Origin of the sequence: Exiguobacterium sp. s152 (assembly GCF_018618335.1) — a bacterium.
Taxonomy (GTDB): domain Bacteria; phylum Bacillota; class Bacilli; order Exiguobacteriales; family Exiguobacteriaceae; genus Exiguobacterium; species Exiguobacterium chiriqhucha.
Genome location: NZ_JACSLX010000004.1, coordinates 1 through 57,050 on the forward strand (window position 1 = coordinate 1; position 57,050 = coordinate 57,050).

A 57,050-nucleotide genomic window follows, 5' to 3' on the forward strand; every position below is an offset into this window, starting at 1 on the left:
ACGCAAAAACACCTCCGATGCTAGCACTTTTTTTAAGTGTACCACTGCGAAGGTGTTTTTATATTGTCTCAAAAATTTAGGTTAGCCCACTTTTGAAGGGAGTTTTTTGTATGGCTCAAAAAAAGTATCCTCCAGAGTTAAAAGTTGAAGCTGTCACAGCCTACGAAACAGGTCAAATGGCTTTCTCTCAGGTATTACGACAGTACGACATACCCCAAAAGACGTTCCAAGATTGGATTAGGCTCTATCGAGCCGATGGGATTGACGCTTTCCTAAAACCGCGTACTTGGAAGAACTATTCGAAAGAACTCAAAACCAACGTAGTTCTAGATTGTGTTAACGGCAAACTCTCACCTAATGAGATTGTCAGGAAATACGGATTGTCATGTCGGAGTGTTCTTCAGGGATGGATAAATCAGTATACTGGTCATAAAGAACTCAAAGCCACCTCGAGGGGAAGAGACACGATGACCAAGGGGAGAGAGACGACGTTCGAAGAGAGACTTGACGCAGTGATTGACTGTTTGAGCCACAGAAGGGACTATCGCAAAATTGCGGAGACCCATCGGGTATCTTATCAACAGATCTATTCATGGGTGAAGAAGTACGACCAGGGTGGCCCTGACGCCCTGCTTGATCGACGTGGGCACAAGAAGGATAAAGCTGCCTTGACACCTGATGAACGTGTCCAAATAGAGCTAAAACGTTTAGCGAAAGAGAACGAGCTCCTCCGCATGGAGAATGACTACCTAAAAAAATTGAAGGAAATCGGAAGGGGGCAAAGCTGAACCAAATTTGGTATGCGCATGAATATGAGTCCATCCGCCGTCTACATTCCACGTGTGGTCACCCGGTGGCTCGCCTCTGTGAAATCGCTGTCGTCTCAAGAGCAGGATATTATAAATGGTTGAAACACGAACCCTCGGCACGTGAAATCGAGAACAGACAAATCCTCGAAGAACTGCGAAGCGTCCACCTTGAGGTCAAGGGTATCTACGGGTATCGTCGCATGGGCATGAATCTTCGGAGACGGTTCGACCGACATATCAATCACAAGCGTGTGTACCGACTCATGGAGGCCGGTGGCCTGCGTTGTGTCATCCGTAGACGAAAGAAGAAATACGTCTATTCGACTCCTCAACAGACAGCTGAGAATCTTTTGAACCGGGAGTTCCGTGCCGATCGGCCGAATGACTAAGGAGGCCGGTATCACCCAGAGTATGTCACGTGTGGGTCGATGTATTGACAATGGCCCGATGGAAGCCTTTTTCGGTGCGCTCAAATGTGAGAGCTATCGCCTTCGAAAGTATCGTACCTATGACGATCTCAGTGAGTCCGTGGCAGAGTACATTCGTTTTTACAACCAAGACCGTTACCAAGAACGACTAAACGGCCTCAGCCCTTTAGAATTCAGGGCTGAAGCCGTCTAAACGATTTTTATTATTTCCACTGTCTACTTGACAGGGGGCGGTTCACTATTCGGTGACAGGAGAGGTTTCTTGTTTATTGAGGCTCGATAGACGGTTCCGAATCGATTGGTCGAACTAAGACTTGATCGATTCGACGACCATCCATATCGACAATCTCAAAACGCAGACCGTACGCCTCGATTACGTCTCCCTTTTGAGGGACTTTACCGAGCTGCGTGATCAAAAAGCCGGCCAATGTGTGATAGGCGGCCCGTTCTTGTCCTTCTAAAAAATCTGGAAGTCCAAACAACTGTTTGGCCTCGTCGATATTGAGCATGCCATCGGCGAGATATGAGCCGTCCTCGCGCCGGACGACCGATGGCTCTTCCTCCTCGATGATGACTTCCCCGACGATTTCTTCTAATATATCGAATAAGGTGACGATCCCAAGGAATCCGCCATACTCATCCAACACGAACGCCATCCCGACACCACTCTGTTGCATAGCTTGTAAGACGAGGCTCGCTTCTCGCTGGCGCGGCACAACGAGCGCTTGTTTGACCCGCTTCAAAATCTGCGACTCGTGTTTCAGTGACGGGAGCGTCAAAAGATCGCGCACTTCGACGAAACCGATGAACTGATCAAGACTTCCGCGACCGACCGGCAGCTTGCTATGTTGACTCTTATAAATTCTCTCTTGGATCCCTTCAATTGAGTCGTCGAGATCAATCCATTCGACAGTCGTACGTGGTTGCATCAATTGATAGATGTAGCGGTCATGGAAGGCAAACAATCGCTCGACTTGTTTGACTTCGTCATGGGCAAAATCACCTTGTGCCATCCCTTCGCTCAACAACTGTTTGATTTCAAGTTCCGTTTCTCCGCTTGATTGCTCAGATTTTAACCCGAGTAACTTGTATACGATGAGTGTCGATTTCGACAATACCCACACGAACGGCTTCATCACTTTACTGAAAAAGTCGAGCGCAGGGATGATTGTCATCGTCACCCGCTCCGGTGTCACGAGGGCGATCCGTTTCGGGACAAGTTCCCCGATGATAAGCGACAAGTACGTGATGATCGTGACGACGATGATGTATCCGAGTGTGCCAGCAAGCTCGCTCCCGATACCGAGCGCAATCAACTGTTGCGCCAATGGCTCCGAGAACCGCGCTCCACCGAACGCCCCGTTGATGATTCCAATCAACGTGATTCCGACTTGGACGGTCGACAACAAGTCGGTCGGATCTTTCGAATGTCGTAAGGCAATCTCCGCGCTTCGGCTACCTCTTGACGCAGCCGCCTCGAGTCGGCTCGGTTTAGAAGAGATGAGCGCAATCTCCGACATCGCAAAAATACCGTTCAATACAATGAGAAACCAAATAATCGATAAATCAATCAGCCAGGATGAATCCAAGGCTTATTCCACCTCTTTCAAGTTTGTTACTTCACATTATACGAGAGCCTGTCCTTCATTCTCAACTTCGCAGGTGCTCGACAGTATTTTCACACAGTTTCCTCGCCAAAATTCCTCAACCTGCTTTTAATTCGAACAATCTGTATTTAAATGCTTTACTTTAAGTTCTTATGACCTCAAATTGATTATATAGAGTTCATATGACCTTAAAAGGAGGAATTATTGTTGACCCTACTCATCGCCTTTTTGGCACTCGTCATCTTCATGCTCGCACTTGACCTCGGGGTGTTCCACCGCAAGGCACACGAAGTCTCGCTCCGCGAGGCATGGACACGGACGTTCGTCTGGATCGGGATCGCCATCGCGTTCGGCGGTTGGTTGTTCTACTCGCAAGGCAGCACCGTCGCGACAGAATATGCGAGCGTCTACTTCATCGAGAAGGCGCTCGCCATCGATAACGTGTTCGTCTTCTCGCTCGTGTTCGCCTACTTCGCGATTCCGCTCAAGTATCAGCACAAGGTGTTGTTCTGGGGCATTCTCGGGGCAATCTTCTTCCGGGCCGTCTTCATCGTCGCCGGTGTGTCACTCTTGGAAAACTTCGGTTGGGTCTATTACGTGTTCGGTGCCTTCCTCATCTATACAGGATGGATGATGTTCAAGAACATCGGCAAGGACGAGTCGCTCGAGGAGAACAAGACGATCCGTTGGCTCGAACGCCGCTTGCCGATCACGCAAGACATCTCGTCTGGTAAGTTCACGAAACGCATCAACGGCAAGCTGTTTTTCACGCCGCTGTTCATCGCGCTCATCTTCATCGAGCTGTCGGATATCGTCTTCGCCGTCGACTCGGTCGCGGCTAGCTTCGCCTACTCGCGTGACCCGTATATCATCTTCTATGCGAACATCATGGCGATTCTTGGACTCCGTAGCCTCTACTTCGTCCTCGCCAACTTGATTGACCGCTTCTACTATTTGAAGCACGGGCTCAGTTTCATGCTCGTCTTCATCGGGGCGAAGATGGTGTTGGGCGACGTCTACAAGATGCCGATTTGGATGTCACTTGGCGCCATCATCCTCGTCATCTTGATCAGCGTCGTCTATAGTTTCTATAAAACGAAACCTGGTCAGAAAAATCACGTATAACAAAAGGGAGATGTGCTAGCCTCCCAGGTGGTTCACTTCTCATTGGTGGGTAAACCTTTAGCCTAGCGAACACAGAAAAGGTGGTTACGAATGTTTGACCGTATGGGTGATGTGAGTATTGGACTCGTCTTCGGGATCGTGTTGATGCTTCTGTTCAACAGTCTTTGGGGACTTGGGGTCGGCGTGATGTTAGGAATCTTCTTCCTCGTCGCACCACGCTCGACAAACCGCCGTACTAGAAAATATATACCGCAGACCCGCTAAGCCTGGGTGAACTGCTCCCCGATTAGGTAGACAGATGAAATAACAAATCTGTTTATCTAATTCGGGGAGTATTTTTTATGGCAAGAAATCGACATTCAATCGAACAAAAACTGAGTGCACTACATACGATGGAAGAACAAACATATATATAGGGATTCATCTGGAGCTAGGGATGTCCATACGGTTTATTGTGAGATAGCTGAACGCACACAGGAGCGCTAAATACGAAGCTTGACGAAACTACGCTCCTGACGATCATCCGGAAGCTACCGGCAACCTGGTCCCCAGAACAGATCGTCGCTCACCTCTACATGGGAAAAATCGCCTTCTCGACGATTTATCGCTGGGTCTATGGGGGTAATCTACGTGCCCATGACCTTGCTCCGGCAGAAGGACAAGCACCGGAAACGAGTGCAGACCTGCGGGCTTATCAACGTCGGTTTGACCATCCCGGACCGCCCGTGGGAGGTGCGCACACGCGAGACGTTCGGGCACTAGAAGCTAAACACGGTGGTTTAAATACGAGGGCAGGCGAAGGCCTGCATCGCGGCGAAAGAGCCCACACTGCCGATCAAGGGCCGCACCGAGGCCTCGATAAAGGGAACGATTCGTGCATTGATTGGCGTGCCGATGAATTTCGCCGACCCGTACTCGTCATGGCAACATGAACTCCAAGAGAATCCTTCGCGAAAATCACGCATGACGCGCTCGCCAAGAGCAACGGGAGGCCGAGAAAGTGTCTGAACCGGAAAACGGCACAGCGGACCTTTACGAGGAAGTATTGCGCTTAATTTGACAAACCGCTCATCTAAAGGACGAATGTATCTTATGCACAGGTAAGTTAAAGTCAGCATTTCTTTTAAGAGTGATCTAAAAACAATTATTTATTATAAATAACATGTTTTACATTAGGTGATCTCGGGGAAATATATATGAACTAAACTATTCGATTGATTAAGGGGGCAGGGAAGATGTCGACGAACAGCTGTGATATTTGTGGAAAGCCAGCATCAGTCAGAGTCCAAGCAAACTTGAATGGTCAGTTACGAAATATGGAGTTATGTGAAGGTCATTATCAAGAATTTTTACAACGCAATGGATTAAACATTTCTCCAATCGAATCGTTATTTGGAATACGTGGCACTATGCTCGATAACTTTTTTTCGAGCAAACTACCTTTTTTTAATGTAGATGAAGAAGTTAGTAAAGAAAATGTTTATGATGAAACCTCGAGCGAAGTGGCACGGCGCAAGCGTGGTAGTGCTTTAACTAGCCGATTGAGTGAAAACGCGGAAGAGATGCTTCAAAAAGCGGGACAATATGCATCTGAATTTAACAGACCCGAAATAGATACAGAGCACTTATTGTTGGCGTTGACAGACAGTGAGGTTGTTCAAAGTATATTTAATCAATTCAAAATTAAAGTGGAAGATTTGAAAAGACAAATTCAAGCTGAGGCGAAACATGGAGAGACACTGCATGAAGGTGAGATTAGCGTTTCACCGCGAGTAAAAGACGCCTTAAGTCGTTCTTTTATTGCTTCAAATGATTTAGGACACACTTATGTTGGTCCCGAACATTTTTTGATTGGTTTATCTGAAGAGGGAGAGGGACTGGCTGCAAACATCCTTCGCAAATATGGTTTGACGCCTCAATCTATAAGACAGCAAGTGAGTAAGGTTGTCGGGAACGGTGAAAACAAAGGAGGTCTATCCAATTTGAGTAACACCCCTGAACTGGAGAAATTTTCGCGCGATCTTACTAAGATGGCTAAAGAAGGGAAGCTAGATCCGGTCATAGGTCGTGCCGAAGAAGTGGAAACCACAATAGAGATATTAGCTCGACGTAGAAAAAATAATCCAGTACTGATTGGTGATCCAGGGGTTGGAAAAACTGCTATTGTAGAAGGCTTAGCACAACGAATTGTTGACGGTGAAGTACCTGAAGGTTTAAAGGATAAGCGATTAATGGAGTTAGATATTAACGCAATGGTTGCTGGATCAAAATACAGAGGAGAGTTTGAAGAACGTGTTCAAAAAGTGTTGAAGGAAATATCGGAAAATAAAGATGATTTAATTATGTTCATTGATGAGGTCCATACGATTGTAGGCGCTGGACAAGGTGGGGAAGAAGGCGGTCTAGATATAGCTAACGTTTTCAAACCAATGCTTGCTAGAGGAGAGTTGAATCTCATTGGCGCGACTACTCTGAATGAATACCAAAAGTACATTGAAAAAGACGCGGCTTTAGAAAGAAGATTTCAACCGGTTATTATTCACGAGACGACTCCAGAGCAAACGATTATGATTTTAAGAGGTTTGCGCGATACTTTTGAAGCGTATCATAAGGTGACTATAACCGAAGAAGCTATTATTTCTGCAGTAGAGTTATCAGATCGATATATTCCTTCTCGTTTTTTACCTGATAAAGCCATTGACCTTCTTGATCAAGCGGCAGCTAGAGTTAAACTAGTTGCCACTTCACGTCCTGCCGGAATTCAAGAAATCGAAGCTGAATTGCAGCACCTTCTAAGAGAGCGAGATTACGTTGCAAATAGAAAGCAGTACGATAAAGCAAGCGAACTTACAAAAGTTATTGAAGAAAAAGAAAGTGAGTTAAAAAAATTAACAGAAGAATGGGAAGCCGAAAAAGGATCAGGGAGTACAGAAGTAAAACCTGAACATATTGCTCATGTGGTTTCGCAATTGACTGGCATTCCAGTGAACGAACTAACAACAGAAGAAAAAGACAAACTTTTACGCATGGAAGAACAACTACATCAGCGCTTAGTAGGTCAAGAAGAGGCAGTAAACGCTGTTTCAGATGCAGTTCGTTTGTCTCGTTCAGGATTACGCGAAGAAAATAAGCCTGTCGCCACTTTTCTTTTCTTAGGACCTACCGGGGTAGGTAAGACCGAGCTTGCAAAGGCTTTATCAGAAGTTATTTATGGAGATGAAAATGCATTATTACGAATTGATATGTCAGAATATGGAGAGCGGCATGCAGTAGCACGTCTTGTAGGTGCTCCTCCTGGGTATGTGGGTTATGATGAAGGCGGTCAGCTCACCGAAAAAGTACGACGTTCACCTTACAGCGTGATATTGTTAGACGAAATTGAAAAGGCTCATCCTGACGTGTACAATATCTTACTTCAAGTTTTCGATGATGGACGACTTACTGATGGAAAAGGAAGAGTTGTAGATTTCACCAACACGATAATTATAGCTACGTCAAATTTAGGGTCGGATATTATTCGTACTAGATTAAACAGCGATAGTTCTTCTAAAGAAGATTATGAAGGCGTAAAAAAAGAAGTTATGACTGTCTTGGCAAGTCATTTCCGTCCTGAGTTTTTAAACAGGATTGATGAAATTATTGTATTTAGTGCTTTAAATAAGGATCAAATACACGAAATTGTATCACTTCAACTACAACGTGTCGCGAAGAATGTGTCGAAACAGGGTATTACTATTTCTTTCGATCAAACTTTAGCTCGCCACTTTTCAGAAGAAGGGTACAAACCTGAATTTGGTGCCCGAGAACTCAAACGTGTAATCCGTAGTGAGCTAGAAACGAAATTAGCTCGTGAAATTTTAGGAGGGGCTATTGAGAAAGGGGATAAAATATTAGCTAAATGGGACGAACAATCACAACAGATTGTTTTTGAACGCACGGAGACTAATGAGGATTAACCCAATTTTGGGAGTATAGCCTATATTTCAGAGAAGGTGTCAACAGCGTTTTTTCATTTTTCTCTGATAACTGTGTAGTTCAAAATAAGAGTGATTATTATGCGATGTTGGCTAACGATGACGAGCGACCGCCTTTGGGTGGTTGCTCGTTTTTTTCAATATCAGTGGGCGCAGCTCAGGTCAGAATTTCGACAAAGTATCTGAAACCTGAGCAAATCAAAATTTCCCCTTCTATAATCATGATTGTCTCCAGAAATGACAAAATAACTCGAGACCTGTCTAATACAGGTCTCAAGCCGCCTAATCTGATTTTCATTATTTTCCCTGTCTACTTGACGGGGAGCAGTTCAAATCCAGGGCGGCTTTTTTTGAATCATTCTTTCGATTAAGCTCGTATAAGGAGAAAAAGGAGGAATTGCTGATGATGACACGCTATACGCATTACCTCGAAGCACTCGAGGCAATCAGAGGAGCGACAAAGTGGTTCACCGATGATTTCCGACGCTTGATGGCCATCAATTATGCCATACACGACACCCCGTTCGATGAAGCGCGGTTCGAGCAGGCTCAAGCGGCCGTCAAACGGAAAACAAAAGCCTTCTCCAAGTTTCGCGGCAGCAATAATTTCGTCTGGCTGTCGTTTCTCGATGCCAAGTATGAAGACATCGAATCCGCCATCGACGAGGCACTCCGGCTTGATACGCTACTCGACCGGAAGCACTTCCGTTTCAGTATGTTGCGGCCCTTCATCGCGAGCCAACTGATCAACGTCGATGAACCCGAGCGCCGGCTTGACGAGGCGAGCGCACTCTATCAGACGTTCAAACGAAACCATCCTTGGCTGACGAGCGAAGAAGACCTTCTGTCTGCTCTCGTCCTCGTTCAAGCGTTCGATGACCACGATGCGTTGAGCCAACGGATTGAGACGTATTACGAAGCGTTGAAAGCCGAGTTGCCCCGCTCAAACGAGCTCCAACTCGTCTCCCATCTGCTTGCTTTTAGCGACTTGCCTTCAGACGAGGTCATCAATCGCCTGCTCGAGTGGCGCACGCGACTCCAAGGACAAGCAATCGCCGTCAAAAACGAGCATCTGCCAGCGCTCGCCCTCTTGGCCATCGTCGCGGCCCCGAACGACAACGACGAGCGCGACCTGATCGACATCACGAACGCCGAGAAGGAAAAGCATCGCTGGTTCCACACCCATGCGTTGACGGTCGCCTTGCAACTCGTCGCGGCAAACAACATCAAGGAAGACGCGAGCGATTTACTGTTGCACGGGACGTTCGCCCATCTGCTCGCCATGCAACAGGCGGCAACGGCAGCGGCGACCGTGGCTATCATTTCGAGTACATCTTCGAGCGACTAAAAAAGAAGGGTTTCCCCTTCTTAACTAAATAAATACCAACTGAGACAACCGAGCACGAACACCGAGTTGGCGATTTCGACGATCCCGATCTTCATGATGGGGATCTTTTTGCCGTAGAACGCGACCGCCCGGACGAGACTCGGCACGTAAGCGAGTGCCAAGACCGGATAGCCAAACGCGATGAAGATGGCGACGAGCAAAAAGTGATACCCCCATGATACGTTCCGATAAAACAAGCTCTTCTTCTCCCGAATCATCGTTTTGACGAAAAAGATACTTCCGAGGAAATATAAGTACGGCAAAGCGAACATCCACACTATCGTCCCATCCAAGATGCGCGCCCCGAGATAATAGCTCGCCATCCCGCCGATACAAAATGAGGTGACGGCGCTGACGTCGTTCCAGACGTTGCGCTCATCCTTAATTTTGGCAAAATAGGCGTTGATGAGACCGAATGGAATCATAGCAAGGACAAACCAGACAAGACGCCACTCGGACAAAAACACCGGGATGGCAGCTACAATCGCAATCGTCAAATACGTCACGACCGTACGCAACAGCTCTTGTGACTTCTTCCGTTGCTTAATGTATTGGAACAAGAAAAATGTACCCATATAAACGAACAACCAGGCGATGGCGAACGGGATGTGCGCGAGCGTCCACCCTCCGACAATGCCGCCGAGTAAGAACGGTAAAATCAGCATCGACCAAGCGCCGTGCTGTTTTGGAATCATCCATTTCATGTGACTCCCTCCTTCTATGTTTAGTGTAGAGCAACAGCTCCAGAAAGCGCTGTGACGTTTGTTACTGTTCTCCGCATATTCGATTTCTCATGTCCCTGTTACATAAAACGATTGTCTATTTAGAATTTTATTTCGGTATGCTAGAAGTGATTCGAATGAGAGGAGACAGAACAGTGACCCGTCAACCAAATCAAAGAACCAGCCGTCCCATATTCAAAGTCATTTTTGGCTTGATTTTTATTCTTCTGATTGCCGGAAGGGCTCCATTACCACTCACATTCACGACATCGTTCGTTCCGTTCGAAGTCAATGAACCTAATTATCTCCCAATCGAAACAACGAATCACTACTCCAATGTCGTCAATTTGAGTCAAGTCAAACTTGTATACGAGAACGACGTCGAATCGTTGACGATATGGGCCACGACAAACCTAGGCTGGAATCACGTCACTAGTTGGGACGAGTCGATCAAGTTATCGGATGGCTCGAGCGGATATTATACAGAAGTTGATCAAACAAAAATGGTTAGTTGGCAATACGAAAATGTTGAATACGCAATCGACTATTCAGGGAGTCGTCTTTCAAAAGAAGAGTTACTAAAGATTGCGAGTTCAATCGAGAAGTAAGTAATGACAAGCTCCTTTAAATACGCCATTAAAAAAACGATCTCACGCGAGATCGTTTTTTGTTTTTAGTTTGGTCACACTTGGTACGGCTACTTCGACCACGTCTTCCGTCAACATCTTCGTGACGACACGACCCGCGATTGAGACCGCGAGAAGCGTATAAAGCGCGTTCGACAGCGGCAAATAGATGAGCGAAATCGCCAAGACGATGACATCAAATATGATGAGAATCGTCCCGACCGATACGCCGGTCCATTTCGATAGGCCGAGTGCGAATAAATCGTCGCCCCCGGTCGCCCCGCCCGATTTCAAGACGAGACCGAGACCGTAACCAGTCACAATCCCGCTCGCGATGGCGGCGAACAACGTCGCCGGCCACACTTGGATATCGAACGTGAGTAAATCCAACCGATCCCACATGGCGTAGCTGAGCGACAGTGACGCCGCGGCAAGCACGGCTTGCCCGACGAAGCGCCAGCCTTTCCACCAAAGGGCGATTAAAAAGAAGGGGATATCGAGTACGATCATCGAGATCGCCGGATCGATATCAAATAAATAGCGGCCGAGCAATGCTAGCCCGACGAAGCCCCCTTCTGCCAAACCAAACTGTTCATTCAAATAATAATAACCGAACGCCATGATCAGCGTTCCGAGCACTATGGTAGCAACTCGTTTCATTCCGATTGTCCTCCCCGTTTTCAACGGAGAGGAGGATCCTCAGTCGTAGCCGCGGTTCCATCTGTTCCATCTCCGATCTTCCGTTTGTTGATTTTTACATTGATGTCGCTTGTAAAAACTCAACGCTAGAAGTCCGGTAATTGAAACAGAGGCCATGTCCTCTCGGTATCCATAAAGACCTTCCTTTCCCAAATTGCGCGTAATCATGAAACTATTTTAACACATTTTCACGACTATTTCATTAAATGTATATTTAGTGTAGATTACGTTTCGGTAAATTTTTCTTACCAAACCACCACCAGTTCCAGTCCCCGAGCAGTTTCATCAAGGATGGGACAAGTAAAATCCGGATGATTGTCGCATCGATAAAGATCGCGAGCGCGATGCCGACACCGAGCTGTTTGATTGGACTAACACCGGTAAAAGCGAACGCCCCCGTGACGACAATCATGATGACTGCGGCCGACGTGATGATTTTACTCGTCTTGGCGAGTCCCATCTCCGTCGCGTAATCGTTATCCCCGGTCTCCCGATAATATTCCTCAATCCGCGAGACGAGAAACACCTCGTAGTCCATCGATAGGCCGAACACGAGCGAGAAGATGAACACCGGGGTCAAGATACTGATCGTCTCGGCATCGTACACGTAGCCTGATTCGAAGATGATGACGAGCAGACCGAACGTCGCCCCGAGACCGAGCACGTTCATGATGATCGCCTTAATTGGAATCAAGACTGAGCGGAACGCCCACATGAGAATGACCATCGTCGCCAAGATGACAGTCACGACCGCATACGGGATGCTGTCATAAATCTCTTCATAAATTTCTTCGTTGAACGCGGCTGGTCCCCCGACGTCAAAACCGCTCTCGCGCCAATCTCGGACGAACGCTTGCGCGTCTTTATCACTCGGCGGGACGTTGAAACTAACGTTGACGAGGGCAAGGTCTGTATTCCCTTCAAGCGTGACGAGACGTTCGAACGCCTCGAGTTGCTCTGGTGCCGCTTCAGCGAGTTGTTGGAATTCGGCTGGTTCGAGACCGGATGCCGTCAAGAACGTCGTGACGTTGTCGACAATCGGATCCTCGGATAGCTCATCGGTGAGTGCGGTCAATTCATCGAGAATCATCGAATCGGTCAAGTCATTCGTCTCAAACAAGAGCACCGCATCGGTCGACGTCTCCCCGAACACGTCGTCCCACCGCTCAAGGGCGGCCCGCGACTCGTACGAGGTCGGGAGTGCATCGGCGTCCGGGATGTTCAATTCGAGGTCACGGACGAACCAGAGACTCGGTAGTAACAGCAAGAGCGCGACGAGTGTCATCGTGACGGGACGTCTCATGACGAAACGGGCCAACTTCTGCCACCGTACTTCAGAACGCGTCTCATTCGTTTTGATAAGACGCCCTTTATTGATCGCATCTCCGACGATATATAAGGCGGACGGCAACAGCGTGAGCGCCGATAAGACCGCGCCCGCCACCGCAATCAGCGCACCGAGCGCGATGGCTTGGAACACGTCGACTTGGATGAATAGCAACCCGGCCAGTCCGACGAACACACAAAGCCCTGAGAACAGAATCGAACGTCCGGCCGTCGCGACCGTTCGGACGATGGCTGCCTCTCGCGACTTCCCATGTGCGAGCTCTTCCCGGTAACGGTTGACGAGCAATAGGGAAAAATCGATGCCGAGCGCGATGGCGATCATCGCGACCGCATTCAAGACGAAAATGGATAGTTCCATCGTCTGGGCAAAGAAGAACAACGAGCCGGCAGCCACGATGAATGTAATCAATCCAACGAATAATGGCATGACCGCGGCGAGCGGCGTCCCGAAGACGAGCAAGAGGACGAGCAACGCGACCGGGATTCCAATCAACTCGGCCCGAATCAAGTCATTCTTCGACGCTTCATTCAAGTCATCCGCGAAGACCGGCTCTCCGGTCAATCGCACGTCTGTATCCGTATCTCGAATCAAGGCGTTGCGAACGTCATCGATTGACGCCTCGGCCGTATCGTAATCCTCGAACTCGAGCAATAAGTAAGCTGCGTCCCCTGAGCGGGCATCGGGATTCTCGGCTGGCGTGATCACGCCGTCGATTCCATCGACGTCAATCAGTCGATCCCGTTGCTGCTCGATGACCGTATCAAGGTCCCCACCTTCCAACAAGACGATCATCGAGGCCCCGGCCCGGTCGAACCGGTCGTTCAACGTATCTTCCACTTGGGCGAAGCGCCCGTCTTGAATCGCAAATCCATTGCCGCGCAGTTCACTTGGCAACTGTAATCCGAAATATACCGATACCGCGAGCAATACCGTCCAAATCAACACGACAGCGTAGCGCCATCGGACTAACGCTTGTCCTAATCGTTCCATCCCTGTCCACTCCTCTCCATCTAAGAAGACTGTTCCCGTTTTTAGACGAGATTCTGTAAGCCTTCGTAAAAAAATCCTGAACCATGCCCTGGTCCAGGATTGTCAACGCTCGAACACTTGCAGCCAACTATGGCAGAAGCGACGCGGCGTCGATAGGACGACAAGTCTGTCGCCCGGCTCGTCCAATAAGACGACTTTCAACAATTCGGTCTCGGCACATACTTCTGATGAGAACACTTCACAATCGCGCTCAAACAGTTGGAACGATGTCATCGAGGTGATGGCAGTCGTCACACCCATTTGATCGACGATGACCAAGTCACGGTCACCCCCGTATGGAATCTTCCAACGCGCGCCCGCTTCGACGTCCTCGACCATGAACTGTTGATTCCGTTCATCGTACAAGGTCACGAGGCCAGGTGCCGTGAATCGTTCGAAATCATAGGTCGATTGATATGCGAGTTCGATGATGTTCCCGAACTCCGGGATCTCCTCGTAACGGCTATACCGAAACGTGTGATCGTTCAAGTTCAAGGCGACGATATCTGATTCGGCCGAGTACAAATACAAATCGTCCCCTGACCAGTAATGCAGGTTACTGAACCAATCGTCATGGAACGTCCGTGGAATTGGGTGACGTTCCATCGTCCCGTTCGTCAAATCCATGACTCCGTATGTCTGCAAATCTCGAAATAGCGCGACGGCTCTTCTACCATGTGGTTCAATATATAGTGCGCAAGGTGCCCATTTCCACTCGAGTTCCCATCGGATTTGGAATGTCTCGTCAAAAAACAGAAACCCGGTTTGCGCCAAATACAACATCCATCCTCCACCAACGCGCTCTAACCATTCAACCGTTTGATGAAATTGATAGTCTGCTACTTGTTTGTACATTTGATCACTTCCTAGTTTCAGCTTAGCAACGCACGACGCATTTTTCGATTTTGAATGTGTTCACAGAACACATTCTCCATCTGTCCGCTTTTCCTGTATACTGGCAGTAGCGTACCGTAATCGGAAAGGAGGAACCCTCATGCGCCCACTTCAACTCTCTCCCGAGACGGCGGTTGAGCTTGCCAAAAAGCTAAACGTCCCACTCGAGGAACTCATGCATATGCCAAAACACATCATCGTCAAAAAGATGATGGAGCTCGAGGCAGCCAAAACTGAAACGAACGAGGAAAAGGAGACGGAATGACGTCTCCTTTTTTCGCGCTTACTTTTGTTTCGGTTTCCGTTTTTTCGCAACATACCAGAGACCGAGGATAGCCAAGGCAGCTCCACCGGCGACCGCATATTTGCTGTAATCCGGACGGCGTTCCGTCACGACAAGTGTCGATAACGGCGCGACCGTGACATGCCGCTCCTCGAGGAGACGTGGTGCCGTCAAATTGACGGTGTGATCTTCGACATGGACCTCGAACTTGCCGGACGGTAGTTTCACCTCGACCGCTTCTTCGAGTCCGTTATGGTATACGAGATGGCGTTCGACGTAACCTTCGACGTGGCGACTCAGTTCAAAGGCGATGACGCCCTCGTCTTCATCGAAGAAACGTAAATGTTTACGAATCTGTTCCGCGTTCTCAAGACGGAACAACGGATATTGTTTGCGCAGGCTGATCAAGCCCTTCACATATTCGACGCTCGGCGTCTCTTGCTCGGCCCGCGTCCAATCCAAACGGTTGACGACCTCCCCCGAATTGAAGCTGTTCTCGTCCCCGTCTTTCGTGCGGAAGAACTCTTGACCGCTATGCAGGAACGGGATGCCTTGACTGAGCAACACAATCGATGTCGCGAGACGATGCCGGCGGCGGCGTGTCGTCTCATCGTCGTCCGGATTCGTAACGGCCAGTTTGTCCCAAAGCGTCAAGTTGTCATGGCACTCGACATAGTTCACGACTTGGTTCGGTTCGTCAGCAAAACTTTGGCTCGTGACTGCACCGGCAATCCCACGTTTGACGTCCGCCGTCATATCCGCGTTGCCGCTGATCCAACCTGGCAAGTCTTCGATGAACACATCCCCACGGACACCGTCGCGAATCGCGTCGTTGAACTGGGCGATGCGCGGCATCTTGTGGGCGTTATGTTGGTTCGCTTTTTTACGGACCGGAAGCGGTGTGTCGAGATCCCAGCCTTCTCCGGTCACGAGAATCGATGGGTCGACGCGATCGAGCGCCCTGCGGACCTGGTTCATCGTCTTGACGTCATGAAGTCCCATCAAATCGAAGCGGAAGCCATCAATCATGAACTCTTTCGCCCAATACGACACACATTCAACGATCAATTTGCGCATCATCGCCCGTTCGGACGCCGTATCGTTCCCGCACGCCGAACCGTCGGCGAGCGTACCGTCCTCGTTCAAGCGGTAATAGTAGTCCGGTACGAACTGTCCGAGCGGCGTCGTCAATGCATCATACGTATGGTTGAACACGACGTCCATGATGACACGGATGCCACGATCGTGAAGCGCTTGAATCATTGCTTTCAACTCGATGATGCGAGCGGCCGGATCATCCGCTGAGGAAGCGTATGAGCCTTCGACGGCAAAATAGTGGACCGGGTCATAGCCCCAATTATAATTCGCCTCACTCTCGCGTGACTCATTCACTGAACCGTAATCGAAGAACGGCATGAGTTGGAGATGCGTGACGCCAAGCCCGGTAATATAGTCGAGACCCGTCGGATAACCCGTCGGTGTCTTCGTTCCGACTTCGGTCATCCCGAGGAATTTCCCGCGATGCATGACACCACTGTCCGGATGACTCGTCAAATCACGGACGTGCGCTTCATAGATGACCGCTTCTTGTGACGAGTGGAAGAGCGGACGTTCTTTGACCCAATGGTCTGGGTTGAGCGTAGATGGGTCGAGCAGACACCCGCGCTTCCCATTGATCCCGACGACTTTTGCATACGGGTCGAGCGATTCGATACGCTTCCCAGCTACGACCGCCTCGAACACATAAAACTGACCTTCAAACAAAGCACGATCGAGTTCGATGACCCACGTCCCTTTCTCGGCCCGTTCTAACGACAACCGTTCGAACTTCCGCGCTCGCGGTGTCCGGTATAGTTTTACCGTCATCTCTTCGGCAACCGGTGACCAGACCCGCAACCGGATGAGGTCACTTTTAAACGTCACCCCGAGGTCTTTGCCGTGATATGCCATATGGTCTAAATCTACATTTGTCTGTTGATCGATAGTATGTTCCATCTCTTTCACTCCTTCACTACTTCAAATCTGCTATCATTATAACAAAACCCTTGTAAAGGATGGATGAAACATGGCAAAAGACAATTCTTTTGATATTGTGTCAGAAATGAACCTCGAAGAAGTGAAGAACGCGATTCAAATCGCCGAGAAAGAAATTTTGAACCGTTACGACTTTAAAGGTTCGAAGAGTGAGATGTCACTCGATAACGGCGACCTCGTCCTCGTCTCAGATGACGACTACAAACTCGAGCAATTGAAAGACGTCATGATCACGAAATTGATTAAACGTGGCGTACCGACGAAAAACCTTGATTATCAAAAAGTAGAACGTGCGCTCGGCGGCACAGTGCGTCAACGCGTCAAATTGAAGAGCGGCATCGATAAAGACGATGCAAAAAAAATTAACAACGCCATCAAAGAATCAAAACTGAAAGTGAAGTCGCAAATTCAAGACGATCAAATCCGTGTGACAGCCAAGTCGCGCGATGACCTTCAAGCCGTCATGCAGCTCGTCCGTGAGCTCGAATTGTCCGTCGATGCCCAATTCACAAACTACCGATGAAACTCGCCATCATCAGTGACCCACATGGTTCGTTTGATGATTTGAAAGCCGTGCTCGAGTCGGTCCTCCGCGAGACGGAGCACATCCTTTGCCTCGGCGATCTGTACGAGTGTCATATCGGTAAGAAACGGCGCAACGAGCGCTTCCATGAAGTGTCCGATGTCGTGACGTACGACCCTGACTACGAGGCGCTCCTCACCTTCCCTAGCCTGCGCGGCAATCAAGAAGAGCGGATTGACGAAGTGCTCGTGGTGTCGCATCCGGTCAAGACACGAATCGCCTTATTACCGGAGCAGACGACGCTCGATGAGGCGCTATTCTTGCATGGACACCAAGTGAAATGGAGTCCGGACTGGGAACCGCTTGTCGAGAAAGGGAAGTATCCTCTCGTCTTTATCGGACACAGCCATATTCCGGGGATTTACCGGAAAGGTCGCTCGATTCCCTGGGAAATCGGGAAGCCGTTCACCTTGAAGAAAAAACGGTACGTCATCAATGTCGGCGCCGTCATCTTCGACCGGGAATGGTGTCTGTATGATACAAAAGCCCGGACGGTCACACGCATGAAGGCATAGGAAAAGGGACCCCCTCAAAAGGGTCCCTTATTTGTGCTTACATTTCTTCTGGAGCTTGAACACCGATCAAACGGAGTCCTTCTGTCAATACGATCGTCACCGCTTTGACGAGGGCGAGACGTGATTGTTTGCCTGCATCTTCTTCGAGGACACGGACATGACCGTAATACTTGTTGAACGCTTGCGCCAAATCGAGCACGTAACGGCTAATGATTGATGGTTCGCGACGTTCGTGGGCACGTGTGATGACGTGTGGGAACGCGTTGAGCATCGTCACGACACCCCACGTGTGGTCGTCGTTTGCGCCAGTGAACGTCGAGCCGTCGTAGTTACCTTTACGAAGGAGCGAGTTCGCACGCGCGTTCGTGTACTGCACGTACGGGCCCGTCTCGCCTTCGAATTTGAGCATGCTATCGAGGTCGAACTCGATGTTGTTGATGCGTTCATTCTTCAAATCGTGGAAGATGACCGCGCCGACACCGACCATGCGTGCCACGTCGTCCGCGTTCGCAAGTTCCGGATTCTTCTGAGCGATGTTCGCTTGTGCTTTCTCGATTGCTTCTTTGAGCACTTCCTCGAGCAAGACGATGCGACCTTTACGTGTCGACATCTTTTTCCCTTCTTGCAAAATCAAGCCGAACGGCACGTGGTGCATACCGTCGACGAAGTCGTAGCCGAGTTTACGAAGAACCGAGAACAGCTGCTTGAAGTGAAGCGCCTGCTCACCGCCGACGACGTAGTTCGCCTGGACGAAGTTGTACGTCTCATGACGATAGACGGCAGCTGCCAAGTCGCGTGTCGCATAAAGCGTCGCGCCGTCTTTCTTTTTAATCAAGCATGGTGGCAAGTTCTCGTCCTCGAGTGAGACGACCATCGCCCCTTCACTTTCGACGAGAAGGTTTTTCTCTTCGAGCATGGCGACGACGCGATCCATCTTGTCGTTATAGAACGCTTCCCCGTTAAAGCTGTCGAATTCGACACCAAGGAGGTCATATACTTTTTGGAACTCTTTGAGTGATTCTTCGCGGAACCACGTCCAAAGCTCAGTCGCTTCCTCGTTGGCGTCTTCGAGTTTCTTGAACCACGCACGGCCTTCGTCTTCAAGTTCCGGTTGTGTCTTCGCTTCTTCGTGGAAATGGACGTAAAGCTTCAAGAGCTCAGCAATCGGATGTGCCCGGACCGCTTCCTCGTCGCCCCATTTTTTATAGGCGACCATCAGTTTACCGAACTGTGTGCCCCAATCTCCGAGGTGGTTGATGCCGACGACGTCATAACCGTTTTTACGGGCGATTTGGTTGATGGCATTCCCGATCACCGTTGAACGAAGGTGTCCCATCGAGAACGGTTTGGCGATGTTCGGTGACGAGAAATCGGTGACGATTGTCTCGTTGCGTGTCGCATGCGTCGCATAGTCCGCTTGTTCATCGAGCACCGTGTTGATGATTTCTTGTGAGACGACGTCACGGCTCAAGAAGACGTTCACATACGGGCCGGCCGCCTCGACTTTCGTGAACAACTCATCGTTCAAGTCGTTTGCGATATCCGTCGCGATCATGACCGGTGCTTTACGATAGGCTTTCGCAAGTTGGAAACACGGGAAAGCAAGGTCCCCGTGTGCCTCATGTTTCGGTTTTTCAATCAATGCTTCAATCTGGTCGAGCGTCAACTCGTCCCCGATGACACGGGACAAGGCTTCCGCATATTTGCGTTCATAACTCATTCTAATTCCTCCTTATCATTTGTTCATAAAAAAAACGCCCTTTGCACAGATGCAAAGAGACGGGATGGCCCGCGGTACCACTCTTCTTGCCTGCTTGACGCAGACCGCTTTATCGGTGATAACGGGGGTCCCCCGGCTACGCCTACTCAAGTTCGGATAGCATCTCAAAAGTGCGTTTCGCGATGTTTGTCAGCCTAGGCTCTCACCAATCCCTAGGTCGCTTTGTTGACGGAACGATCGTTACTCTCTTTTTCATCGACTTTCGTCTATGTGGTTGAAAAGCAATTTCATTATAGAGGATATTTCATATAGACTCAATGCTAGAATTCCGCCATTATGGTGGATAGGCAGGACTCGGGCGTGATTGTGCCGAATCTTCTACCATACATAATTGAATTTTTCCCACATAGGAGGGAACCATGAACCATTTCCGCAAGATGTCCGTCCTCGGTTGGAGTATTTGGAGTATGCTATTCAGTTTGACCCTCATCTTGTTCGCTACAGGCGTATTAAACATGCCGGCCATCGAGCCGTTACCGTTCATCTTGATTGCGTTGCTCGTCATTACTTTTCAAATGGACTCCATTGAACGGAAAGGCGTCTACTTTACCTTTTCAGAAAGTATCGTCTTAATTATTTTTTTATTCTTTGATTTTGAGACAGCGCTGTTCGTCAATCAGATTGGACTACTCGTCTTCCAGTTCGTCAACTTGAAACCGCGCGTCGCGCTTCGACGGTTCCGTTTTACGTATCCGTGGAACGCCATCACGTCGTTTTTGGAAATCGCCATCCCGGCCAGCGTCTACTTGGCACTCGGTGGTGTGACCGGTCTCGGTTTTTATTCCCAAGATTCGTTTCTGCCGCTTGCCGGCTTGATTGTGGCCATCATCTTAAACACGGTCGTACAAAAGTATCAAGTCGGTTGGTGGTTCCGTGTCGATATCCCGGTCCGCGACTTTCTAAACATCGCGTTTTACACGTATATCGTCAGTCTCGTCTTCATTTTAGCAGCCTCGCTCTTCCGTGAGACGAACTTGCTTGTCGTCAGCAGTATCGCCGCCGCACTCACCTTCTTTATTAAGCGGCTCATCATCCAGAAAGGTCGGCAAGACGCCTTCAAATCGTTGATTGAACAATATGATGAGGCAAAAGAAGCCGTGTCGTTGTCACAAAGCGAGGCGCAAGCGATTGAGGTGTTCCTCAGTCAATGTGAACGACTCAACGAGTACGACGAAGGGTTCGTCGAGTTCAAACTGTTCGATCGCACACTTTACTTTGATTTAAAGACGCGCCAGCCGATCGATCGCCACGTCGTCTTTGATTTACTCGATGCAACCTATCCGAACGAAGCCTCGGTCGAGTATGAGATGCGCTTTGAATGGGACGCCCCGTTATCGAACGAGTTCGATGAAGACTATCATAGCTTCATCTCGGTCCGTTCCGAGGAAATCGAAGGCATCCGCACGTGGCTCGTCATGACCGGCGAGCACGTCTATGGCTATCCGCCCATCATTCAACGTGAGATTGTCAAACTGCTCAAATCGTTCAATCGAACGATCAGTCGTTGTCATGAACGCGACCGCCTCTATACCGAGAGCCGGACGGACAGCTTGACGTTGCTTGCCAATGCACGGGCTTTTTATGAATACGGGATTCAACAAATCTCGGACGGCTCGATGTACCCGATTTCCGTCGCAATGCTCGATATCGACTTCTTCAAAAAAATCAACGACACGCACGGTCATCAAGTCGGAGACAGCGTGCTCCAAGAGTTTGGTCGCCGCATCCGCCAAGTGCTCCGCACCGATGATTTCGCAGCCCGTTATGGCGGCGAGGAGTTCATCTTGCTTTTGAACCGATGCGATGTCGAAGCCGCCGTCGAGATTGCCGAGCGCATCCGTCAACAAATCGAAACCAAACCATTCCACGTTGACGGAATCGATATCCCAGTGACCGCCTCAATCGGCGTCGATACGATTCAAGCGTTCGGTGACAAACGACTAGACGATACGATTCGCAACGCCGACCGAGCGCTTTACGTCGGCGGGAAGTACGCAGGACGCAACCGCGTCGCCCATTACAATTTTTTGACGTCCTGACTCGCCCCCACGTGCATCGCGTGGGGGGTTGCTATTGACAAGCAGATTTGAAACAGGTACGTTAGGGAACGTGTCTTATAACTAAATATCACAACTTTTTTATCAAGAGAGACTGAGGGACTGGCCCGATGACGTCTCGGCAGCGGGTAACCTGTGCCAAATCCAGCGAGCGGTCTGCTCGAAAGATGAAAAAAGTGTTTCTTGTAGAGAGAGCCTTTTTTCAGAAGGCTCTCTTTTTATTTTTATGAATGAGGTGAATCGATTGGAACAACCAACAGCTAACAAATGGGCGCTCTTGCCCTTACTCGTCTTCCTCGTCTTCTTTATCGGGGCAGGCATCTACTATGACGATTTTTATAAATTTCCCGTCTTGATTGCGGCCTTGATTGCCGTCATCGTCGCGGCGATGATGACGAAAGGAAGCGTCACCCAGACGGTCGAACGTGTCGCCCAAGGCGCCGGCAACCCAAGCATCTTGATCATGGTGTTCATCTTCTTGCTCGCCGGCGCGTTTTCAAGCGTCGCCGAAGCAATCGGGGCGATTGATGCGACCGTCAATGCGGCATTGACGTTATTACCGCCTTCGCTCCTCTTGAGCGGCCTGTTCGTCATCGCGGCCTTCATCTCAATGGCGATGGGCACATCGACCGGGACGATTGCCGCACTGGCGCCGATTGCCCTCGGCATCCATGAGGAGAGCGGCGTCAATATCGCCATCGCAGCAGCGGCCGTCGTTGGCGGTGCCATGTTCGGTGATAACTTGTCGTTCATTTCGGACACGACGATTGCAGCCGTCCGCACCCAACGGACGAACATGCGCGACAAGTTCCGGACTAACTTTTGGATCGTCTTGCCGGCAGCCGTCATCACAACGATTTTGCTCGCCGTCTTATCGAGCGGTGAATCGACCATCGAGCCGGCAGCGTTTGAATGGTATAAGCTGATTCCGTACCTTGCGGTCATCGTGCTCGCCTTGACGGGAATGAACGTCATCCTCGTCTTGCTCGGCGGCATCGCCCTGACCGGCATCATCGGTCTGTTGGACGGCAGTCTAGCCGTCACCACATGCGTCACCGCCATGGCGGACGGCATGATGGGCATGGCCGAGATTTCACTCCTGACATTGCTCATGGGTGGGCTCGTCGGACTCATCTCGCATAACGGCGGACTCACGTACTTGCGTGACGCGCTCACGTCCCGAATTAAAAGACGGGCCGGCGCGGAGTGGAGCATCGCCGGGCTCGTCAGTGCGACAAACGTCGCGACGGCGAACAACACGATTTCGATTCTCGTGGCTGGTCCGCTCGCCGCGAACATCGCCGACGATTATGACATCGAACGTAAAAAGTCAGCGAGTGTACTCGATATCTTCTCGTGTGGGGTCCAAGGTCTGTTGCCTTATGGGGCACAGCTTCTCATTGCGGCCGAACTGACGAACACAGCGTCACCGGCGCTCGTTCCGTATATGTTCTATCCGTTCTTGTTGTTCATTTGCGGAGGATTGGCCATCGCCTTCAACTTCCCGCGTTTCAAAAAACGCGCTTAACGAAAACGACCTTGTGAAGCAGTCGCTTCACAAGGTCGTTTGTCGTTTCGCTTCAAGTTCACGTTTCAGCTGCTCGTTCCGTTTTCTGAAGGCACGCCGTTTAAGCAGTTCTTCGAGTCCACGGCTGATGGCCCATAGGACAATCAGTAATAAGACGAGCATCGATAATCGGAACGGGCTTTGGATAAACTCTTCCCACTGGTCGCCAATGACAGAGAAAATCAAGACGACGAGCAACTTGCCGAACCCGGCCGCCATGATGAACGTACGGAGCGGCATTTGAATGAGCGCGAGTAAGTATGTGATCAAGCTGACCGGAATAAACGGGAGCGAGTACAGAAACCCGAGTGAGACCGGACTCATGTGCTTGATGCGTTCGAGCCAATAGACGCCTTGCTTATGTCTCTCGAGCCACCGCGTCATCGGCTTTCGGAACACGTAGCGAACAGCTACAAACACAAGAATTGTTCCGAGCAAACTCCCGATCCAAGACAGTAACGTCCCAAGCAAAAATCCATATGTCGCTGCGTTCGCCGAGATGATGAGGACGAGTGGGAGAAATGGAAAGATCGCCTCCAGGAACGGTGCCCCAAGTCCTGCCCAAGGTCCGCCTGGAAGTCCTTGTAGCCATTCAATCAAGTTTAAAATATATTGTTGGAGTGATGTCAGCATGTCAGTTTCCACCTTCAACTTTCGTTATTCCTTTTTACCCGATTTCGCTCAGGAAGACGCATCCCCCTGCCCACCGCCGTAAAAAAATAAAAAGTATTTGCGAAATTCCGCTGTGATATCTATCATATAATATGGACTTGTGGTTGCAGGCAAGTCCGTTCGTCGAACGACACAACCCAACGTTCGTTTTCCTGCAAAAAACTGAACACAGGGGAGTAACACACATGGAAACAAAACCAATGCGGGTCTTGCTGTACTATAAGTACGTCAATATCGAAGACCCAGAAACGCTCACACAAGAGCACCTCAAGTATTGCAAGGATCTCGGCATCAAAGGACGCATCTTGATTTCTTCCGAAGGAATCAACGGGACGTGCTCTGGGACTTGGGAACAGACCGAGCAATACATGAACGACTTGAAAGCGAACCCGCTATTCAGCGACATCGAGTTCAAAATCGATGAAGTCGAAGAGCATGCGTTCTCGAAAATTTTTGTCCGTCATAAGAAAGAGCTTGTGACGTGGCGCTTTGATGGTGAGTTCGACGTGCCTAAACAGCACGGTGCATACCTCGAACCGGCAGAATGGAAAGAGATGATGAATCGCGACGATGTCGTCATCCTCGACGTTCGTAACAACTACGAGTACGATCTTGGTCACTTTAAAAACGCGATCAAAATCGATGTAGAGGCTTCTCGTTACATGCCAGATTGGCTCGAAGAGAACAAGGACCTCTACGAAGGGAAAACGTTACTCACGTACTGTACCGGAGGCGTCCGTTGCGAGAAATTTACCGCATATATGCGTGACCAAGGTCACGACAACATTTTCCACCTTAAAGGCGGCGTCGCCATGTACGGCAAAGACGAAGCCACGAAAGGCGAGGACTGGGAAGGTGAGCTTTACGTCTTTGACGAGCGCATCAACGTCCCGGTCAACACGGTCAACCCGTCCGTTGTTTCGGAGTGCATGCACTGCGGAACGAAGACGGTCCGCTACGTTAATTGTGCCAACCCGGTGTGTAATGCCCAACACTTCTGTTGTGAAGAGTGTGAACCAAAACAAATGCGTTCATGCTCGAAAGAGTGCCAGGAGCATCCACGCAACCGCTATATCATCGAGAATATCGCGGACAAACTTCAGGAGACTGAAGGCGTCGTCGGGTAACAAAAATCGACCAGAAAGCACTTCGAGCCTATGCTCGGGGTGCTTTTTTGACAGAAACTTTACGTCTAGCCGATGACAGAATCGGGTATAGTGTAGATACCATTGTCAGACAGGAAGTGAATCGATTGCTCTTTAACGAACCTTTACTCGCCGCCTTGCTCGCTTGGTTCATCGCACAAGCAGCTAAGCTCGTAACCGAACTCATTAAAACACGAGATTTTGAATTAGAAATCATGTTTGCCTCGGGTGGGATGCCAAGTTCCCACTCTTCGACCGTCGTCGCCTTAGCGACCGTCATCGGTCGAATCGAAGGGCTCGATTCCAGCATGTTCGCGCTCGCCTTGATTTTTGCGACAATCGTCATGTACGATGCGACCGGTGTGCGTCAGGCGGTCGGATTCCAGGCCCGCTTGTTAAACGACTACTTCAAAGGAATCAAGCACGAGACGCCCATCTTAAATGAACTGGTCGGTCATACCCCGTTCCAAGTCATCGTCGGTGCCTTGCTCGGTCTCGTGGTCGGACTGTTTTTCCCAATTTAATGTGAATGATGCAGGCATGTCGTTCCTCCTTCTAAAAACTCACCATCTTTTTGTGAACTTTCACAACAGAGACGGTATAGTGAAAGAGAGGAGGAATCGACATGCCTTTTTTGCAGAAATCTTATGAGTCGCTCGATACGCTCGCCGAAGCAATCGGACAAGCGATTCGGGCCCCCATCACGATTGAAAACCGACACCATCAGTTACTGGCCTATAGCACCCATCCCGACTCGACCGATCCGGCACGTATCGCGACGATTATCGGCCGCCGTGTCCCGGAGGCGGTCATCGAGGACTTATGGGAAAGCGGGATTCTTCAAGAAGTGATTGACCGTGACGAACCGGTCGTCATCCCTGCTCGAATGGCTGTCGGACTAGGCGAACGAGCAGCCGTCGTCATCAAACAACAAGGTGACGTGCTCGGTTACATTTGGAGCCTGGCCCGAACGACGCCGTTCTCGGAACAAGAACTCACCGTCCTACAAGAAGGAGCGAACATCGCCAAAAAGCTACTGATGACCATCGCGATGCACGAGCGGCGCATCGATGCCGAATTGGAACGCTTCTTTTTAGAAGTGCTGGCCACTCCCGTCTTATCGCCACCCCACCGCGACCGCTTGAATGAGCTCGCACCGATTGCCGTCGCCAGCCGCCTCACCGTAATTGAATGTGCCCAGCCGGTCACCCCACAACTGGCGGAACGACTGTTTTATGTATTAGCGACCCAGCAAGCGATTGAAGTCGTCCTGCACGCTATCGATGGCCAGCAACTACTCGTCTGGCATTATATGAAATCGGACTTGGCCGAGGAAGAAGCGGCGCTCTTACAGTGGGCTGACCGTTTTGAAAGTCAGCTCCGAGACAAGTTCATTGAAGCGGAGCCGCGTCTTGGCATCAGTCGACGCTTTTTTGAGAGCGATATGCTCTATGCGGCGATGGAAGAAGCACGACGCGTTACGTCGCTTCGCCGAAAGTTCCCGTATGAGCTTGCGACATCGCGCACGTTCGAACAGATCGGAATTTATCAGCTCGTTCCCGATTTGGCCCGACGCATCGGGCTTCGTCTCGAGACGCATCCGACCATCGAGCGCCTACAGGCGTATGACGTCACGCATCATACCGAGCTCGTCACGACGCTCGAATGGTATTTCTATTTTGATGGGAACGTCAAGCGTGTCGCCGCTCATCTTCACATCCATCCGAACACCGTGCTCTACCGGATTCGGCGGATTGAAGAACTGACGAACATCACACAAGTCTCGCTCCCTGAACGGGCCGCCGTTTATCTCGCCATTAAGGCCGGTCAATACCGCCAAGACGATTGACGCCTACTTTGTGTTTTTTCACAAAGTGGGCGTTATCACTTTTAGAATCCATGCTAAAGACAGCGTTTTCGGATGGGTCTATACTAAAGGTGTGAACAAATTGTGTCAGTAGAGAAAGGGGAACTTTACATGAAAATCGGGGTATTGAAAGAGATTAAAAACAACGAAAACCGCGTCGCCTTGACGCCAATGGGTGCAGCCGTATTAACTGAACTTGGACACGAGGTCCTCGTCGAGACGGAAGCGGGCGTCGGTAGCGGCTTCACAAATATGGAGTATGTCGATGCGGGGGCAACCATCGTCGACACAGCCGCAGACGTTTGGGTAAACGTGGAATTGGCGTTGAAAGTAAAGGAACCGCAACCATCGGAATATCGTTATTTCCGTCCTGACTTGACCCTCTTCACTTACTTGCATTTGGCGGCCGAACCAGAACTCACGAAAGCACTCGTCGATTCTGGTGTGACGGCTATCGCCTATGAGACGGTCGAGATCGACCGCACATTGCCGCTCCTCACACCGATGAGCGAAGTGGCCGGACGGATGGCTGCTCAAATCGGCGCCCAAATCCTTGAAAAACCGCACGGTGGAAAAGGGATTCTCTTGTCTGGCCTGCCAGGCGTACCACGTGCGAACGTCACCGTCATCGGGGGCGGTGTCGTCGGGATGAATGCCGCCCGCATCGCGATTGGTCTTGGTGCCAACGTCACGATTATGGATATCAGCCCGGCTCGCCTGCGCCAAATCGATGATCAGTTCGGCAACACAATCAACACACTCATCTCAAACAGCTATAACATCGCCAAACAAGTCGCTGAAAGTGACCTTGTCATCGGTGCCGTCCTCATTCCAGGCGCGAAAGCACCGAAGCTCGTCACGAAAGAAATGGTCCAACAGATGTCACCCGGTTCGGTCATCGTTGATGTCGCCATCGACCAAGGCGGAATCTGCGAAACCATCGACCATATCACGACGCATGACGCGCCGACGTACGAGCGTTACGGGGTTCAACACTATGCCGTCGCCAACATGCCAGGTGCCGTCCCACGCACGTCGACACTCGGTTTGACGAACGCGACGATGCCGTATATCGTCGAGTGCGCACAAAAAGGGATTTTCCCAGCACTCCGCGAGAACGCAGCCTTGCTTAAAGGATTGAACGTCATCGACGGGACGGTCACGTATGAAGCCGTCGCCCGCGACCTCGGCTACACGTTTGTCGCTCCAGTCGAAGCCATCACGAAGCAACTACAAGCGTAAACGTAAAGCCGTCGGCATTGTTGCTGGCGGCTTTTTTGTTGTCCTCGTCCCATTCAAAAACGCTCGAACCAATCGGTTCGAGCGTTTTCATGCTTATGCGTTCTCGACGGCGATGTCCTCACCGATGATTTTCACTTCTGGTTCAAGCTCAATCTCGAACTTCTCCTTTACCGTCGCCTGGACGTGACGGATGAGCGAGATGTACTCAGTCGCTGTCGCTTCATCGATATTGACGATGAATCCGGCATGTTTGAGTGAGACTTCCGCTCCACCGATCCGCTTCCCTTGCAGGCCACAGTCTTGAATCAATTTGCCGGCGAAGTAGCCCGGTGGTCGTTTGAAGACGCTACCGCATGATGGATACTCGAGCGGTTGCTTCGACTCGCGCTTGTACGTCAAGTCGTCCATGACGTCTTTGATCGCTTCATAGCCGAGCGGCTCGAGTTCAAACGTCGCTTCGAGCACAATCAACCCGTCTTTCGAAATCCGGCTCGTCCGGTAGTCGAGATCGAGCTCGTCTTTCGTAAGTGTCATGAGCTGCCCTTCAGGCGACAACACGACCGCACTCGTGATGACGTCTTTCGTTTCTCCACCGTAGGCGCCTGCGTTCATATACACCGCGCCACCGACCGTTCCCGGGATGCCACAGGCGAATTCTAAGCCAGATAACTCTTCGGTCAACGCTTGACGTGAGACGTCGATGATGGCCGCACCGGCTTGGGCGATCAGTTGATTCCCGTCTCGACGAATCGTTTTCAGTTCGTTCAAGTTTAAGACGATGCCACGAAGGCCTCCGTCACGGACAATCAAGTTCGACCCGAACCCGAGAATCATGACTGGGACGCTCTCGCGATGGGCGAGCTCAAGCACGGCTTGAACTTCTTCATACGTGTGCGGGGCCACGAAATAATCGGCCTGCCCACCTAATTTTGTATACGTGTGTGCCGACAGCGGCTCATCTTGCTTCACGCGATCGGCCGGAATGATAGTGAGTAGTTGATTTAAAAAGCTCATGCGTTGCCTCAATCCTTTACGTTCAATTTTAAAGCATGCCTCGGTTCGTCAAGAGAGAGGCAGGCACGTCACTGAATGATTTCAGTACGAAACACAGTATACAAATCTTTGACAGGGGTGACAAGCAACGTTTTCTTTACAATGAAGGAATTGATTTATAACAATAATGATGTAGCAACGGCCACGACGATAGGAATTGTAAAGTTATCCCAATCTCGATACGAAATTGCTTCTGTGAGTGTGGCAACGATTGAAATAATGAATCCATATGTTACCACTTGCCAAAGTGGAATATCATCCCACAAAAATAATAAAAAGAGGACGGCATACGAGCTGAGGAACATGGCCATGCTACCTTGGAACGAGCGCTTCTGTCCGTATAAATCATAGGTCACTGTCCCGTACTTCCGACCAATGAGCGCGGCCAGGCCATCGCCCCAAGCCAAGACGAGCGATCCTGCCAAAAAGGCGAGCGGCTCTGATTCAAAGAAGAAGAACAGGATGACAAGCAAGGCGATCGGATAATAGACGGTGCCGAGCGATTTACGTTCCGTCTGATGAACCGGTGACGGACTCTTATAAAGAAGGAACGCGTTCGCGAACGTGAAAAAGACGAGCGGCACGGCGGCGACGTACCAAGTTTCCATTAACCAAACTGCAAGCAGCGACCAATGGCCGACCGCGATATGTACACTTTTACGAATTGTCTCATCCGTCCAGCCGAGGCGTTTGCCAATCTGTTCAAGACCGACGAGAAACACCAGGACAATGACGATGGACAGGATGGAACTGACCCATTCATTCATCGATGAACCACCTTTATCTACATTTTTTTGTACGTTTTCATTATACCTTAATCGAGCGATAGCCTAGCTTCCTTTTCAAACATTTGGTAGAATGAGGTCAAATGACTGTATAGCCAACGAACGAAGGCGGCTATAGAAAGGATGCCTGTATGCGCGACGCAATTTCGATTCAAACTTTGGCTGATTGCCTTCACTATATGCGGGTTGGCGACGTTGACCGGGCCATCTCGCTCTTTCCCGAGGACGTGCGCGAGCATTTCCCGAAAGAGCTTCGCAAAATCCACTTGTTTCATATTGAAAAGAACGGACTGTCAATCAATCAAATCGTCGCTTTGGCGAACACGTTGACCGGAGAGCATTTATCCGCGACCACGATTCAAAACTGGACGAAGCGAGAAGTCCGCAAAATCATCGGGGTCCCCCGGGTCGGAAAGAAATACTCGCTCCAACAAGCGGCTATCATTTATTTGCTGGATGATTTGAAGCACTTGTTCTCACTTGAAGAGACGAGTTCTCTCCTCGCACTCATCTTCAACAATCCTGACCGCGACGAGGACGACCTCATCTCGCCCATTGACTTTTATCGTCTCTATGCCGAGTACGCCAAGTCGACGAGCCCGATCGAGCTCCTCGACACGCGTGCGAAGCGCTCGATTGAAAAGATGGGGGTCACCCACCCGAACATCTTGCACGTCCTCAAACTCTGTCTATACGCCCATCGCGTGACGACACTCGAGATCGAGGCAAAACACTATTTGAACCGCTTCATTTGATTTTCGTCGAATGAGGCTTTTTTTTAGAAAAAAACACCAGTCGCAGTGACTGGTGTTCGTCATATTGGTTACACCGATACCGCGATTGGCATCCGTGATTTGACTGTCAACGTTTTAAGGACAGACAACAACTCGAACATCGAGAGTTGGTCGGCCTCTTTCGTCAGGCAGAAGCAATCATCGTCTTGTTTGCGGAGTTCCGCCACAAGCTTACCTGCTTTGTCTCGAACGCTGAACTTGTAACGCTCGACATCGTATTGAATCGTATAGAGACCGCGTTCGTAGACGTTGTACTCACACTTTTTCCCGAATAACGAGAATTTGTCCTTCAACTGACCGATCGCTTGTCCGTCGTGGTTCATGACGACCCACTTCTGACAGTTCGGGATATACTTCCCGTGAGCGATTTGACGGCCTGACAAGTTGTGCACTTGAACACTGCCCTCCGCGTCGCGGTGAACAGATCCGATCGCATCATTTGTCTCGTCATAAATGGTCGCTTCGCCTTGCGTAAAGACGCAACCTTTTACATAAATTAATTTGCGCACCGCTTTTCCTCCTAATACGTTCCAACCGTTGATTTGTGTGTGTTTGGTTGGTATTTCTATGAAACCCCAAATTGGTACTGTGCGTCGCGTTTTCTCGTTTCAGCGACTACATATTTCATATGACGAAGATGATTATTGCACCTATTCGTGAAAAAGACAACCCCTTTTTCTTCGACACAATCCGCCATTCTGTCAAACTTGTGAACACGCCTGATATTATCGCTTGAAACCGGCCTGTTTCAACATCTCTTCGAGCTCCGTTCTTGCAATCAAACGAACTTGATTTGGCTCCGCCAATTCGTATGCACTATCGGTATAAGAGGAGTTCGTCACGACCCAACCTTCGTTCACCCCATAGTATGGAACGGAGGCTGCGACTTGTTGGACTGCCTCAAGCCCGACCGCTTTTTCATAACGTTTCGCTTGGACCGCGATTGACCATCCGTCCTCCGCTTCAAGGAGCAGGTCCGCCCCGAAGTCACGCGACGCCGGCGTCACCGTCACCGTGTAACCGAGTGCGGTGAACACTTCTTCTAAAAACAATTCAAATTCACGACCGTCCATCCGATCGATGCGGTGAATCGTCGACAGACGCATGCGCCAGATGAGCCAGAGCAGGCCGATTCCTAAACACGCGACGATACTCCATATCGGCGCATCTCCCCACCATAATCCGATGGCGATCAACAAGCTGAGCCCCATTCCCTTCACATCTATCGTCCTCTCTATCTGTTCTTGTCTTCACTTTACCGTTTGGAGGCAGGAAAACAAAGGGGGAGCTGTCGAATGTATTGAAGATGTACCCGTGTGACATACAGAAGGAGGGATCATCGTTAATGGAGAACCGAGGACATCTCCAAAACGAATTACTGCACGCCTTGCCTTACGGTGTAGCGTTAATCATGACGGACGGGACAATCGTCCAAGCGAACCGGCCATTTTTAGAGCAATTCCCTGAAGACTTACAAACGAGAACAAACATCTTTCATATGGTCAACCAATCACCGATTACGATGGAGCTATCGAGACGAATGGAGCAAGGCTTGCCTTGGACGTACGAGATGCCGACAATCCGCATCCACGCTATCCCGAACGGTGACGTCTATATCTTATCGATTGAACCTCTCCCGCTCGATACGCGCGTGACGGTCCAACATAACGCGTTCGAAGCGATGATGCACACCGAACTCGACATGGCGATGGTTATGACCGATGCAAATCTGTTAATCAATCGCTTCAATAAAGGGGCGACCGAGCTGTTCGGTTACGAGCCGCATGAAGTACTTTACGAAATGACCCCGTTCGGTCTATTCGAGTCGCGCGAGCTGAGCGAGAAGCGGACCCATTATCAAGACGAGACTGAGCGATTGTTGTCATTCGAACAGATGCTGCGTGTGGCGTTAGACCGCGGCGACCGTGAATGGAAGTTCCAACGAAAAGACCGGACCCATTTCGTTGGAAAGCTGTTCATGCATCCGGTGTACGAACAAGCTCGCGTCATCGGCTTCTTCTTTTTCGTGTTCGATGTCAGTCCCGAAATCGCCTTGAAAGGCGAATTGCTACACAAAGAACAACGGTATCGCATGTTCGCCGAATCAGTTATCGAAGCCGTGCTGTTTCACGAAGGTGGGACCATCTTAGACGCGAACAAGGCGGCCGAATCGATTTTCCGAATTCCGGCCGAACAGATGGTCGGTCGCCAAACGATTGAATTTATCGCTGAAGGCTATCGGGCCGACGTGTTGCGCCGGATCCGGAACCATATCCAGACACCTTACGAGGTCATCGGCCGTCGTGAGGACGGGACGTTTCTCGAGATGGAAGTGTATCCGAAAGAAGTGACGTTCCAAGGCCAGACGCTCCGGGTCGCCGTCATGCGCGACATTAGCGATCGGAAGAAAGTCGAGCGGATGCTCGAGCGGGAGAAGAATGCCATCGCCCGGCAACGAGATATCATCCAATCGATTTTACAGGCCTCCAATGAAGCGTTCGTCTTGACCGAATCGAACGGAAGCGTCCTGTTTATGAACGTGCACGCCCGTCGCCTGCTCGATTTGCCAGGAATCGCCCCGAACAAGATGCAAGAGCGGATTCCGCTCCTGTCGACGTTCCGTACGCGCGACCGCACTGAGATGTTGAAAAAAATCGACTTATTACTCGACGGGTCGGCCCGCGAAGTGTCGATGCGTTTCTCCATCCCGCAACCGAACGACCGGGATGAACAGTATTACGAGATGTACGGGACCGGTATGGATACAAAACGCCAAATCGGAATGGACAGCGGCTTCTTATTCGTGTTCCGCAACCGGACCGAGGAAGAGCGGATGGACCAAATCAAAAACGAACTGGTCAGCACCGTCTCACACGAACTTCGCACCCCGCTCTCGTCGCTGTCGGGATATATCGAGCTGATGCTTAGCCGCGACTTGAATCCCGAGAAACGCGAGCGTTACTTAAAGACGATGGCGAAAGAAGCGAAGCGTTTGACCGACCTGTTGAACGCCTTTCTCGACATTCAGCGCATGGAAGACGGCAATCAAGAGTATAAGAAAGACCATTTCGTCTTGAACGAACTCGTCCGTGACGTCGTCGAACGCTTCCGCGAGACGAGCAACCATTCGATCCATTTTGATGACGCCGATGAAGTGCTCCACCTCATCGCCGATCAGGACCGCATCGAGCAGGTCATCATCAACCTGCTATCGAACGCCATCAAATATTCGCCGAACCATCACGAAATCGAGGTGCGGGTGCGCAAAGAACGAAATCAAGCCCACGTCTCGATTCAAGACTTTGGCATCGGGATTCCGGAGCATGCGTTCGAAGAGCTGTTCAAGAAGTTTTATCGCGTCGACAACTCGGATACACGCCAAATCGGCGGGACGGGTCTCGGGCTATCCATCTGTAAGGAAATCATCGAATCGCACGGCGGAAGTATCGAGGTCGAATCGAGCGTTGGCGTTGGCTCGACATTCACGTTCACGTTGGACTTAGCGGAGGAGACACTATGAACCATTACGCTTTCACCGGTTTCCCCGGCTTTTTAGCCGGAAAGATGATCACGCACCTCGCGTCATTGCCGAATCAGATTGGGACGATTTACGCACTCCACCTCCCGACCGAACGTTCCGGCGCACATGCTTTAAAACAGGAGCTGTTGGAAGCGACGTCGTTACGAGATGATCAGCTCGTGCTCGTCGAGGCCGATATCACGCTACCTGAAGTCGTGCTTGATCCAATCATGCGCTCCGTCATCGAGCGTGAAGTGAATTACGTGTTCCATTTGGCAGCCGCTTACGATTTGAGCATCCCTTATGATGTCGGATATCGCATCAACTTGCTCGGGACGAAACACATCACCTCATTGGCGAAACGGGCACCCTATTTAAAGCGGTACGTCTACTTCAGCACCGCCTATGTGTCTGGACGCCGTCAAGGGACCGTTTATGAGAACGAGTTATGGCACCGCGTTCGTTTTAAAAACCATTACGAGGCGACGAAGTATGAGGCCGAGGCCATCGTCTCGCGCGAGCTCGGCTCGATGCCGGTGACCATCATCCGTCCGGGCATCGTCATTGGCCATAGCGAGACCGGCGAGACGAAGAAGTTTGACGGGGTCTATTTCGTCTTAAAGTTAATGGACCAACTTCGTCAAGCTGCCCCGCTGCCTTACATTGGACGACAGAATATCGAAGTAAACCTCGTTCCTTATGATTACGTCGTCGAGGCGACCACTTATCTCGCTCACGCTCCGGTCGGTTTGAAGCGGACGTTTCATTTGACCGACCCGTTTCCACACGGGGCCCGCGAAGTGTACCGTATGATTCACGAAGAGATGTTCGGTCGCCCTCCACGCGGGACCATTCCGCATGCGGTCGCGGAGACCGGATTCTCGGCGCTACATCTGTCGGAACGTTACGGCGTTCCGCGTGAGCTACTCGCCTACTTTAAGCATCAAGTCCATTTCGATACGACACAGACGCTCCGCGCACTCAGCGGCACTGATATCGTCTGTCCGGATTTAAAGGACTATCTGCCAAAAGTCGTTGCCTATTACGAGACACAAAAAAAGCCCTAATTAGGGCTTTTTTTGTGTCATCCGATTAGCAACTTCTCTTTTGGATAGCGAATCTTCCGGTCCATCTGGCGTGCGACCGTGAAGAGGATCGTCAACGAACCGACACGACCGAGTAACATCATGAACATGATAAAACTCTTACCTGCATCGTTCAGTTCCGCCGTGATCCCGAGTGATAACCCGACCGTCCCGAAGGCCGAGACTGTCTCGAACAAGAGTGCTGTCGCCGGAATATGACCGTTCGTCAAGATAGTCAGTGCGGTAATCAATAAGATGAAGAAGAAACTCGTAATAGCCACGATGTACGCTTTTTTAATTTGGAACGCGTCAATCGTCCGCTCGAGGATGACCGTCTCTTTTTTCCCGACGATGAACGCCCACATATCGGCCAAGATGACAACTACGGTCGTCACTTTAATCCCAGACCCAGTGGAAGCGGCTCCAGCACCGATATACATGAGAATCAAGACGACCCCGATTGAGATCGGCGCCATCGTCGTGAGGTCGATTGTATTGAAGCCTGCGGTCCGTGTCGTCACAGCCTGGAAGAAGGTGACGTGCATCGCTTCTCCGAACGGACGGCCATACAGTCCGCCCTCATTCGATACCCACTCAAACAACATGAGCGAGAACCAGGCAATCCCGTTGACGATGGCAAGCGAGGCAATCATGATTTTCGAATGGAGGGCGAGGCGCTTCCAACGCTTCACCTCGGTCGCATCCGCGATGGTCGTGAAGCCGAGACCCCCAATCATGAGCAGCACAGCAATCGTGATCACAATGGCCGTATTCTGCTCGAACTGCATCAAATTGTCCGGCCATAGGGCGAACCCGGCGTTGTTAAACGCTGAGACCGCGTGGAAAAAGCCATAATACAGCGCCTCACCAAAGCGATACTCACCGGTGCTGTACAGTTCGACCGTTAAAAACAACATGCCGAGAAACTGGACGATGAGCGTCGTGAAGACGATGTTGCGGACGAGACGGACCGTGCCGCCGGGACCCGACAAGTTGAGTGATTCTTGGAGCAAGATGCGCTGCTTTAAACCGATTTTCTTTCCGAGCACACTAAGCAGCATGAGCGCGACCGTCATAAAACCTAAACCGCCGATTTGAATCAAGGCGACGATGACGAGCTCACCGAACGTATTAAAGGAAGTCCCAATATCAATTGTCGATAATCCGGTCACCGTTCCGGCCGACGTCGCGATAAACAGACAATCAATCCAGGACACGGGCTGTGTCTGTGCGAACGGCATATAGAGTAACGTCGCCCCTAAAAAAATGGCGAGCAAAAAGCCTGTCGCGATAAAACGGGCCGGCTTTTCAAACACGAGCCGGTAAAGCGCCTCAATTCGTTTTATGCGCAATTCCCGTACGGTCAATCGATGTCGCATCTCGCTATCTCCTTCAAATCAAGTTTTCTAAGGCTCATACTACTCCTCACTTATAAAATTGCCAACTAGAAAAATGTATCGCTAACTGTTTGCCAGATTTTTTGGTAATATGAGAGATAGACTTTATGAATGTTGAGGAGGTTGAATGAAACCGTGGACCCTAGTACGGTAGATCATTCGCTAACGGATGTCTCGCGAAGGTTGGAGCGTCAGTCACAATGCATGCCCGCCCATCTTTATTTCCAGCTCGAAGAACTGCTACATTGGTCACTTGATCAAGAAGTTGTGAATCAATTGTACGCATTATTAAAAAAATACGACGTGTTAACCGATATAGAGCGTGAAGAACGAAATATCAGCATCCAAATGCTGATTGACGAAAACGGCGCTTAACCATCGGGAACGCATTTGCGGGAGACGAGTTAAGTCTCTCGCTTTTTTTGTCTCCTGATTTTTTTTTAGAAAGGTGGAAAACATAGACATGGATGTCGTCACGTTAGTAGGACTCATACTTGGGTTCCTCACCCTCGTCGGAGGGATGGTATTGAAAGGAGCCGGGATTGCCCCGCTCATCAACCCGGCAGCACTCGTCATTATTTTTGTCGGGACAGCGGCCGCGGTCAGTATCGCCGTTTCCAAAGAACAGCTGCAAAACGTACCGAAGTTGTTCGGAATTCTCTTCAAAAAGCAGGAGTTACCAAGTAAATCCGGGCTTTTGACACAGTTCGTCGACTTGTCGACGCAAGCGCGTAAAGAAGGACTCTTGTCGCTCGAGACAGCGCTCGAACAAGTTGAAGAGCCGTTCTTGAAACAAGGGATGATGATGGTCATCGACGGCCAACCATCCGAATATATCGCCGAGGTCATGTCGCGCGATATCGAGAACATGGAGCAACGCCATAAAGCGAACTCGGACATCTTTACCCAAGCCGGCACGTACGCGCCGACACTCGGCGTTCTTGGAGCCGTTATCGGTTTGATTGCGGCCCTAAAAGATTTGTCTGATATCGAAAAGCTCGGTCACGCGATTTCAGCCGCGTTCGTCGCGACGTTGTTCGGGATTTTCACAGGATACGTCCTCTGGTTCCCGTTCGCCAATAAATTAAAGCAGTATTCGAAGAGCGAGGTCATCATCAAAGAGATGATGATTGAAGGAATTCTCTCGATTCAAAGTGGGGAGTCTCCGAAGACGTTAGAAGATAAATTGTCTGTGTATTTGTCTCCAAAGGAGCGAGCCGACTATGAAGCGCAAAAAGAAGCATGATCATGAGGAACATATCCCGGAAGGTTGGTTAATCCCTTACGCCGATTTATTGACGCTCTTACTCGCCCTCTTCATCGTCTTGTTCGCCTCGAGTAACATCGACCAGACGAAGCTCGAGAAAATGTCTCAATCCTTTAACCAAGTGTTCTCTGGCGGGACGAGCGTGTTCCAAGCGTCAACCGCCTCGAACAGTGACATCAGCCGTACGAACAAGACAGATACGACGGCGAATCCTCGGACATATGAGCTCGCCAAACTGGATGAGTTAAAAGAAGAGGTCAATCAATACATCAAAAAGAACGGGCTCGAACAAGAGATTGAAGCGACCATCAACTCAAGCGGTCTCGTTTTGACGATTCAAGACCGAGCCTTGTTCAGTATGGGGGAAGCGACGCTTGACGCCGAGGCTAGAACGGTGGCCGGCTCGATTAGCGGTATCCTGGAAAAAGCCGGTAACCGTGAGATTGTCGTATCGGGTCACACCGATAACATCCCGATCAACACGGCCCGGTTCCCGTCGAACTGGGAACTCAGTTCAGCCCGGGCCACGGCTTTCATGCGCGGCCTGTTGACAAACGATGCTTTGAACCCTAGCCAGTTCACGCTCGCTAGCTACGGAGAATACAAACCGATTGCGACGAACGACACCGAAGCAGGGCGCTCGAAAAACCGCCGGGTCGAAGTGTTGATTAAACCACTCGTCGATTTATCAGAAGGCTCACCGAAGATGCTCGAAACAATCGTCTTGCCATAAAAAATCCCACTCTGTTGAGAGTGGGATTTTTCGTTATCGGGTCCATTCGAAGTACTTGCGTGACAAATCCGTGAGCGGGCTGTTGAACAAGCGTTTCCGCCAGTAAAGGTCGGCCACTTTTTTCACGGCCTCGCTTCGCGACGGGTACGGATAAATCATGCGGGACAGCTTGCCGATTTTATCGCCTCGTTGCATCGCATAGACGACGATTTGCATCCAATCCCCGGCCGTCATACCGATGGCGTGACCGCCGATGATTTTGCCGTTCTTGCGCGTGATGATTTTGACGAAACCTGTCTCTTGTCGGTCGGCGACGAAGCGGTCGACCTCGGACAGTTTCGCTTCAAACACCTCGACGTCGTCACCATGGCGCTCCCGTGCCTCAGCTTCGGTCATGCCGACGTGGAACACTTCCGGTTCCGTGAACGTGATCCACGGCATCTTCGTGTAGTTGACCTTGTTCCAAAGTCCGAACAAGGCGTTGGCCACGACCGCTTTTCCTTCCTCGCCAGCTGCGTGTGTGAACGGTAACGTCTTGATTGTATCGCCAATTGCGAATATATGAGGTTGCGATGTGCGGTACGTCGACGTAACGTCGACAAATCCGTCTTTGACGTGGACGTGAGCCCGGTCGAGTCGAAGCTCATCGATTCTCGGTTTCCGGCCTGTCGCCACGAGCAGCTTGTCCGCCTCGTACGTGACCGTTTCGCCATCGATTTCGCCGGTGACGTGAACGCGTCCGTCGACTTCCGAGACTTGATTGATGTTGATGCCGATTTTAAGGCGCATCGCCATCTCGAGCTGCGAACGGAGCAACTTACTGACCGATTCGTCCTCTCGCGGTAAGAACGTGTCCTGAGCCTCGAGCACGGTCACTTGACTACCAAGACGAGCGAACGACTGAGCGAGTTCGAGACCGATTGTCCCGGCCCCGATGACGATGATGCTCTCCGGCAATGTCTCTTCTTCAAACACTTGCTCATTTGTTAAGTATGGCACGTCGTCCAAGCCGTCAATCGGCGGTATCGTCGGTTGCGAGCCGGTCGCGATGACGAATTTCTTCCCAATCAGTAAATCGTCACCGACTTTGAGTTCGTATGGGCTTTGGAACGAGGCCTCGCCGATATATACGTCGACCCCAAGTTTTTCGAAACGTTCCGTCCCGTCATGGTCTTGAATGATGGCACGGGCACGGTCGACGCGTGCTTTCGTCGTCTGGTAATGGTCGCGGCCGTCAAACTCGGCTCCGAGCACTCGGGCAGCTTGCATCATGCTGCTCGCTTCTTTCGAGGCGGCGATCAGTGCTTTCGATGGGACACACCCAACGTGAAGACAGTCTCCACCAAGGTGTTTTTTCTTCTCGACCAAAGCGACTTTCGCCCCTAAATTTGCGGCACCGGCCGCGACCGTCATTCCGGCCGCACCCCCACCAATCACAATCAATTGATAATCCTTCATCTCATCAACCTCCGATAGCGTTCACTCACGTCTTGCATCCGTTTCCGGTTCACCCCAAAGTCAGAGTGACCGAGTCGTGATGCCGAGCGGAATTCAATTTGTCTTGTCTCATCGTCGAATCGGAATTCGACGTCATCCTTAAAGCGCATCAATTTCGTTGTCACAACATAATGGAGCGTGTCATCCGTCTCCTTGACGAGCTCGGTCCGAGGCAGTTGCCCCATCACCATCTTGATTGTCTCGATGCTCTCGGCGCGGTCTCGCCCGTATGGGAGCGGCTCCATGCGTAGCGCTTCGATTGTCGTTTCGGTCGAGACGGCGTTCGGACTACCTGACAATGGCTTCAATGATTTCGTTGCCATGAAAAAAACCTCCCTCATTCTACATACAATTACATGTATCCTGAATTCGGAAGGTTTAACCCTTTTAATGCAGTTCGCTCGGGTCAAGCGGCAAGAGAACGGTCACCGTCGTCCCATGACCAATCTCACTTTCGATAACGAGCTTTCCTTCGTGCGCCTCGATTAGCTCCTTAGCAATCGCCAAGCCGAGCCCGCTGCTCCCTTTCGTCACTTGCGCCTGATAGAACATTTCAGTGATGCGCTGCAAGTGTTCCCGTGAAATACCAGGTCCCTCGTCAATAATTGAGATGAACGCGACTCGCTCCGATTGCACGAACCGTATCGTCAACGTCCCACCTTCTGGCGAGAAGCGGATGGCGTTCTCGAGCAAGTTTAAAAATACTTGCTTCAGCCGGTTCTCATCGAACAGTCCGATCGACTTTTGCGGATATCGCTCAATGAGCGTAATCTGTTTGTCTTCGAGCGACTGTTTCAATTGAATCGTCACTTTCCGTAACAACGACACGAGATCAAGTTCTTGCCGATACAAGACGAGCCGGCTCTCTTCAATCTTCGTGTAATCGAGCAGCTGCTCGACGAGCCCGATCATCCGCTCCGTCTCCGAATGGATGATGCTCAAACCGAGCTCAGTCTCGTCCGACAATTTCTCGTCCCCGCCTCGAATCGTCTCCGTCCACCCTTTAATCGAAGTGAGCGGTGTCCGCAATTCGTGCGACACGTTGGATAGAAATTCATTCCGCGTCGACTGGTGCTGCTGGACTTTCGCACCTAAATATGTGAGCGTCCGGGCCAGTGCCCCGAGCTCATGTTTTTCATTGGAATAGACTTCAACATCGAAATCACCTTGTGCCATCTCATCGGCCGTCTCAATGATGTCTCGAATCGGTCGCACGAAGCGGTCTGCAATCCGAATGACAGCATAGAGCGCGACCAGCCAAATCAAGATGCCAATCATGACGACAGCCATCCAAATCTCGCGAATCAACGTGTCAAGGTCGGCGAGCGGCCGCGTGAAGCTGATGGCGAATTCACTCGTCTCTTCCGTGATGATTGGACTCGTCACCGACAAATAGTGATTCCCATCGGCATCGTAGTCTTGGACGACGGACTCGCCTCGAGCGAGATCTTGCAACTGTTTGGTCGAAAAGGCCGCCTGTTGCGCCCGCTGTCCCGTAGTTTTGATGATTTGACCGGTCCGGTCGACAATCGTCAAATCGGTACCGGGATAGCCGAACGTCCGAACGAGCACCGAGAACGCGCTCGGTGTCTCGAATCCGACTTGGGCCTGTGGATACAGGTAGGCGCTCGTCGTCGCATGGCTGAGTAGCGCCTCTGATTCATATTCATAGTAATAGCGGTACGTTCCGTACGACAGGACGCTCACGAGCAAGACGAGCACGAACGTCATGACGAGCATAATTCGAATGACGAGCTGTTGCTTCATCCGTCATGTCTCCGCCACTTGTACCCATGCCCCCATAGCGTCTCGATATAAGCCGGGTGACTCGGGTCGTCTTCAATCTTTTGACGGAGACGACGGATGTTGACGTCGACCGTCTTTCTGTCCCCGAAGTAATTGATGCCCCAGACGGCATCTAACAGCGCGTCACGCGATAAGACGACTTCCTCGTTTTGGACGAGGTGACAAATCAAATCGTATTCGGTCGGGGTCAAATCAATCGCCTGCCCATACTTCGTCACTTGCTTCGCCGCCAAATCGATGGCGAACGGTCCGGACTTCAACCGTTTCTTTTCTTTACGCTTCACTTTCTCGACACGGCGCAGGAGTGCTTGAATCCGTGCCACAAGCTCACCTGGGCTAAACGGCTTGGCGATATAATCGTCCGCCCCTCTGCCGAGCCCTTCAATCTTATCTTCTTCAAGCGTGCGTGCCGTCAGCATGATGATGCCGACGTTCTCATCTAAGTCGCGGATGGCGGCGCATGCCTCGAATCCATCCATTTCAGGCATCATCACGTCGAGCAAGACGACATCGAACGGCTCACGGTCGAACGCTGTGACCGCCTCGCGTCCGTTCGTCGCCTCAAAGACGTCAAATCCGGCTCGTTTTAAATTAACGATGATAAAGCTGCGAATCGCATGCTCATCTTCGGCTACTAATATTCGATTCATATATCCACCTCTTCTGAAGTTCACTACTCTACATTATAGTTACGTTTTTGCGACAAGGTTGTCAATTGACCTCAAATCGTATTAGGATGGAGTCATTAGATTCTGAAGGAGGACTCCTTACCATTATGAGTTACAAGATGATTGTTTTAGATATGGACGATACGCTCCTCACGAGCGACCATACAATTTCCGCCAAGACGAAAGCAGCCTTGCTAGATGTACAAGAACGCGGACATAAAGTCGTGCTCGCGAGCGGTCGCCCGACATACGCGATGTGGGATGCCGCCCGTGAACTCGAACTTGCCAAATATGGTAGCTATATTCTCTCATTCAACGGTGCCTCAATCATCAATTGTGAGACGAATGAAGAAATCTTCTCGAGTACGTTGCTTCCGGAAACGGTCGCCCATCTCCATGATATCAGTGTCCGGGAAGAAATCGCGATTCATACGTACATCGGTAACGAAATCGTAACCGATCAACCGAACCCGTATACTGATATCGAAGGTGAATTGACGGGGATGCCGGTCATCCATGTCGCCGATTTCAAAGAAGCGGTCACGACGCCTGTCGTCAAATGTCTCATGCTCGGTGACGGCGACACGCTCGCTCCAATCGAAACGAAACTGCAAGTCGAACTTGAAGGAAAACTTGCTGTCGCGCGTTCAAAACCGTTTTTCCTTGAGTTCACTGAAGCGGGTGTGACGAAAGGGACGAGCCTCGCCTTCCTCGCCGAACACGTCGGAATTGAGCAAGCCCACGTTATCGCTTGTGGTGACGGGAACAATGACCTCACGATGATTGAATGGGCCGGCCTCGGAGTCGCCATGGGCAACGCCAACACGACGGTCAAAGGCAAAGCCGACTTCATCACGAAATCAAACAACGAAGACGGGATTGCCCACGTCATTGAGACGTTCATGGGAACGGTCCTTATCGATCGGTAAGTGAACAAACTGGATTGAACCAAGGAGGAATTACGATGAATAAAGGATTGAAACGAGCAGGACTTGGACTGGTCGGTACGGCTGTCGCCGGTGCCGCCTATGTATTTTTGTCCCCGAAACCGACCTCACGTCTCGTTAAGACCTCATTTGCCGGCGGGAACGAAGTGGCCATCAAAGGGTTTGATGAAGTCGTTCAAAAAACATCGGTCCGGAAAGATATCGACTATCATTCAGCCTATGAGAACGGGACGTTCGACTTGATTCGCTATGAAGGCGAGAAACAAATTGTTCCGACCATCTTTTGGGTGCACGGCGGTTCGTTCGTCGGTGGCGACAAGGCCGACGTCTTCAAATATGCGACGTCAATCGCGAGCAACGGCTATAACGTCGTCAGCGTCAACTACGCCCTTGCCCCTGACGTTACGTATCCCGTCCCGCTCCAGCAGCTTGAAGAAGCATACACGTATATCGCGGAAAACAATGACCGCTTCCGTCTCGACCTCGACCGCGTCTTTTTTGCGGGTGATTCGAACGGTGCCCAACTCGTCGCTCAGTTCGTCGGTATTCAATTGAACGACGACTACGCACCATCGGCCGAAGTGAATCAAGTCGTTCCGAAAACGTCGATCCTCGGCACGATTCTCATGTCAGGTCCTTATGACTTAAAACGAAGCATCATCGAGTCATCGAAGGCGGTCAACCGCTTCTTGTTCAAACGGATTGGTTGGGCTTACTTCGGAACGTACAATTGGGAAGACTTGCCGGTCGTCGCGGAAGCGTCACCGCTCGTCAATATCCCGGCCACGTTCGTTCCGACGTTTATCACCGATGGCAACACCGGTTCGTTCGAGACGCAAGCGAAAGAATTTGCGACGATCCTCTCAGGTCGTGCGGACGTCACGAGCGTCTTTTATGACCGAAACGAGCACACACTCGGCCACGACTACCATTTTGAAATGGATAAGCCGGCAGCCAGTGCAACGTATCGCCGTTTAATCACGTTCTTGCGTGAAACGACGCGTTAAAAAATAATCCCCGCCCATCATTGGGCGGGGATTATTTTTGTCAGTTGAGCAATGCGAGCGCGCGGCCAATCAACTCATGCCGCGACGGTGACGTCTCACGTAACGCGTGCAACCGTTCCGTCAACGCTTGTCGAAGCGCATCAGACTCGACGAGCTCCAAGCATTCGATGTGGAGCAACCAAGCATCGGGATGATCGGCAAGAATCGTCGGCACGAGCTCATCAATCGACTCGCCTTGCTCCCGCATATTGCGGACCTGATTGAACATCGGGTCATCGTTCGTCCATACTCGGGCGTCACGTTCGATCTGGACCGGCTTCTCCAAGATGACGAGTTCTTCAATCTCGGTGCCCGGAAAAATCGACGGCAGCGTATCTTGTCTCACTTCGAGTGTCTCCAGTTTAATCTGTCGTCCTTCGATGGTGATGACGACGTCTTCGAGATGCAACGCCTCTGTCGTCTCGCTGACGACTTGACCGTCTAACCGAATGTCCGCTGTCGCCAACACGTCTTGAAGCGGTCCATCGAGCACGAGCAGGCCATGATTATGCAAGTTCGTCAATTGACCGTGATTGACGTTCACGCAGTCGTCCCATTGGATAAGGGCACGGGCTCCAGAGCGTGTCACGTGACGAATCACACCGACGCGATCCGTCCCGTCTTCCAGTCGGATGGTCGATTGACTGCCCGACGCGAGCGCCTTCTCGAGCGAAGCGATCCCACCTTGGTTGACCGCCATCCGTGACTCGAGTTCGTCTAGCGCGTCCTTCAACGCTTCAAAGTCTGGAATGACGAATAACTCGCGTTGCATATTCGTCACGTCTTGCTTCGTCTCGAGGGCATGCTCCAAATTGAATGGATGCTTCGTGACGGCGTCTGTCAAACAGTGACGGCTCTCTCCGACCGAAGATAACAGGCCTGCCCCGTAGATGAGTGGATTGTCTACATCACCGATGAGACCAAACTCGACCGTCCACCAAAAGATGCGGGCGACTTGTTGTGCTTCCGAGAAACCGGTCACTTGGGCTTTGGCCGCATGAACAGACGCTTCGGCTGCCGCAATCTCCTCGTCCGTCGAGTTCGCATTCTCCTTCACGACGGTCAATCGTTTCAGTGCTGCAAACGAGGCATGTTCTTCTCGATTCATGAATGACCTCGCCCCGAGCTGACCGAACCGCTTCACAATCTGTGAAAATTCAGGATCCATCAACATCGGCGCATGGCCGGCCGCCTCGTGGATGATATCCGGTGCCGGACTGTACAAAATATTCTCGACTTTTCGGATATCGGTCGCGACCGGCAACATCCCGTTGCCTTGGAAATCAAAGAAAGCGACGCCTGGAATGAGACCATCGACTGCGACCGTCGACCAACCGGCCGACCGCATCTCTTCGGTCATCTGTTCGACGTTCGGGAGACGCTCAGGTCCCATCCCCGTCTTTTTCAACCCTTCGATGTAAAACGGATGGGCCTTCCCTTCAAGCGTGTGCAAGTTCAGTCGCAATACGAAGCGCCAGACAGCATGATCGGTCGGCGTGTACTCGTCGTAGAACTGTGGCGAAATATGAGGGGCCAAATGGCGTGGAATGATTTGTGTGAGCATGATGTTTCCTCCTTTAGTTGACTGAACGTAAAAAAATCCCTATCGATTCACTCGATAGGGACGACTATGCCGCGGTACCACCCTGATTACTAGACGGACGTCTAGTCACTCTACTCCGATAACGGGGGACCGCTCAACAAGTGAGAGCTCGCGAACTGTAATTCGATTCATCCTATGGGCATGTTCACAGCACCACACGCTCTCTGGGCCAGGGAAGATGTCTCTACTTCGGTTCGGTCATTGCTTTTATACTGTTATACAGTTATGCTTCTATGCACATTCGCTTTTAAGCGCTAAAGTATCTTGTTGCTAGTAACGATAACAGACGATTCGGACGCCGTCAACAAAAAAACAGTCCGCATCTGCAGACTGTCACAAACACCAATCGATTTCATGTTGTCCCCACTCACTCAACTTCGCATTCACTTGCGAGAATGGCTTCGATCCGAAAAAGCCGCGATGCGACGAGAGCGGACTCGGGTGGACCGAGGTCAAGACGGCATGTTGCGGGCCAATAAATTTCTGTTTCTTCTTCGCGTCGTTCCCCCATAAGATGAACACGAGCGGCTCTTCCCGCTGTCCAAGTCGCTCGATAATGGAATCGGTGAACTGCTCCCAGCCCTGTCCCCGATGCGAACCGGCTTTGCCTGCTTCGACCGTGAGCGCGGTGTTGAGCAGCAACACGCCTTGACGAGCCCATGCTTCTAAATTCCCGCTGGTCGGTACGGGACAGCCGATATCGTCATGCAATTCTTGAAAGATATTTCGAAGCGACGGTGGGAAACGTACACCGTCTTGGACCGAGAAACTCAGTCCATGCGCTTGGTTTGGCCCATGGTATGGATCTTGTCCGAGAATGACGCATTTGACGTCCTTGAACTTCGTATAGACGAACGCATTCCAAATGTCTTCTCGGGCCGGATATACGGTCGATGACGCATACGCCTCATCGACGAACGCTTTCAAGTTAGTAAAATAAGGCTCGGCCATCTCGGATGCGATGATGTCGCTCCAATCCCCGAGCAGGCGATTTGATAACTGTTCTCCCATGTGTTTCTCCCCTTTCCGTCTTATCATACCCGAATCGATGGCACACAAAAAGGCGAGCCCGATTGGACTCGCCCTTGATCATTATACTGTGACTGCGCCTGCGACTTCTTTCGCAAGTGCTTCGGCTTTCGCTTTTGCGTCAGCAACGATTTCTTCGATTTTGTCTGGGTATTGGTTCATGCCTTCAACTGGAAGTGTCGTCACTTCTGTCACGCCTACGAATGCGAGTGCTTGACGAAGGTATGCGTCTGCGAAGTTGAGGTCTGTACCTGTGTAGATTCCACCCGTACCTTGGATGTGGATCGCTTGTTTGTTCTCGAGAAGACCGACTGGGCCTTGTTCTGTATAACGGAACGTTTTACCAGCAGTCAATACGCTGTCGAGGAACATTTTCATGCGAGCTGGGAAGAAGAAGTTCCACATCGGTGTTGCGAACACGTACATGTCAGCTTCCATGAACTTCTCGAGCATGCCGTTCATCGTCGCGACTTTAGCCGCTTCGACGTCAGTGAGAGCTTCGCCTGAAGCGAATTTGCCCCATGCGCTGAGGACGTCGCCGTCGATTTCTTGAACATCGACATCGTATAATTCGATCGCTTCGACTTCGAGTGACGCATTCTCATTCGTGAGTGTCGTCATGAACGTTTCTGCGACTTGTTTGCTGTATGACAATTCTGTTGGTTTCGGGTTAGCCGATACGTATAATACCTTTTTCATAAATGGGTTCCTCCATAAGTGTGATCTCTATTTTTGTAACAACAGTTAGAACTATATCATCTGTATATCTCACAGTCAATTAGTTTAACTTCAAGATAAATAACCAAAAAAAACAGGCAGGTGTTATTTGCCTGCCGCGTTATAACCGACTCGTTTCAATAAATCGATTAACTGTTCAGTCTCTTGGTCGCTAAGGGGACCATAGATGTCTTTAAAAATCTCGATATGCTCTGGATAGACGACGTCCATCAAGCGCTTACCTTCCTCTGTCAACGAGGCGTATGTGACGCGTCGGTCAGACGGGCAAGCCACACGCTCAATTAAGCCACGTTTTTCAAGCTTATCAATCACGTACGTGACGCTTCCGCTCGTAATCAAAATTTGGTCTCCGATTTGCTGGAGCGGGGTATCCCCTCGTTTATACAAGACGGATAAAACACCGAACTCTGTTGAATTCAATTGGTGGCGTCGTAAATCGTCCTTCACACGGTCACTGATTGCGTCCATCGCTCGTGCCAAGACGATCCATGCCTTCAATTCGAGTGATTCAATCATGTCGGTTTCACCTCAATTCGTTCATCATTTACCTTTAGTATAGCAGGACATGAGCAGTATACGGTGGGAAAAACGCTTCGTCAAGAAACTTCTTCATTGTCGCCTCTGTCTGAAACGTATAGAATGGAATTATTGCGATTTTTAGAAAGGGTGGACGGTATGCGTGAGTATTACGAGATTTCATTGACGATTAAACAAGCCTATTTGAGTACGGTCATCGAGTTGTTGAACCGGGAAGGGATCGCCCCAGACTATGCGCTCGAAAAAGAAGGCGCGGTCTTTTTACTATTCAACCACTTGCCATGGCCGAACGTCACGCGCGAACCCCATGCGGTCGAACGCTTCTTATTGACGTTGTCGCGTGAGGACTATTTGTTCGTCAAAACGAAACGTAAGTCCCCCGTCCCGGACCATGAGCCGGTCGCCTGCATGGGTGCATTCGACTCGCCGTTCCATGAACATTTGAAAATTGAACTCGCCGTCGATGAATCAGATGCTAGCCACCTTGATATGTCGGCATTCCGCCATTATTAAACAACACGTCTGTGTTGTTTTTTTATGACTAGCCTCGCCACAGGACGGGAATACATGACAATATCTGAATGTGAAAAGGGGAATGTACTTTGATGGATACAGTCATGTTAATCGTCAACCCGTCGTCTGGGAAAGAGTTAGGGAAAGAACACGCCGCGGCCGCGGAGGAGGTCTTGCGAGAGCGTTACGGCAACGTCGATGTCCGGTTCACGGAGAAAGCAGACGATGCCACACATTTTGCGAAAGAAGCGGCATCGAAACAATATAAAGCTGTCATCGCGATGGGTGGCGACGGGACACTAAACGAGGCCGTAACGGGGCTCGCCGAAGCCGATCATCGTCCTGATTTCGGCATCATCCCGCTCGGTACCGTCAACGATCTCGCACGCGCGCTCGGTGTCCCTAGCGACCCCGCAGATGCCATCGAGGCGCTCAAGACGGCGCAACCGACACCGATGGATATCGGTAAATACGAGAACGGCTACTTCATGAACGTCATCGCGATCGGCCTCATCGCCGAGGCTGTCGACGAGGTCAGTGTCGAAGAGAAGACAAAATGGGGCCCGTTCGCCTACTTGATTGAAGGAATCAAAGCGTTCCGTGAGCATAGTCCATACGCCTTGTCGGTCCAAGCCGAAGAGCACACGTTCGATGGAGACGCCTATTTGGTCGTCATCGCCCTCACGAACTCGGTCGGCGGGTTTGAAAACTTTGAACCGGACGCCGAACTGAACGACGGGTTACTTCACGTCTATCTGTTTGAGAACCTCGGCTTTAAAGACGCCATCCAACTCGCGCCGGCCCTCTTCACCGGCAAGTTGAAAGAGACGGACAGCGTCACGTCCTTCACGACGAAACGGGTCCATGTCGACTCGCCAGAATCACTTCCGGTCAATGCCGACGGAGATACGGGCGGTAAACTCCCGCTCACGTTCGAAGTGCTTCCGAGCCACCTCAACGTCTTGAAGCCGATTCAGTAAAAAGGGGACTTTTCAGTTCGAGGGCAAAGAAGGATGCCTGAAAGGAGGGGAACTCGATGCCCATCTCGCTCGTCCCATTGCGAGAAGCGTCCGACGCCATCGTCGCGACGTTCAATCGTTGGAATAACGATCCCGCCATCGTCCATTTGATTCGTCCGGCCCAATCCGAAGCCGAACTCGTCGCGGAACACCAAATGACGGTCGCAGACTTGACGGAACGTCTGGACACGCACGATATTTTCTTGATTTACGACGATGATCGGCTCATCGGCGAGGTGAACGTCATCTATGACGCCCCGCACTTGTATGACAAAGAACGCGGCAGCGCTTGGCTTGGTCTGGTCATCGGTGAACAAACAGGTCGCGGGAAAGGCGTCGGCACCGCAGCCCTCACGTTGTTGGCAAATCGACTTCGTGCCCAAGGTGTGCCACGCATCGAGCTAGGTGTGTTCGGATTCAACGAAGCGGCGCATCGCCTCTATCAAAAGCTCGGTTATCACGAAATTGCCCGTATCGAGGCATTCACGTACTGGGACGGTCAATTTTGGCCGGATATCCGGATGGAAAAACGATTGGATTGAATAAGGCCTTCCTCGATGCGAGGAAGGCCTTTCGTCAGTTATTTAAATTCTCGACTTCGACGACGCGGAACCCTTTTTGTTCGAGTTTGGCGACAATCTTGTCTTTTGTCTTCTCGTCACAGTCCGGCGGCAACGTGATTAACACACGACGCAACACCTTGCTCTTGGCGTCAAGCGTCATGAGGCTGGCGATTGATGAATATTTGCTGATGACTTTCGTGATTTTCTCGAGCGCCCCTGCCTGCTCACTGAGTGCAATCGTGACGACATAACTCCCCGTGTCACGGCTCCATGCCTCTTCGAGCATGCCGAGCATCTTCCCGTGTGGCAAAATCCCGTAAAATTCGTTGCTCTCGTCTTTCAAGACCGCGATATACGGAAGTTCTTTGATTGAGAAGAAGACTTTGAAAAAGCCGTCTGACTCGTGGACGTACTTTTGTGTGTTCTTGATGAGTTCCATGACGTTATCGTCTAGGCTCGCCCCACTCATCCCGTGGCGATAAATATGCATTTTATAAATATTACCGCGGAAAAACGTTCCCGTCTCATCGAGTACAGGGACACAACGGTATCCTGTCTTTTCGAGCGTGTCGAGCGCCTCGCGCAATGTCGCCTTTTCACTGATTGTGACGACATCTTTCTTCGGAATGCATAAGCTATGCACTAACATGCGGTTTTCCTCCTAGCCAATTGAAAGTGGTCTACACCCTATTCATTACTATTCCCCAAATACGATTGAAATCCTGCCATCAATTTTCAAAACTTATTCCGGTCTTAATGCGACCTCGGGATTTGTCGTAACGCCAAAAAGTCGTTATAGTGAAACTATCCAAACAGACAAAGGGGATTGAACGACTATGACGATGAAAAAAGCTTTAACAATCGCTGGCTCGGATACGAGTGGCGGTGCAGGCATCCAAGCTGACTTGAAAACGATGGAAGAGCTCGGTGTTTACGGCATGACCGCCCTCACGGTCATCGTGGCTCAAGACCCACATAACGCGTGGCATCACGAAGTGTTCCCGATCGACACGACATTGATCGAGAAACAGATTGATACGGTCCTCGCTGGGATTGGTGTCGATGCTGTCAAGACAGGTATGCTCCCGACTCCAGAGATTATCGAACTCGCTGCCCGTAAAATTAAAGAGTACGGCATCCAAAACGCGGTCGTCGACCCAGTCATGGCATGTAAAGGTGCCGACGAGATTCTCAACCCGGACGTCGCGGTCGCGATGCGCAAGCACCTCGTGCCGGTCGCTAAAATCATCACACCAAACTTGTTCGAGGCGCGTATGCTCGCTGGCCTCGATAAGACACCTTCAACGATGGAAGAAATCAAAGAGGCTGCTCGCTTGATCCATGAACTCGGCGCTGAAATCGTCATCGTCAAAGTCGGTGGCAAGCTCGGCTTCGACACAGCATTCGACGTGCTTTACGACGGCAACGAGTATCGCCTCCTCGAGAGCGAAAAAATCGATCCTGCCTTCACACACGGCGGCGGCTGCACGTTCTCGTCAGCTATCGCGGCGTCACTCGCGAACGGTCACTCGGTCGATGAAGCCATCGAAATCGGAAAAGAGTTCATCACGGAAGCGGTCCGTCATTCGTTCCGCCTCAACCAATACGTTGGGCCAACGAACCATACCGGTTACCGCAAAAAACTAGCAACACAATCATAACGGGTGGCCCGGGACGCATGTCTCGGGTCATCGTTTCCATTGGAGGGAACCGCGTGAAATCAATTCAACCTACAACCATCCAGACTTATTTGGACGCGCATGTATCCATGCCGCTCTATGTCCATGTCGAGACGACGAACGGGGCGTATGCGACGCATAACGACCCTGATTTCCATAACGCCGGTATGTTCATTCGCAACGTCGTCATTGAATATAGCATCGGCCAAATCAAGGGCGATGGACCATACCGGGTCGGCTTGAAACTCGATCACGGTTGGCTTTACGTCGAAGGTTTGACCGACTACGAACAGCACGGAGACCAGCTCCTGCTCGCCGGCCATGACCGTCTCGGACGTCTCGCCTGCGCCTTACACTTAGACATCAAACCGCTCCCGCAAGGAGCCTCGGAGGTGGAAAGCCAATGAATGGACCATTACTCGTTATTTTTCCGCATCCCGATGATGAAGCGTTCAGCTCGGCCGGTACGATTATCCAACACCATAAACACGGATTCCCGGTCACGTACGTCTGCCTGACGCTCGGTGAGATGGGCCGCAATATGGGTTCGCCGATTTTCACGACGCGTGAAGAGTTGCCGAAAATTCGTAAACATGAGCTCGAGGAAGCGTGTGCCGTCATGGGCATCGATGACCTCCGCATGTGGGGACTTCGCGACAAAACCGTCGAATTCGAGGACGAAGCGGAACTGGCGGCACGTTTCAGCGCCTTAATCGAGGAAGTACAGCCGGCACGCGTTATCTCCTTCTATCCGGGTTACGCCGTCCACCCTGATCACGAGGCGACGGCACGTGCGGTCGTCCGAGCGTTGCAAGACATCGATGCCTCGAAGCGTCCTGAATTTTTAGGAGTCGCGTTCGACCATCGCACCGACGCCGAACTCGGAAAACCGCACGTAGTCATCGAAGTCGGTCAAGAGAGCACGGCGAAGCGTGAGGCGTTGCTCGCCCACCGTTCACAGACGGAAGGCCTGTTACGCGCCATCGACAACGCAGAAAACGCCCACGTCATGGAGTTACTCCAACGTGAGCGCTTCTATCACTATCCGTTCTCATGATTCATAGGCAAGGCGTGTCACGTACAATAATGTACCGACAGCTCCTAAGCCGATTAACGTTCCCAATACGACAACGATATGTTCCATGTTCTCACCTCTACTTGGTTATACGAACTTGATGGATCATTGGTTTCAAAGCGCATGTGCTGACATGCGCTTTTTTTCTTAGAAGTACAAGAAGTAAATCACAGCCGCCAACACGATGCGATAAATCGCGAACGGCGTCAACTTCACTTTGTTGATCAACTTCAAGAAGAACTTAATCGACAAGAGCGCGAACAAGAACGCGCTAATGAATCCGACAACGAAGACCGGTAGGGTCGCCATCGTAAAGTACTCCCATTTGCTGTAGAGCGACAGCGCACTAGCACCGAACATGATCGGTACGGCCATGATGAATGTAAAATCTGCCGCGGCCCGGTGACTCATCCCTAAGAGGACACCGCCAGAGATGGTCGACCCTGAGCGTGAAAAACCTGGCCAGAGCGAGAAACATTGAATCAAGCCGACACCGAGCGCTTGTTTATACGAAATCTCATCGAGCGTTGCTGTCGTTTGACGCTTCACGCCTGACAAATCCGCGGCAATCATGAAGAATGCTCCGATGACGAGTCCGATTAAAACGGTCTTGATCGAGAACAAGTTCTCGTCGATATAGTCTTCAAACAATAGCCCGAGCACGCCTGCCGGGAGCAGACCGATGAAGATATGCAGCAAATTCAGTTTTTTTTTCGGCCCGCTGCTGCGAATCGCGAGCAACTCCTTCGGATTCAACAACTCTTTGAATCGATTTCGAAATACGACGATGACCGCTAAAATCGAACCGAGCTGAATTACGATCTTAAATGTGTTCGCCACCTCTTGACCGAGGAAGCTGCTCGAGTTGAGCCACAGGTCATCCACGAGAATCATATGTCCCGTTGACGATACCGGAGCAAACTCTGTCAGTCCTTCGACGACGCCTAACAAAAAGCCAATAAATAATTCATACCATTCCATTGTTTATCTCCTACTCCAGTATTGTTTCTTATCATACACAAATTTATTCTCAACCGCCCTAGGTCTTGAGACGTAAAAAAAGAGGACGCTTCAGGAAGCATCCTCTTTCCACGCTCTGACCGTGACAATCGCTTGATGCACACAAACGGTAATCCCGATGAACAAAAAGGCGGCGAACAGCGTCACCCCTGCCCCGACGGCAAACACGAGCCCGAACAGGATGATGCCGCCATGCAGCAACATCGAGACGGACGATTCCGTCGTCGCCCGAATCGTGGACGGGACACGGTGGTGCAACGCCCCGAGATAGAGCGGTTCAACGATCCCGATGAGACAGGCCATTCCGACCATCATCACGAGACCGGTCGGCCCTGGATACAGACCGAGGATGACAAAGCCAATGCCGATGCCCCAGCCAATCCAGCGCAACCAACGCTCGGCCGTGGCGAAACGTAACAGCACCGGTGCGACCAACTGTCCAGGTATTTGGATGAGCAGTAGAATCGTTGATAGCATCCCGAACCAATAAAGCGGAAGCGCGACGTCGCGCGCATACAACTGCCAGAACTCATCGATAAAATTGAACGCACTAATGGTCACAACAAACAACGACGTTACGATAAACACGCGACGATGTTGCCGAATAAAGCGGAAACCGGCCGCGATGTCCGCCCACATCAACCGTTCGTCCGATGCGACTCGCTTTGTTTCAATCAGACCGAGGCTGCATGTCGTCGCGATGAACAAACTGACAATCGACAGCACGTAATTCAGCTCAAACGGGAAGCGTGTCGCCAACAGACTGCCACTGAGAGCCGCGAGCACGGCTGCGACGATTCCGATGACGTTCAATCGACCGACTGTACGTTCAAACGTTCCCGCCTTTCCGTCCTGTTCGAGCGTCTCATACAGCAACGCATTCTCGGCCCCGCTTCGAAACGCCGCTCCAATGCCTGACAAGCCGATGGCGACAGCAAACCCGACAAACGAGAACGACAACAGTAGAACGATAAACGATAGACATTCCAACCCGACCCCGATTTGCATCAGCCGCCGCCGCTCAAATCGGTCGGCGAGGACACCCGTCGGCACTTCAAGCATCACGACGAGGACGGCGTAAATCATTTCGAGATAGACAACCTCTTGAATCGTGATCGTCCGCGACTCCCAAAACAGACGTTCAATCGTGTAGGCCGGGATGAGCGCATCGAACCAACGCATCCAACCAAGCAACACAACGTTTCGACCGACTTAACTAGGTGAACGTGCTCTTTTCATCATACATCTCCTCCTTGTTTGTCTATTCCCGCTGACACAAAAAAAAGCCACGGAAACATTCCGTGGCCTGCACATTATTTAAGCAGATTGAGCATCTCGCGATTGAACGCCGGGATGTCGTCCGGTTGACGGCTCGTCACGAGCTGTTCTTGGCAGACGACGACTTCTTTGTCCGCATACTTCGCTCCAGCGTATTCCATGTCGACTTTAATCGACTTGTAGCCCGTCGCATCGCGGCCTTCGAGCGTCTTCGCCGTAATCAACAGCTGTGGTCCGTGACAAATGGCGAACACCGGCTTTTTCGCGTCCATGAACGCTTTCGCGAACTGGACGAAACGGTCATCTTCGCGCAACAAATCAGGTGAGAATCCGCCCGGTAAGAGCAGTGCGTCAAAGTCTTCTGGTGAGACGTCGTCGATGGCTTTGTCGATTGTGACCTTCGACTCCCCTTGTTTGCCTTCGACTGTATTCCCAGCTTTCTTTTCAATCGTGACAACTTCGTGCCCCGCTTCCACCAATGCGTCGCGTGGACCCGTGAACTCTACGTCTTCAAACATGTCTGTGATTAGCGTTGCTACTTTTGCCATATTGAAACACTCCCTCATTATTTTTAAGCACATAGGGAGTGTTCCACAACTAACCGGACCATAAACATTCAGCGAAACTTGGAGACGTACGGATTGGTCCGTTCGAAGAAGCGATACGGATAGTCACGCGCTTCGCCCGTGTTCGGAATCCCGATGCGCGGACCGGCCTCGATGTCTGGAATGACGTCCCCTTCGACGATATAGAGCGGTTCATGTTGGAGCGAATGCCCGTACAAGTCCATCGTGATCCCGAGCGCTTTCGTCAGTTTCCCAGGACCGTTCGTCTGATCGAACCGTTTGATGCCAGGACGATGCATGTCGATAATCGCCTGTCCTTCAATCGGCTCGATGGCTCGGATGAGGACGGCTTCCGGCGTGCCGACCGGACCGCTCACGACGTTCAAGAGTGTATGCGTGTGCATCTGATACGTATAGACGTGTCCCGGCATCCCGAACA

The 57,050-nt window shown here is 50.9% G+C and carries 57 protein-coding genes, 1 riboswitch and 2 other annotated features (1 of these 60 running past the window's edge); of the genes, 31 read left to right on the forward strand and 26 right to left on the reverse strand.

Annotated features, from left to right (window positions below; translation table 11 throughout):
- The first annotated feature begins 110 nt into the window (after window positions 1–110).
- From KNP72_RS08430 to KNP72_RS16030, 3 genes are all read left to right on the forward strand, one after another.
- Window positions 111–788, forward strand: a complete 678-nt coding sequence (locus tag KNP72_RS08430) for a helix-turn-helix domain-containing protein (RefSeq protein ID WP_214718420.1) — start codon at window positions 111–113, stop codon at window positions 786–788.
- Window positions 789–907: 119 nt separating this feature from the next.
- The gene (locus KNP72_RS08435) at window positions 908–1,198 is read left to right on the forward strand and encodes an IS3 family transposase (protein ID WP_214718422.1); all 291 of its coding nucleotides are present in this window, start codon (window positions 908–910) and stop codon (window positions 1,196–1,198) included.
- A 58-nt stretch (window positions 1,199–1,256) separates the two neighbouring features.
- Window positions 1,257–1,430 carry an IS3 family transposase gene (locus KNP72_RS16030; protein ID WP_418508257.1) on the forward strand — a complete coding sequence of 58 codons (174 nt, stop codon included), beginning with the start codon at window positions 1,257–1,259 and terminating at the stop codon, window positions 1,428–1,430.
- 73 nt (window positions 1,431–1,503) lie between these two features.
- Here KNP72_RS16030 and KNP72_RS08445 read toward each other — a convergent pair whose 3' ends face one another.
- Entirely contained in the window at window positions 1,504–2,826 is a 1,323-nt protein-coding gene (locus KNP72_RS08445; RefSeq protein WP_214718426.1) for a hemolysin family protein, read from the reverse strand.
- A 225-nt stretch (window positions 2,827–3,051) separates the two neighbouring features.
- Here KNP72_RS08445 and KNP72_RS08450 point away from each other — a divergent pair, with 225 nt between their 5' ends.
- The 4 genes from KNP72_RS08450 to KNP72_RS08465 all read left to right on the forward strand — a co-directional run bounded on the left by KNP72_RS08450 (window position 3,052) and on the right by KNP72_RS08465 (window position 9,291).
- Window positions 3,052–3,969, forward strand: a complete 918-nt coding sequence (locus KNP72_RS08450) for a TerC family protein (protein WP_214832870.1) — start codon at window positions 3,052–3,054, stop codon at window positions 3,967–3,969.
- Between the two features lie 102 nt (window positions 3,970–4,071).
- On the forward strand, window positions 4,072–4,233 hold the full coding sequence (locus KNP72_RS08455; protein ID WP_214832872.1) for a hypothetical protein: 162 nt from the start codon (window positions 4,072–4,074) through the stop codon (window positions 4,231–4,233).
- Between the two features lie 971 nt (window positions 4,234–5,204).
- Window positions 5,205–7,925 carry an ATP-dependent Clp protease ATP-binding subunit gene (locus KNP72_RS08460; protein WP_214832875.1) on the forward strand — a complete coding sequence of 907 codons (2,721 nt, stop codon included), beginning with the start codon at window positions 5,205–5,207 and terminating at the stop codon, window positions 7,923–7,925.
- 421 nt (window positions 7,926–8,346) lie between these two features.
- Window positions 8,347–9,291 carry a DUF4003 family protein gene (locus KNP72_RS08465; protein WP_251128945.1) on the forward strand — a complete coding sequence of 315 codons (945 nt, stop codon included), beginning with the start codon at window positions 8,347–8,349 and terminating at the stop codon, window positions 9,289–9,291.
- Between the two features lie 20 nt (window positions 9,292–9,311).
- On the opposite strand, the gene KNP72_RS08470 is transcribed toward KNP72_RS08465, so the two are convergent.
- The gene (locus KNP72_RS08470) at window positions 9,312–10,034 is read right to left on the reverse strand and encodes a YwiC-like family protein (RefSeq protein WP_214718432.1); all 723 of its coding nucleotides are present in this window, start codon (window positions 10,032–10,034) and stop codon (window positions 9,312–9,314) included.
- A 155-nt stretch (window positions 10,035–10,189) separates the two neighbouring features.
- On the opposite strand from KNP72_RS08470, the gene KNP72_RS15975 reads away from it, so the two are divergent.
- Window positions 10,190–10,660, forward strand: coding sequence for a DUF4367 domain-containing protein (locus KNP72_RS15975; protein WP_251130739.1), 471 nt, complete (start codon window positions 10,190–10,192; stop codon window positions 10,658–10,660).
- A 42-nt stretch (window positions 10,661–10,702) separates the two neighbouring features.
- Here the strand turns inward: KNP72_RS15975 and KNP72_RS08480 are convergent, their stop codons facing one another.
- The 3 genes from KNP72_RS08480 to KNP72_RS08490 form a co-directional block, all read right to left on the reverse strand.
- Window positions 10,703–11,338 carry a YitT family protein gene (locus tag KNP72_RS08480; protein WP_214832877.1) on the reverse strand — a complete coding sequence of 212 codons (636 nt, stop codon included), beginning with the start codon at window positions 11,336–11,338 and terminating at the stop codon, window positions 10,703–10,705.
- 253 nt (window positions 11,339–11,591) lie between these two features.
- A complete protein-coding gene (locus tag KNP72_RS08485; protein ID WP_214832879.1) occupies window positions 11,592–13,715 on the reverse strand; it encodes an MMPL family transporter in 2,124 nt (707 codons plus the stop codon).
- Between the two features lie 102 nt (window positions 13,716–13,817).
- Complete coding sequence (locus KNP72_RS08490) at window positions 13,818–14,609, reverse strand: hypothetical protein (protein ID WP_021068149.1); 792 nt, start codon at window positions 14,607–14,609, stop codon at window positions 13,818–13,820.
- A gap of 139 nt (window positions 14,610–14,748) precedes the next feature.
- Between KNP72_RS08490 and KNP72_RS08495 the strand changes: the two genes are divergently transcribed.
- The gene (locus tag KNP72_RS08495; protein ID WP_021068148.1) at window positions 14,749–14,913 is read left to right on the forward strand and encodes a YycC family protein; all 165 of its coding nucleotides are present in this window, start codon (window positions 14,749–14,751) and stop codon (window positions 14,911–14,913) included.
- 18 nt (window positions 14,914–14,931) lie between these two features.
- On the opposite strand, the gene pulA is transcribed toward KNP72_RS08495, so the two are convergent.
- Window positions 14,932–16,926, reverse strand: coding sequence for a type I pullulanase (pulA, locus tag KNP72_RS08500; protein ID WP_214714998.1), 1,995 nt, complete (start codon window positions 16,924–16,926; stop codon window positions 14,932–14,934).
- 70 nt (window positions 16,927–16,996) lie between these two features.
- Here pulA and KNP72_RS08505 point away from each other — a divergent pair, with 70 nt between their 5' ends.
- Together KNP72_RS08505 and KNP72_RS08510 are read left to right on the forward strand one after the other, a co-directional pair.
- Entirely contained in the window at window positions 16,997–17,488 is a 492-nt protein-coding gene (locus KNP72_RS08505) for a YajQ family cyclic di-GMP-binding protein (protein WP_021068146.1), read from the forward strand.
- Complete coding sequence (locus KNP72_RS08510; protein WP_214718437.1) at window positions 17,485–18,063, forward strand: metallophosphoesterase family protein; 579 nt, start codon at window positions 17,485–17,487, stop codon at window positions 18,061–18,063. The genes KNP72_RS08505 and KNP72_RS08510 overlap by 4 nt, the downstream gene beginning before the upstream one ends.
- A gap of 37 nt (window positions 18,064–18,100) precedes the next feature.
- Here KNP72_RS08510 and argS read toward each other — a convergent pair whose 3' ends face one another.
- Window positions 18,101–19,783 carry an arginine--tRNA ligase gene (gene argS / locus KNP72_RS08515; RefSeq protein WP_214832881.1) on the reverse strand — a complete coding sequence of 561 codons (1,683 nt, stop codon included), beginning with the start codon at window positions 19,781–19,783 and terminating at the stop codon, window positions 18,101–18,103.
- A gap of 52 nt (window positions 19,784–19,835) precedes the next feature.
- Window positions 19,836–20,048: a binding site (T-box leader), on the reverse strand.
- A 154-nt stretch (window positions 20,049–20,202) separates the two neighbouring features.
- On the opposite strand from argS, the gene KNP72_RS08520 reads away from it, so the two are divergent.
- Together KNP72_RS08520 and KNP72_RS08525 are read left to right on the forward strand one after the other, a co-directional pair.
- The gene (locus tag KNP72_RS08520) at window positions 20,203–21,882 is read left to right on the forward strand and encodes a GGDEF domain-containing protein (RefSeq protein ID WP_034804305.1); all 1,680 of its coding nucleotides are present in this window, start codon (window positions 20,203–20,205) and stop codon (window positions 21,880–21,882) included.
- Window positions 21,883–21,978: 96 nt separating this feature from the next.
- Window positions 21,979–22,074, forward strand: a riboswitch (SAM riboswitch).
- Window positions 22,075–22,126: 52 nt separating this feature from the next.
- The gene (locus KNP72_RS08525) at window positions 22,127–23,428 is read left to right on the forward strand and encodes a Na+/H+ antiporter NhaC family protein (protein ID WP_214832883.1); all 1,302 of its coding nucleotides are present in this window, start codon (window positions 22,127–22,129) and stop codon (window positions 23,426–23,428) included.
- A gap of 27 nt (window positions 23,429–23,455) precedes the next feature.
- Here the strand turns inward: KNP72_RS08525 and KNP72_RS08530 are convergent, their stop codons facing one another.
- Window positions 23,456–24,100 (reverse strand): TVP38/TMEM64 family protein, encoded by a 645-nt coding sequence (locus KNP72_RS08530; RefSeq protein WP_214718447.1) that lies wholly within the window; start codon window positions 24,098–24,100, stop codon window positions 23,456–23,458.
- A gap of 224 nt (window positions 24,101–24,324) precedes the next feature.
- On the opposite strand from KNP72_RS08530, the gene trhO reads away from it, so the two are divergent.
- The 4 genes from trhO (at window position 24,325) to ald (ending at window position 28,393) form a co-directional block, all read left to right on the forward strand.
- The gene (gene trhO / locus KNP72_RS08535; RefSeq protein ID WP_034804313.1) at window positions 24,325–25,266 is read left to right on the forward strand and encodes an oxygen-dependent tRNA uridine(34) hydroxylase TrhO; all 942 of its coding nucleotides are present in this window, start codon (window positions 24,325–24,327) and stop codon (window positions 25,264–25,266) included.
- Between the two features lie 116 nt (window positions 25,267–25,382).
- Window positions 25,383–25,808: a divergent PAP2 family protein gene (locus tag KNP72_RS08540; RefSeq protein WP_029596250.1), complete on the forward strand. Its 426-nt coding sequence runs from the start codon at window positions 25,383–25,385 to the stop codon at window positions 25,806–25,808.
- A gap of 101 nt (window positions 25,809–25,909) precedes the next feature.
- Window positions 25,910–27,133, forward strand: a complete 1,224-nt coding sequence (locus tag KNP72_RS08545; protein WP_034804315.1) for a PucR family transcriptional regulator — start codon at window positions 25,910–25,912, stop codon at window positions 27,131–27,133.
- A 129-nt stretch (window positions 27,134–27,262) separates the two neighbouring features.
- Window positions 27,263–28,393: an alanine dehydrogenase gene (gene ald, locus KNP72_RS08550; protein ID WP_214718449.1), complete on the forward strand. Its 1,131-nt coding sequence runs from the start codon at window positions 27,263–27,265 to the stop codon at window positions 28,391–28,393.
- A gap of 93 nt (window positions 28,394–28,486) precedes the next feature.
- Here the strand turns inward: ald and murB are convergent, their stop codons facing one another.
- A complete protein-coding gene (murB, locus tag KNP72_RS08555) occupies window positions 28,487–29,407 on the reverse strand; it encodes a UDP-N-acetylmuramate dehydrogenase (protein ID WP_214832885.1) in 921 nt (306 codons plus the stop codon).
- A 155-nt stretch (window positions 29,408–29,562) separates the two neighbouring features.
- A complete protein-coding gene (locus KNP72_RS08560) occupies window positions 29,563–30,213 on the reverse strand; it encodes a diacylglycerol/polyprenol kinase family protein (RefSeq protein ID WP_021068135.1) in 651 nt (216 codons plus the stop codon).
- A 149-nt stretch (window positions 30,214–30,362) separates the two neighbouring features.
- Here KNP72_RS08560 and KNP72_RS08565 point away from each other — a divergent pair, with 149 nt between their 5' ends.
- Window positions 30,363–30,986, forward strand: coding sequence for a DUF1836 domain-containing protein (locus tag KNP72_RS08565; RefSeq protein WP_029596252.1), 624 nt, complete (start codon window positions 30,363–30,365; stop codon window positions 30,984–30,986).
- 68 nt (window positions 30,987–31,054) lie between these two features.
- Here the strand turns inward: KNP72_RS08565 and KNP72_RS08570 are convergent, their stop codons facing one another.
- Window positions 31,055–31,534, reverse strand: coding sequence for an LURP-one-related family protein (locus KNP72_RS08570; RefSeq protein ID WP_021068133.1), 480 nt, complete (start codon window positions 31,532–31,534; stop codon window positions 31,055–31,057).
- Window positions 31,535–31,750: 216 nt separating this feature from the next.
- Window positions 31,751–32,236, reverse strand: coding sequence for a restriction endonuclease (locus KNP72_RS08575; protein ID WP_021068132.1), 486 nt, complete (start codon window positions 32,234–32,236; stop codon window positions 31,751–31,753).
- 134 nt (window positions 32,237–32,370) lie between these two features.
- Between KNP72_RS08575 and KNP72_RS08580 the strand changes: the two genes are divergently transcribed.
- On the forward strand, window positions 32,371–34,545 hold the full coding sequence (locus KNP72_RS08580) for a PAS domain-containing sensor histidine kinase (protein WP_214832887.1): 2,175 nt from the start codon (window positions 32,371–32,373) through the stop codon (window positions 34,543–34,545).
- Complete coding sequence (locus tag KNP72_RS08585) at window positions 34,542–35,612, forward strand: SDR family oxidoreductase (RefSeq protein WP_214718455.1); 1,071 nt, start codon at window positions 34,542–34,544, stop codon at window positions 35,610–35,612. The genes KNP72_RS08580 and KNP72_RS08585 overlap by 4 nt, the downstream gene beginning before the upstream one ends.
- Window positions 35,613–35,629: 17 nt before the next feature.
- Here the strand turns inward: KNP72_RS08585 and KNP72_RS08590 are convergent, their stop codons facing one another.
- Window positions 35,630–37,009, reverse strand: a complete 1,380-nt coding sequence (locus KNP72_RS08590) for a TrkH family potassium uptake protein (RefSeq protein WP_214718457.1) — start codon at window positions 37,007–37,009, stop codon at window positions 35,630–35,632.
- Window positions 37,010–37,150: 141 nt separating this feature from the next.
- On the opposite strand from KNP72_RS08590, the gene KNP72_RS08595 reads away from it, so the two are divergent.
- The 3 genes from KNP72_RS08595 (at window position 37,151) to KNP72_RS08605 (ending at window position 39,027) form a co-directional block, all read left to right on the forward strand.
- Entirely contained in the window at window positions 37,151–37,402 is a 252-nt protein-coding gene (locus tag KNP72_RS08595; RefSeq protein WP_233005246.1) for a hypothetical protein, read from the forward strand.
- Window positions 37,403–37,490: 88 nt separating this feature from the next.
- Window positions 37,491–38,273 carry a flagellar motor stator protein MotA gene (motA, locus tag KNP72_RS08600; protein WP_021068127.1) on the forward strand — a complete coding sequence of 261 codons (783 nt, stop codon included), beginning with the start codon at window positions 37,491–37,493 and terminating at the stop codon, window positions 38,271–38,273.
- Window positions 38,251–39,027, forward strand: a complete 777-nt coding sequence (locus KNP72_RS08605; RefSeq protein WP_214755008.1) for a flagellar motor protein MotB — start codon at window positions 38,251–38,253, stop codon at window positions 39,025–39,027. The genes motA and KNP72_RS08605 overlap by 23 nt, the downstream gene beginning before the upstream one ends.
- A 33-nt stretch (window positions 39,028–39,060) precedes the next feature.
- Here KNP72_RS08605 and KNP72_RS08610 read toward each other — a convergent pair whose 3' ends face one another.
- The 4 genes from KNP72_RS08610 to KNP72_RS08625 form a co-directional block, all read right to left on the reverse strand.
- Complete coding sequence (locus tag KNP72_RS08610; protein ID WP_214832889.1) at window positions 39,061–40,485, reverse strand: dihydrolipoyl dehydrogenase family protein; 1,425 nt, start codon at window positions 40,483–40,485, stop codon at window positions 39,061–39,063.
- Window positions 40,482–40,847 (reverse strand): DUF1499 domain-containing protein, encoded by a 366-nt coding sequence (locus tag KNP72_RS08615; RefSeq protein ID WP_214718462.1) that lies wholly within the window; start codon window positions 40,845–40,847, stop codon window positions 40,482–40,484. Before KNP72_RS08615 ends, KNP72_RS08610 begins: the two co-directional genes overlap by 4 nt.
- A gap of 64 nt (window positions 40,848–40,911) precedes the next feature.
- Window positions 40,912–42,291 carry a sensor histidine kinase gene (locus tag KNP72_RS08620; protein WP_214832891.1) on the reverse strand — a complete coding sequence of 460 codons (1,380 nt, stop codon included), beginning with the start codon at window positions 42,289–42,291 and terminating at the stop codon, window positions 40,912–40,914.
- Complete coding sequence (locus KNP72_RS08625) at window positions 42,288–42,980, reverse strand: response regulator transcription factor (RefSeq protein ID WP_021068122.1); 693 nt, start codon at window positions 42,978–42,980, stop codon at window positions 42,288–42,290. Before KNP72_RS08625 ends, KNP72_RS08620 begins: the two co-directional genes overlap by 4 nt.
- A 125-nt stretch (window positions 42,981–43,105) precedes the next feature.
- Here KNP72_RS08625 and KNP72_RS08630 point away from each other — a divergent pair, with 125 nt between their 5' ends.
- Window positions 43,106–43,927 (forward strand): Cof-type HAD-IIB family hydrolase, encoded by an 822-nt coding sequence (locus tag KNP72_RS08630; protein WP_214718464.1) that lies wholly within the window; start codon window positions 43,106–43,108, stop codon window positions 43,925–43,927.
- Between the two features lie 35 nt (window positions 43,928–43,962).
- Window positions 43,963–44,952: an alpha/beta hydrolase gene (locus KNP72_RS08635; protein WP_021068120.1), complete on the forward strand. Its 990-nt coding sequence runs from the start codon at window positions 43,963–43,965 to the stop codon at window positions 44,950–44,952.
- 40 nt (window positions 44,953–44,992) lie between these two features.
- On the opposite strand, the gene KNP72_RS08640 is transcribed toward KNP72_RS08635, so the two are convergent.
- The 4 genes from KNP72_RS08640 to KNP72_RS08655 form a co-directional block, all read right to left on the reverse strand.
- Window positions 44,993–46,555, reverse strand: a complete 1,563-nt coding sequence (locus KNP72_RS08640) for an aromatic amino acid hydroxylase (protein WP_214718465.1) — start codon at window positions 46,553–46,555, stop codon at window positions 44,993–44,995.
- A 53-nt stretch (window positions 46,556–46,608) separates the two neighbouring features.
- Window positions 46,609–46,805, reverse strand: a binding site (T-box leader).
- A 122-nt stretch (window positions 46,806–46,927) separates the two neighbouring features.
- Window positions 46,928–47,605 (reverse strand): uracil-DNA glycosylase, encoded by a 678-nt coding sequence (locus tag KNP72_RS08645; protein WP_214832893.1) that lies wholly within the window; start codon window positions 47,603–47,605, stop codon window positions 46,928–46,930.
- A gap of 81 nt (window positions 47,606–47,686) precedes the next feature.
- Window positions 47,687–48,322: an FMN-dependent NADH-azoreductase gene (locus KNP72_RS08650; RefSeq protein WP_029596264.1), complete on the reverse strand. Its 636-nt coding sequence runs from the start codon at window positions 48,320–48,322 to the stop codon at window positions 47,687–47,689.
- A 123-nt stretch (window positions 48,323–48,445) separates the two neighbouring features.
- Entirely contained in the window at window positions 48,446–48,877 is a 432-nt protein-coding gene (locus tag KNP72_RS08655) for a MarR family winged helix-turn-helix transcriptional regulator (protein WP_021068116.1), read from the reverse strand.
- A 123-nt stretch (window positions 48,878–49,000) separates the two neighbouring features.
- Here KNP72_RS08655 and KNP72_RS08660 point away from each other — a divergent pair, with 123 nt between their 5' ends.
- From KNP72_RS08660 to KNP72_RS08670, 3 genes are all read left to right on the forward strand, one after another.
- Window positions 49,001–49,411 carry a hypothetical protein gene (locus KNP72_RS08660; RefSeq protein WP_251128947.1) on the forward strand — a complete coding sequence of 137 codons (411 nt, stop codon included), beginning with the start codon at window positions 49,001–49,003 and terminating at the stop codon, window positions 49,409–49,411.
- Between the two features lie 92 nt (window positions 49,412–49,503).
- On the forward strand, window positions 49,504–50,391 hold the full coding sequence (locus tag KNP72_RS08665; protein WP_021068114.1) for a diacylglycerol/lipid kinase family protein: 888 nt from the start codon (window positions 49,504–49,506) through the stop codon (window positions 50,389–50,391).
- A 56-nt stretch (window positions 50,392–50,447) separates the two neighbouring features.
- Complete coding sequence (locus KNP72_RS08670) at window positions 50,448–50,972, forward strand: GNAT family N-acetyltransferase (RefSeq protein ID WP_214718472.1); 525 nt, start codon at window positions 50,448–50,450, stop codon at window positions 50,970–50,972.
- A gap of 34 nt (window positions 50,973–51,006) precedes the next feature.
- Here KNP72_RS08670 and cbpA read toward each other — a convergent pair whose 3' ends face one another.
- A complete protein-coding gene (gene cbpA, locus KNP72_RS08675; RefSeq protein WP_021068112.1) occupies window positions 51,007–51,642 on the reverse strand; it encodes a cyclic di-AMP binding protein CbpA in 636 nt (211 codons plus the stop codon).
- Between the two features lie 187 nt (window positions 51,643–51,829).
- Here cbpA and pdxK point away from each other — a divergent pair, with 187 nt between their 5' ends.
- From pdxK to bshB2, 3 genes are read left to right on the forward strand one after another with little or no spacing between them, the layout of a single operon-like run.
- On the forward strand, window positions 51,830–52,654 hold the full coding sequence (gene pdxK / locus KNP72_RS08680; protein ID WP_021068111.1) for a pyridoxine/pyridoxal/pyridoxamine kinase: 825 nt from the start codon (window positions 51,830–51,832) through the stop codon (window positions 52,652–52,654).
- 53 nt (window positions 52,655–52,707) lie between these two features.
- The gene (locus tag KNP72_RS08685) at window positions 52,708–53,079 is read left to right on the forward strand and encodes a YojF family protein (RefSeq protein ID WP_029596267.1); all 372 of its coding nucleotides are present in this window, start codon (window positions 52,708–52,710) and stop codon (window positions 53,077–53,079) included.
- Complete coding sequence (gene bshB2, locus KNP72_RS08690; protein ID WP_034805162.1) at window positions 53,076–53,729, forward strand: bacillithiol biosynthesis deacetylase BshB2; 654 nt, start codon at window positions 53,076–53,078, stop codon at window positions 53,727–53,729. The genes KNP72_RS08685 and bshB2 overlap by 4 nt, the downstream gene beginning before the upstream one ends.
- Window positions 53,730–53,894: 165 nt before the next feature.
- Here bshB2 and KNP72_RS08695 read toward each other — a convergent pair whose 3' ends face one another.
- The 4 genes from KNP72_RS08695 to KNP72_RS08710 all read right to left on the reverse strand — a co-directional run.
- Window positions 53,895–54,728 (reverse strand): undecaprenyl-diphosphate phosphatase, encoded by an 834-nt coding sequence (locus KNP72_RS08695; protein WP_214832895.1) that lies wholly within the window; start codon window positions 54,726–54,728, stop codon window positions 53,895–53,897.
- Between the two features lie 90 nt (window positions 54,729–54,818).
- Window positions 54,819–55,949 carry an MFS transporter gene (locus tag KNP72_RS08700; protein ID WP_214718836.1) on the reverse strand — a complete coding sequence of 377 codons (1,131 nt, stop codon included), beginning with the start codon at window positions 55,947–55,949 and terminating at the stop codon, window positions 54,819–54,821.
- A gap of 131 nt (window positions 55,950–56,080) precedes the next feature.
- Window positions 56,081–56,593: a type 1 glutamine amidotransferase domain-containing protein gene (locus KNP72_RS08705; protein ID WP_029596270.1), complete on the reverse strand. Its 513-nt coding sequence runs from the start codon at window positions 56,591–56,593 to the stop codon at window positions 56,081–56,083.
- Window positions 56,594–56,661: 68 nt separating this feature from the next.
- A protein-coding gene (locus tag KNP72_RS08710; protein ID WP_214832897.1) for a DNA-3-methyladenine glycosylase crosses the window boundary here: on the reverse strand, window positions 56,662–57,050 show its 3' portion. It continues 202 nt past the right edge of the window; the window shows 389 of its 591 coding nt (coding positions 203–591); the start codon falls outside the window, past its right edge — the gene reads right to left on this strand; its stop codon occupies window positions 56,662–56,664.

Coding starts and splice junctions, on each gene's coding strand:
- KNP72_RS08430 (WP_214718420.1), top strand. CDS start 111: ATGGCTCAAAAAAAGTATCCTCCAGAGTTAAAAGTTGAAGCTGTCACA.
- KNP72_RS16030 (WP_418508257.1), top strand. CDS start 1,257: ATGGAAGCCTTTTTCGGTGCGCTCAAATGTGAGAGCTATCGCCTTCGA.
- KNP72_RS08455 (WP_214832872.1), top strand. CDS start 4,072: ATGGGTGATGTGAGTATTGGACTCGTCTTCGGGATCGTGTTGATGCTT.
- KNP72_RS08460 (WP_214832875.1), top strand. CDS start 5,205: ATGTCGACGAACAGCTGTGATATTTGTGGAAAGCCAGCATCAGTCAGA.
- KNP72_RS08465 (WP_251128945.1), top strand. CDS start 8,347: ATGATGACACGCTATACGCATTACCTCGAAGCACTCGAGGCAATCAGA.
- KNP72_RS08470 (WP_214718432.1), bottom strand. CDS start 10,034: ATGAAATGGATGATTCCAAAACAGCACGGCGCTTGGTCGATGCTGATT.
- KNP72_RS15975 (WP_251130739.1), top strand. CDS start 10,190: ATGAGAGGAGACAGAACAGTGACCCGTCAACCAAATCAAAGAACCAGC.
- KNP72_RS08480 (WP_214832877.1), bottom strand. CDS start 11,338: ATGAAACGAGTTGCTACCATAGTGCTCGGAACGCTGATCATGGCGTTC.
- KNP72_RS08485 (WP_214832879.1), bottom strand. CDS start 13,715: ATGGAACGATTAGGACAAGCGTTAGTCCGATGGCGCTACGCTGTCGTG.
- KNP72_RS08490 (WP_021068149.1), bottom strand. CDS start 14,609: ATGTACAAACAAGTAGCAGACTATCAATTTCATCAAACGGTTGAATGG.
- KNP72_RS08495 (WP_021068148.1), top strand. CDS start 14,749: ATGCGCCCACTTCAACTCTCTCCCGAGACGGCGGTTGAGCTTGCCAAA.
- pulA (WP_214714998.1), bottom strand. CDS start 16,926: ATGGAACATACTATCGATCAACAGACAAATGTAGATTTAGACCATATG.
- KNP72_RS08505 (WP_021068146.1), top strand. CDS start 16,997: ATGGCAAAAGACAATTCTTTTGATATTGTGTCAGAAATGAACCTCGAA.
- KNP72_RS08510 (WP_214718437.1), top strand. CDS start 17,485: ATGAAACTCGCCATCATCAGTGACCCACATGGTTCGTTTGATGATTTG.
- argS (WP_214832881.1), bottom strand. CDS start 19,783: ATGAGTTATGAACGCAAATATGCGGAAGCCTTGTCCCGTGTCATCGGG.
- KNP72_RS08520 (WP_034804305.1), top strand. CDS start 20,203: ATGAACCATTTCCGCAAGATGTCCGTCCTCGGTTGGAGTATTTGGAGT.
- KNP72_RS08525 (WP_214832883.1), top strand. CDS start 22,127: ATGAATGAGGTGAATCGATTGGAACAACCAACAGCTAACAAATGGGCG.
- KNP72_RS08530 (WP_214718447.1), bottom strand. CDS start 24,100: ATGCTGACATCACTCCAACAATATATTTTAAACTTGATTGAATGGCTA.
- trhO (WP_034804313.1), top strand. CDS start 24,325: ATGGAAACAAAACCAATGCGGGTCTTGCTGTACTATAAGTACGTCAAT.
- KNP72_RS08545 (WP_034804315.1), top strand. CDS start 25,910: ATGCCTTTTTTGCAGAAATCTTATGAGTCGCTCGATACGCTCGCCGAA.
- ald (WP_214718449.1), top strand. CDS start 27,263: ATGAAAATCGGGGTATTGAAAGAGATTAAAAACAACGAAAACCGCGTC.
- murB (WP_214832885.1), bottom strand. CDS start 29,407: ATGAGCTTTTTAAATCAACTACTCACTATCATTCCGGCCGATCGCGTG.
- KNP72_RS08560 (WP_021068135.1), bottom strand. CDS start 30,213: ATGAATGAATGGGTCAGTTCCATCCTGTCCATCGTCATTGTCCTGGTG.
- KNP72_RS08565 (WP_029596252.1), top strand. CDS start 30,363: ATGCGCGACGCAATTTCGATTCAAACTTTGGCTGATTGCCTTCACTAT.
- KNP72_RS08575 (WP_021068132.1), bottom strand. CDS start 32,236: ATGGGGCTCAGCTTGTTGATCGCCATCGGATTATGGTGGGGAGATGCG.
- KNP72_RS08580 (WP_214832887.1), top strand. CDS start 32,371: ATGGAGAACCGAGGACATCTCCAAAACGAATTACTGCACGCCTTGCCT.
- KNP72_RS08585 (WP_214718455.1), top strand. CDS start 34,542: ATGAACCATTACGCTTTCACCGGTTTCCCCGGCTTTTTAGCCGGAAAG.
- KNP72_RS08590 (WP_214718457.1), bottom strand. CDS start 37,009: ATGCGACATCGATTGACCGTACGGGAATTGCGCATAAAACGAATTGAG.
- motA (WP_021068127.1), top strand. CDS start 37,491: ATGGATGTCGTCACGTTAGTAGGACTCATACTTGGGTTCCTCACCCTC.
- KNP72_RS08605 (WP_214755008.1), top strand. CDS start 38,251: ATGAAGCGCAAAAAGAAGCATGATCATGAGGAACATATCCCGGAAGGT.
- KNP72_RS08610 (WP_214832889.1), bottom strand. CDS start 40,485: ATGAAGGATTATCAATTGATTGTGATTGGTGGGGGTGCGGCCGGAATG.
- KNP72_RS08615 (WP_214718462.1), bottom strand. CDS start 40,847: ATGGCAACGAAATCATTGAAGCCATTGTCAGGTAGTCCGAACGCCGTC.
- KNP72_RS08620 (WP_214832891.1), bottom strand. CDS start 42,291: ATGAAGCAACAGCTCGTCATTCGAATTATGCTCGTCATGACGTTCGTG.
- KNP72_RS08625 (WP_021068122.1), bottom strand. CDS start 42,980: ATGAATCGAATATTAGTAGCCGAAGATGAGCATGCGATTCGCAGCTTT.
- KNP72_RS08630 (WP_214718464.1), top strand. CDS start 43,106: ATGAGTTACAAGATGATTGTTTTAGATATGGACGATACGCTCCTCACG.
- KNP72_RS08635 (WP_021068120.1), top strand. CDS start 43,963: ATGAATAAAGGATTGAAACGAGCAGGACTTGGACTGGTCGGTACGGCT.
- KNP72_RS08640 (WP_214718465.1), bottom strand. CDS start 46,555: ATGCTCACACAAATCATTCCACGCCATTTGGCCCCTCATATTTCGCCA.
- KNP72_RS08645 (WP_214832893.1), bottom strand. CDS start 47,605: ATGGGAGAACAGTTATCAAATCGCCTGCTCGGGGATTGGAGCGACATC.
- KNP72_RS08650 (WP_029596264.1), bottom strand. CDS start 48,322: ATGAAAAAGGTATTATACGTATCGGCTAACCCGAAACCAACAGAATTG.
- KNP72_RS08655 (WP_021068116.1), bottom strand. CDS start 48,877: ATGATTGAATCACTCGAATTGAAGGCATGGATCGTCTTGGCACGAGCG.
- KNP72_RS08660 (WP_251128947.1), top strand. CDS start 49,001: ATGGAATTATTGCGATTTTTAGAAAGGGTGGACGGTATGCGTGAGTAT.
- KNP72_RS08665 (WP_021068114.1), top strand. CDS start 49,504: ATGGATACAGTCATGTTAATCGTCAACCCGTCGTCTGGGAAAGAGTTA.
- KNP72_RS08670 (WP_214718472.1), top strand. CDS start 50,448: ATGCCCATCTCGCTCGTCCCATTGCGAGAAGCGTCCGACGCCATCGTC.
- cbpA (WP_021068112.1), bottom strand. CDS start 51,642: ATGTTAGTGCATAGCTTATGCATTCCGAAGAAAGATGTCGTCACAATC.
- pdxK (WP_021068111.1), top strand. CDS start 51,830: ATGACGATGAAAAAAGCTTTAACAATCGCTGGCTCGGATACGAGTGGC.
- bshB2 (WP_034805162.1), top strand. CDS start 53,076: ATGAATGGACCATTACTCGTTATTTTTCCGCATCCCGATGATGAAGCG.
- KNP72_RS08695 (WP_214832895.1), bottom strand. CDS start 54,728: ATGGAATGGTATGAATTATTTATTGGCTTTTTGTTAGGCGTCGTCGAA.
- KNP72_RS08700 (WP_214718836.1), bottom strand. CDS start 55,949: ATGCGTTGGTTCGATGCGCTCATCCCGGCCTACACGATTGAACGTCTG.
- KNP72_RS08705 (WP_029596270.1), bottom strand. CDS start 56,593: ATGGCAAAAGTAGCAACGCTAATCACAGACATGTTTGAAGACGTAGAG.